Genomic DNA, 56,360 nt, shown 5'->3' with positions numbered 1-56,360 from the left:
TTCACCGCTGGTGGCGCCAGGTCGCGACCGATCGCGGTGCGGTCCTTCTGGCCGATGAACAGCGTGGTCGGTACCTGAACATTCTTGAGTTCGTAGACCACCGGCTGGTTGAACACCATGTCCGAGGCCAGTGCCTGGCTCCATGCAACGGCCTGCTTGCCGGGCCCTTCGTACATGCCCGACTGCATCCGTGCCCACGGTTCATACGCCGGCTTCCATTTTCCGTCGTAGTACACGTCCAGCTGGTAGCGGCGGATGCTGTCATAGCTGATGTTCATTTCGCCGGCGTACCACGCGTCCACGCTGCGCCAGGGAACACCCAGCGCCTTCCAGTCTTCCAGCCCGATCGGGTTGACCAGTGACAGGCTGCGCAGGTCCTGCGGGAACATCAGCGCATAGCGCACCGCCAGCATGCCGCCCATCGAATGACCGACCAGGTGCACCGGGACATCACCCAGTTGCAGCTGTTGCAGCAGGGCATGGGTGTTGGCGGCCAGCTGCGCGAACGAATACTGGTAACGCTCGGGCTTGCTGGATTTGCAGAAGCCCACCTGGTCCGGGGCGATCACCCGATAGCCGGCGGCAACCAGTGGCTTGATCGATTCCTTCCAGGTGGCGGCACAGAAGTTCTTGCCGTGCAGCAGCACCACCACGCCGATGGGTGCCTTCTTCGGCGCGATGTCGAGGTAGGCCATTTCCAGCGGCTGCCGCTGCGATTCCAGCGCGAAGGTCTTCACCGGATAGCCGTAGTCGAAACCCTCCAGCCGCGGCCCGTAAGTGGGCGCGGCCAGCGCAGGCAGTGGAAGGCAGGCAAGCAGGGCGGCAGCGATCACGCGCATGGGGCGGTCCTGGATAGGGGAGCCCCGAGCCTAACCGGAACGCAGTGACGGTGTCGTCCGACCGGGCAAGGGCGACGAGGTAGAGTCGACTGGGTAGAGTCGACTGTTAGTTGTGATCTCTCTGTACGTTGTTCATCCGGGACATCTTTGGAAAATGGTGGTTACCACACCTCTCCAGACCCCAAAGAGCCCGGATGAACCACCATAAAAATGCCCGTTTGACCGTCCATAGTCGAGCACTTCTTATTCGCCGCATCCTCCACGAGGGCCTGCGCCCAGAGGAAGCAGCCCAAGCATGCGGCGTAAGTGTGCGTACGGCCTACAAATGGCTGGCCCGATTCCGCCAGTTCGGGGCACCGGGGCTGGAAAACCGCAGCTCACGGCCTCACCAGACGCCGCATGCCACACCTGCTCCGGTAATCGAGCAAATCAAGGAGCACCGCCGTAAACGGCAGACCTACCTGACCATCTCCAAGGCGCTGGGGGTCGGCCACAGTACGATTTCAAGGCTGATGCGTGCCCACGGCCTCAATCGGCTGTGTCGGCTTGAACCGCCCAAGGAGGTCATCCGATACGAATACGATCAGCCCGGAGGGCTGCTGCACCTGGACATCAAGAAGCTGGGCAACTTCCAGCGGCCAGGGCACAGAACCGATGCCAAACGTCGGGGAAACGCCGCTGGCGGTGGCTGGGGCTACGTCCACGTGGCCATCGACGATCACTCCCGGGTCGCCTTCAGCAGCGTCCACCCCAACGAACAGGCCGAAACCGCCTGCCAGGCGCTGCTGGGCGCTCTGCAGTACTACGCCAGCCTGGGAATCACCTTCAAGCGGATCCTGACCGACAACGGTGCCTGCTATCGCTCCACCGCCTTTGCCAAGCTGCTCAAATCCCTTGGGATCAAGCACATCAGAACCAAGCCCTACACGCCGCGGACCAATGGCAAAGCCGAGCGCTTCATCCAAACCAGCCTGCGCGAATGGGCCTACGCCCGCGAATACGCCTCCTCGGACCAGCGCAATTCCGTGCTGACCCAATGGCTGCACCACTACAACTGGCACCGCCCTCACATGGGGATCGGTGGCCAGCCACCTATTTCCAGAGTCCTGCTGAACAACGTGGTGGGTTTACACAGTTAGTCGACTACCTTCCCCACAACGAGCGAAAATCCCGCGCTGCGCGCGATAGTCGACCAACGGTCGACTCTACCTGTGGCCCGGCGCCATCGCGCCGGGACCGGTCGACCTCAACACTCGATGACGTTCACCGCCAGGCCGCCACGGCTGGTTTCCTTGTACTTGTCCTGCATGTCGCGGCCGGTATCGCGCATGGTCTTGATCACCTTGTCCAGCGACACCTTGTGCTTGCCGTCGCCACGCATCGCCATGCGCGAGGCGTTGATCGCCTTCACCGCGCCCATCGCATTGCGCTCGATGCAGGGGATCTGCACCAGCCCGCCGATCGGATCACAGGTCAGGCCGAGGTTGTGTTCCATGCCGATTTCCGCGGCATTCTCGATCTGGCTCGGGTTGCCACCCAGCGCTGCGACCAGGCCACCGGCCGCCATCGAGCAGGCCACGCCCACTTCGCCCTGGCAGCCCACTTCGGCGCCGGAGATCGAGGCGTTTTCCTTGTACAGGATGCCGATCGCTGCCGAGGTCAGCAGGAAGTCGAATACGCGCTGTTCGTTGGCGCCGGGGCAGAAACGGTCGAAGTAATGCAACACCGCCGGCAGCACGCCGGCAGCGCCGTTGGTCGGCGCAGTCACCACGCGACCACCGGCGGCGTTCTCTTCGTTCACCGCCAGCGCGTACAGGTTGACCCAGTCCAGCGTGGTCAGCGGATCGCGCATCGCTGCTTCCGGCTTCGACGACAGCTCGCGGTACAGCGCCGGTGCACGACGGCCGACCTTCAGGCCACCCGGCAGCACGCCTTCCTCGCGGATGCCGCGCGCCACGCACGACTGCATCGCGCTCCAGATCTCGCGCAGGTTGGCGCGGATCTCGTCTTCGCTGCGCCAGCACTTCTCGTTCTCGAACATCAGCTGGGCGATGCTCAGGCCGCTGCGCGCGGTCTGCGCCAGCAGCTCGTCGCCGCTCTTGAACGGGTAGGGCAGCGGGGTCTCGTCGGGCACGATGCGGTCATCGGCCGCGTCGTCCTGGTTGACCACGAAGCCGCCACCGACCGAGTAGTAATCGCGGGTGGCGATCACCTCGTCCTCGGCGTTGTACGCGGTGAAGCGCATGCCGTTGGTGTGGTACGGCAGCTTCTGGCGCTTGTTCATGCCGAGGTCGCGCTTCTCGTCGAAGGCGATCTCGTGCTGGCCCATCAGTTGGATGCGCTTGCTGCTGCGGATGCGCTCCAGGGTGGCCGGAATGATGTCCGGATCGATCAGGTTCGGCCGCTGGCCTTCCAGGCCCAGCAGGATCGCCTTGTCAGTGCCATGGCCGCGGCCGGTCAGCGCCAGCGAGCCATAGACATCGGCGCGGATGCGCGCGACTTCGTTCAGGCGACCCGGGTCAAGCAGCCAGCGATGGATGAATCGCTCGGCAGCCTTCATCGGCCCGACGGTGTGCGAGGAGCTCGGGCCAATGCCGATCTTGAAAACGTCGAACGTGCTGACAGCCATGGTTGCCGTACTGCGGGTACCGGAGGAGACCGCTATTCTAGCGGTTCATGCCGCACTTCCATGGCTGCGGCGCAGCATTTCGGCAGAGGGAGCAAAACCGGTGTTGACCCTGTTCCAGCGCGATGACTGCCACCTGTGCGACATGGCCCTGGCCGAGCTGGCCAAGGCGCGGGCACCAGAGTTCAAATCGGTGTTCCTGGACGATCAGCCTGCGCTGGAAGCGCGCTACGGCGCGCGAGTGCCGGTGCTGCGCGACGAGACTGGTGGTCGTGAGCTGGACTGGCCGTTCGACGCGGCCACGGTCCAGGCCTGGCTGGCCGTCGACCGGTAGTGCCGGCCGTTGGCCGGCAACCCCGCGATGCCCGGTGATGCCGGCCAGCGGCCGGCACTACCAGAGGCGTTGCCATGTCCGGTGATGCCGGCCAGCGGCCGGCACTACCAGACGCGGTTTATTTCGCGTCGAACTTCACGATCGTGCTGATCGCGGTTTCGTCCGGGATGGTCTTGGTGTCGGCCCAGTCGCCGCCGCCGACGCCGAAGTCCAGGCGCTTGACCGTGGCCTTGCCGGTCAGCACCGGCTGGGTGCCCGGCTTCCAGGTGAAGGTGAGGGTGACCGGCTTGCTGACGCCTCGCAGTTCCAGTGTGCCATCGGCGGCGAACTGGTCATTGCCCACCGCGCGGAAGCCCTTGGCGGTGTAGCGTGCGGTGGCGAACTTGCCAACATTGAAGAAGTCGGCGGTCTGCAGGGTCGAGTCACGGTCGCTGTTGCCGCTCTTGGCGCCGGCCAGCGGGATCACCACGTCCAGCGAACCGGCGGCAGGATTGGCCGGGTCGAAGCTGAGCTTGGTGGCAAAGCCCGGGAAGCTGCCGGTAAACACTTCGCCGTCGTACTTGGTGGCGAACACCAGGATCGAGCCGGCGCCGGGCGCCTGTGCGTAGTCGGCGGCGAACACCGGGGTGGTGGCCAGCATGCCGGCCAAGGCGGCGGCCACGGCGGCCGGAGTGGTCAGTTTCAGGTTCATCGGTCAGTCCTTCTGAGGGGAGGCAAGCCAGCCGCGCGGCAACATGCGGGACAAGGTCGCATCGCGCTGGAACAGGTGGTGGTAGAAGGCAGCGCCGGCATGGGCCAGCACCACCGCGATCAACAGCCAGAAGCCGTACTCGTGGATGGCATGCGATACCGCGACCACCTGCGGGTCGGGGGCGCTCAGCTTGGGCACGTCGACCAGGCCGAACCAGCGGAACGGGCGCAGGCCGCTGGCCGAGTCGTACAGCCAGCCCGACAGCGGGATGGCGAACATCAGCACGTAGAGCAGCACGTGGGTGGCACTGGCGATGCGTTCCTGCCAGCTGGGCACGCCCGGCACCGGCTTGGGGGCACCGGCATACAGGCGCCAGCCGAGGCGGAAGAGCACGAGCGCCAGCACGGTGATGCCGATCGATTTGTGCGCGGTATAGACCCAGAAATACTTGGGGGTCTTGGGCAGTTCGCCCATGGTCAGGCCGACCACGCCCAGGGCGAGGATCAGCAATGCGATCAACCAATGCAGGATCTGGCTGACACTCCCCCAGGAGGCGGGGGTGTTCTTGGCGGTCATGAAGGGTCCTCTAGGGGGCCGTCTTGGGGTCGGAGTGTGGAACGGGAGCGGGAGTTCCCGGGGCGTCGCTGCGGTCGAGGGTGGCTTCGGCCTCGATCCTCAGCTGTACTGCATCACCGATGACGCCCGGCCAAGCGGTGATGCCGAACGCGCGCCGGCTCAGCGTGGTGCTGGCGGAAAAACCGGCGGTGCGTCGGAACGGGGGGAGGGGGTAGCGCTTGATGGCGTTGAGGGTCACGTCCAGCGTGATCTCCTGGCTGACCCCGCGCAGGGTCAGGGTGCCGATCACGTGGGCGCGCCTGGCATCGATCGGTTCGACCCGGCTGGAGACGAAATGTGCCTTCGGGAAACGCTCGCCATCCAGAAGGCTGCGGGCCAGCGTGGCCTGGTTCCATTTGGCATCGCCAAGGTCCAATCGCGACACGGGGACCTCGACATCCAGTGTGGCCTCGCGCCAGTTGTCGGGATCGAACTGCAGGCGGCCCTCACTGCCGGAGACCGTGCCCATCGCCTGCGAGTAGCCCGCGTGGTCGATGCTGAACAGCACACGCGTGTGCACCGGATCGAGGCGATAGGTATCTGCATCCGCCCAGGCGGGAGCGGTGGCGAGCAGCATCGGCAGCAGGGCCAGGCAGGGACGCATCGATGGCGGGCTCCGGAAGGGGGACGCTGTGATCATACGCACAGGCCCCTGCCAAGGATGCGTGCATGGCTGCAACAGTTCGTGGTGGTCCTGCCCCGGCAACAGGCTGTTGCAGCCATGACCCCGGCCCTGTGTGACAATCGGGACAGGACAGGGGGTTCAGGATGACGAGCAGCTGGCGCCTGTGGTGCCTGGGCATCGCGGCAACGGGGCTGCTGCTGTTGGCGTCTGCCACGGCGGCTGCAGCCCTGGACATGGCAGAAACACCACGCCTGCGGCGCTTCGGTGCCGCCGAAGGCATGCCTTCGCGCATGGTGCTGGCGCTGGCCGAGGACCGCCAGGGCCATGTCTGGGCCGCAACCGATGGCGGTCTGGTGCGCTACGACGGCAGCTCGCTGCGGGTCTGGGAACATGACCCGGAACAGCCCGGTTCGTTGCCCGGCAACGAGATCGAGACCCTGCTGGTCGATCCGCTGGACCGTGTGTGGGTGGGCATCAATGGCAAGGGCGTGGCCCGCCTGGATGCCGACCGCGAGCGGTTCAAGACCTTCGATGCGGTCAATGGTCCGTGCCTGGGCCAGTTCTGGACGCTGGCCTATGCCGGGGATGCGTTGTGGATCGGCACCAGCAGTCAGGGTATCTGCCGGTTCGGGGAGGACGGCAGTCTGCGCTTCTTCAAGCACGACCCGGCCCGTGCCGACGGCCTGCCCAGCAACACCATCTACAGCAGCCTGGTCGATGCTCGGGGGCGCCTGTGGATCGGTACCGAGGCCGGCGTCGCACGCTGGAATGGCCGTGACTTCGAGCCCGTGGCACCGCACGCGCTGGGCGCATTGAGCGTGCTGCGGATGAGCCGCGATCCGGATGGCTCGATCTGGGTCGGCAGCCAGAACGATGGCCTGTATCGCATCGATGCGCAGGACCGGGTCAGTCGTCCGCGCTGGAGCGACAGCGCCGGCCTGCGCTCGGCGCTGGTGCTGGCCGATCGCCAGGGCGGCTACTGGGCGGGCACGTCCGATGGCCTGCTGCGTGGCGACGCAAGTGCGCTATGGCGGCTCGACGGCGACCGCGGCAGTGGTTTCCTCACTGCACAGAGCGGTGTGCTCGATCTGCTGCAGGACCATGAAGGCGGATTGTGGGTCGCCCTGCTGACCCAGGGACTGGCCTACCTCCCGCCGGACTGGCGCCGCTTCTCGATCTGGAACCAGCTCGATGGCAAGCCGCTGGACAGCCAGTACCTGCTGGGCGCGGCCAGTGATGGCCAGAACTACTACGTGGGTTCGGCGCACGGCGTGTATCAGCTGGACGCACATGGCACGTTGCGCCTGCTGGCCAGCGACCGCGAGATCGGCAGCGGTGCGGTGTGGTCGGTACTGCCGCGGTCGGACGGGCGCCTGTGGCTGGGGCGTGCCGGCCGCATCAGCGTGTATGACCCGGCTACCCGCGCGCTGCACGACTGGCACATCGGTGGAGGCGCCGATCTGCGCCAGCGCATCGACCTGATGCGGCAGGCACCCGATGGCACGGTCTGGCTTTCGGTGATGAACCTGGGCCTGCAGCAGCGCAGTGCGGAGGGCCGGGTGCTGCGCAGCTATCCTCTCGACGATTTCCGCAAGGCGGCCGACTCACCCATCGAGCAGATCCGCTTCGATGCCCATGGCAAGGCATGGGTAATGGGCGACATGGGCATCTGGCGTGAGCAGGCCGGTCGCTTCGAAGCGGTGCCGGGGGTCTCGCGCGGGCTGATCTACGACCTGGTGTGGGTGGATCCGCAGCAGTTGTGGCTGGCCCGCCAGGGCGCGCTGGAGCGCTACCAGTGGGATGGCATGAGCCTGCGCCTGATCCAGCGCATTGATGGAAGCGCCGGTGTGCCGCCGGTCAGCATGGGGGGCCTGGCATTGGCCGACAATGGCCGGGTGTGGGCGACCACGCCGCGCGGCCTGCTGCGCTGGGACCCGAAAGCACGACGCCTGCAGTTGTTCAATGAACGCGATGGCCTGTCCGATGCCGAGTTCACCAGCCGGCCGCCAGCGGTGAATGCTGATGGTCGCGTTCTGGCCGTCGCCCAGACCGGCCTGGTTGCATTCGACGTGAATGCCGACGACGTGGTGCTGCCCGGGTCGTCGCTGGTGATTGCCGAGGTGCGCGTGCGCCGCGACGATGCACGCGGCTGGCAGCCGCTGCCGAACACCGGCACCCTGCTGCTGGGACCGGATGATCGCGACCTGCAGATCGATGCACGGTTGTTGTCGTATGCCAATCCCCAGGGCAACCGCTACCGCTTCCGGGTACGCGGGTATGACCAGAACTGGGTGGAGCAGGGCGGCGACGGCCAGCGCACGCTGTCGCGACTGCCGACCGGCAGCTACGTCATCGAAGTGCAGGCGGCCACCGCCAATGGTGCATGGACGCCTTCGCAGCAGCTGCAGGTGAAGGTGCTGCCACCCTGGTGGCGCAGCGGCATGGCGATCTTCGGCTACATCCTGATCGGTTCGCTGCTGCTGCTCGTCCTGGTCTGGTCGATCCGTGCGCGCCTGCGCCGTCGCCAGCAATGGCAGCTGACCGTGCACAAGCAGGAGCTGGCCGAACAGGCCTCGCAGGCCAAGAGCCGGTTCCTTGCCACGCTGGGGCATGAAGTCCGCACGCCGATGACCGGCGTGCTTGGCATGAGCGAGTTGCTGCTGGCCACACCGCTGGACCCGGTGCAGCGCAGCTATGCCGGCTCCATCCAGCAGGCCGGCAGCCATCTGCTGCGGTTGGTCAACGATGCGCTGGACCTCGCGCGCATCGAAGCCGGTCGACTGGAGCTGGATCTGCGTCCGTTCGACCTGGCCGGCCTGCTCGACCAGGTGCAGGCGCTGATGCAGCCCATGGCGAAACAGCGCAAGCTGGATTTCCAGCGTGGCGACGATCCGCCCGGCCCGATCAGCGTCAGTGGCGACGAGATGCGCGTGCGGCAGATCCTGCTCAACCTGCTGGGCAATGCCATCAAGTTCACCGAGCGCGGTCATGTCGGCCTGGCCGTGTACCTGGAAGAGAACGGCGGCGGTCTCTGCTTCGAAGTGCACGACAGTGGTCCGGGTATCAATGCCGAGCAGCAGGAGCGGCTGTTCCACCGATTCGAACAGGCGGAGGGGCCGCGCACGGCCTCGCGCTATGGTGGAAGCGGGCTGGGCCTGGCGATCTGCCAGGAGCTGGCCGTGGCGATGGGCGGGCGCATCGAAGTGGACAGCCAGCCAGGCAAGGGCGCGCGTTTCCGGGTGCGGTTGCCGCTGCCCTGGACCCGGCAGGCAGCCGCCACGGGCGAAGCGCCGGCACTGCCGATGCTGCCGCCACTGCGCATCCTGCTGGTGGAGGACGATGCCACCGTGGCCGAGGTCATCGCCGGCCTGCTGCGCAGCCGCGGCCATGAGGTGGTGCATGTGCTGCATGGCCTGGGGGCTTTGTCGGAGATCGCTACCGACGGCTTCGATGTCGGCCTGCTCGATCTCGACCTGCCTGCGCTGGACGGCACTGCGATCGCCCGCCAGCTGCGCACCCTGGGCTACGAACTGCCACTGGTGGCGGTGACCGCCCGCTCCGATGCGTATGCCGAATCGCAGGTGCTCGCTGCCGGTTTCGATGGTTTCCTGCGCAAGCCGGTGACCGGCGACATGCTGGTGGCAGCGATCATCCAGGCTCGCGCCAAACGACAGACCACAACTTGAAAACGTCGACGCCGGGCGTGAACGGCGTGACTTTCGGTTTACCATGCCGACGCCCGCGGCGCGGGAATCATCAGGCAGCGTGAGGAGGCAATCGGTGGTGTATCTGCGGGCGGCAATGCTGCTGCTGATCCTCCTGTGCGGCCTGTCACCCGCTGCCGCGCAGCCGGTGCCACCGAGCCCGCGCCAGGTGACGGTATTCGACGGCCTGCCGTCCAATACCGTCAACCGCATGGCCGAAGACCGCTATGGCTACCTGTGGATCGCCACCAACGACGGCCTGGCCCGTTACGACGGGCGCAACTACCGGATCTGGCGTTCTGAGGATGGCCTGCGCGACAACCGCATCTGGACGGTCCTGGTCGATGCGCGCAACCAGCTCTGGATCGGGACCGAGAACGCGGGCCTGGTACGGATGTCGGCCGACCGCCGCCAGCTGCATTTCTACGACCGCAGCAGCCAGCCCTTGATGGGGACCAACACGGTCTGGAGCCTGGCGACCACGCCGGACGGTGCGATCTGGTTCGGCACCCACGAAGGTGGGCTGTACCGGCTGGACAGCCAGGACCGCCTGCAGCGTTTCCTGCCCGAGGCCAACAATCCCCGCAGCCTGCCTGCCGCCTCGGTGCCGTACCTGGCTACGCTGGCCGATGGCAGCCTGTGGGTCGGCACCAAGCATGGCGTGGCGCGCTGGACCGGCACCGACTTCGAGCGGGTCGGCACCGACGTCATTCCCAGCCTGCTGATCAATGGGTTGACCAGCGAACCCGATGGCAGCCTGTGGATCAGTACGATGGCCGGCGCCACGGTGCGTCGCCCCGACGGGCGTTTTGAATCGCCGCCCTGGAAACTGCCGCCGGGCGAGCAGGTGCTCGGCATGATGCTGCGCGATGAACAGGGCGGGCATTGGTTGGATACCCGTACCGGGCTTGGTCGGGCCGTGGATGGGCAGTACCAGACCGTTCCGCTGTACAGCGCCGTTGCGCGCGGGCCGGTGCGGCCGAACTGGACGGGCGCCTACGAGGACCGCGAAGGCGGCATCTGGTTGGCCAGTACCAATGCCGGCCTGTGGCATCTGCTGCCGCGCTGGTGGCAGTTCTCGGTGCTGTCGCGATTGGAGGACGACACCGGTTCTCTGCGCAATGCCTTCGTGCTCGGCACCAGCCCTTCCAGCAATGGCGGCATCTGGACGGTCGGCAGCCACGGTGCGCTGGACCGGTTCGATCCCAGGACGGGCAAGATCGAGCAGCACCGCACCTGGGTCAATGGCATGTACTGGTTGTCCTCGGTACGCGAGGATCGCCGTGGCCAGGTCTGGATCGGCTCGACCGATGCGTTGCTGCGCTATGACCCGAAGCGACGTGAGCTACGTCGCTGGGGCCGTGATGCCGGGGCCGACGCGACCATGGAAGGGGTCATCGAGTCGATGATGACCTGTGACGGCGACAGTCTATGGTTGATGTTGCCTGCAGGCCTGCAGCAGCGTGACCTCGACGGTCGCCTGCGCCGCCAGCTGGAAAACGGCCAGCGCGGCCTGCAGCAGGGCCAGCTCAACCTGGATGTGGAATGCGGGCCGCAGGACCACATCTGGCTGGCCAGTAGCCGTGGCCTGCTGCAGTGGCTGCCGGAAAGCGAGCGCTTCCAGCCGGTGCCGGGCGCGCCGGCGACCGCGATCCATGCGTTGCACGTGGGCCGCGATGGCCAGGTCTGGCTGTCGGAGGATGGCCGCCTGTCGCGCTACCGCTGGAGCCAGGGCCGGCTTGAACGGCAGGCCGTGGTCGGCGCGGAGCAGGGCTACCCGGCGATCTCCGCTTCCGGGCTGGTGGTCGACGCACAGGGGGTGGCCTGGGCCACCAGTGCGCGCGGCCTGGTCCGGGTTGGCGCCGACGGCCAGAGCGTGCGCCTGTACGGCGTGCACGACGGTCTGCCCAGCCAGGAGTTCCGCGAGCACACGTTGACGATGTCCGGCGATGGCCATCTGGTGGCCGGTACCCCGGCCGGCGTGGTGGTGTTCGACCCGGAACAGGTGCGTCCGTCGGTGCGGCGGGCGCCGTTGGTGATCGAACGGGTCGAAGTCCGCCGCAACGAGCAGGTACTCGACCTGACCCATGACACGCCCTTGCAGATCGCCGATGGTGACCGTGACCTGCGCATCGTCGCGCGACTGTTGTCATTCGCCGATTCGGCCTCCAACAGCTACCGCTACCGCCTGGCCGGCTACGACCCCGATTGGGTGGAAGTGGGGCCGGCCGGTGAGCGCCTGTTCTCGCGCCTGCCGCCGGGCAGCTACCGCCTGGAGGTACAGGCGCGCTCGGCCGACCATGTCTGGTCGCGGGTGCAGAGCCTGGAATTCCGTGTACAGCCACCGTGGTGGCGCAGCCTGTCCGGGCTGCTGGTGCTGGCCTCGATCGCGCTTCTGCTGACCAGTTGGTTTGCCTGGTTGTATCGCCGTCGCCTGCAGCGGCGCCATGCCTATCAGCTGGCACTGCATAAACAGGAACTGGCCGAACAGGCCTCGGCGGCCAAGACCCGCTTCCTGGCCAATCTCGGCCACGAAATCCGCACGCCGATGACCGGTGTGCTCGGCATGAGCGAACTGCTGCTGGCCTCGCCGCTGGACCCGCAGCAGCGCGGCTACACGCAGTCGATCCGGCACGCAGGCGAACACCTGCTTCACCTGGTCAACGATGCACTGGACCTGGCACGGATCGAATCCGGACGGCTGGAACTGCAGTCCAAGCCGTTCGCGCTGAGCTGCCTGCTGCAGGACCTGGCCGCGCTGATGGGACCGCTGGCAGCGCAGAAGGGTCTGCGCTTCACCCTCGACAACCAGTTGCCGCCGGGCCTGCAGGCGACCGGCGATGCGATGCGGGTAAGGCAGATCCTGCTCAACCTGCTCTCCAACGCGGTCAAGTTCACCAGCCGTGGAACCATCACCCTGCATGCGCGCAGCGACGGCGAGCTGCGCGCGTTGCATTTCGAAGTGCGCGACACCGGGCCGGGCATCAGCCAGGAACAGCAGCAGCGCCTGTTCCGCCGCTTCGAGCAGGCCGATGGCGCCCGCACCGCGGCGCAGTACGGCGGCAGCGGCCTGGGCCTGGCGATCTGCCGCGAACTGGCGCAGGCGATGCAGGGGCGTATCCAGGTCGAGAGCCAGCTCGGCCGCGGCACGTGTTTTGGCGTGACCCTGCCGTTGCCGCTGGTGGTCGATGCCAATGCAGAGTCCGAGGGCGAAGTGCACCGCGAGGATGCGGCCAACATGCCGCCATTGCGCGTGCTGCTGGTCGAGGATGATGCAACCGTGGCTGATGTGGTGCGCGGGCTGTTGAGTGCGCGCGGCCATGAAGTGGTGCATGCGGGCCATGCGCTGGCGGCACTGCGCGAGATCAGCGCAGGGGATTTCGACGTCGGCCTGCTGGATCTGGACCTGCCGGGCCTGAGCGGCTTCGAGCTGGCCCAGCACCTGCGCAACCAGGGCTACATGCTGCCACTGCTCGCCGTGACGGCACGGACCGATCCAGACCTGCAGCAGCAGGTGGAAGCGGCCGGCATCGGTGGTTTCCTGCGCAAGCCGGTGACCGGTGAGCTGCTGGTGGAAGCGATCGCCAGGGTCATGGGACGGTAGGGCTTATTGCAGGGCTTGCAGCCCTGCACCTGCTGCAAGCCGGAGCAACAGCAACAGCCGAAGCAAAAGCTGGTTTCCCGTGGGATGGCGGGGCGGTGCCGGAGTGCGGGGACGCCGCAAGTACGTCCTTGTAGGCTTGGCAGCCGCATCCATGCGGCTGACACCCCGCACTCCGACACCACCCCGCCTTCGACAGAATTCTGCGATCTGCAGTAGATCCACGCCATGCGTGGATGGTTTGCGATCTCAGTTCGACATATTCGATCTCGATGGAGATTCATCCATGCATGGCGTGGATCTACCCGATCGCGAAAATCTGTCAGAGGTGGGGCGGTGTGGGCTTGCAGGACCGTTGGCGCCATGGATGGCGCCATCGAGCCCCCAGGGACGGGTTTACGGCGTGTCCTGCAAGCCCACACCGCCCCACCACCCACGAAATGCCTGCTTTTGCCGTTGCTGTTGCCTTGGCTTGAAGCCTCTGCAGGTGCAGGGCCGCAGGCCCTGCCGAACCACCCTCACTCCGCAACGTGCTCGACCTGCCGTGGCTCCGGCTTGGTATCGGGCAGCTGCCAGAAGATCATCGTCGAGGTCAAGGTGATCGCGCCCACGCACAGGAACGTGGCATGCAGCGCGGCGGTGGCGCTGTTGCTGTCCAGGTGGTTGCCGAACGCGGCCAGCAGGCTGCCGGCCGCAGCAGCACCAAAGCCGGCGGCGAGCATCATCACCATCGACAGCAGGCTGTTGCCGGAACTGGCGAACTCACGGTCCAGATCGCGCAGGGTCACGGTGTTCATCACGGTGAACTGCAGCGAATTGACCGCGCCGAAGAACGCCAGCTGCAGCAGGCGCCAGGCCAGGTGCTGGCCGGGTGTCATCAGGATGAAGCTGGCCATCGCCAGGCCCACCAGCACGGTGTTGACCATCAGCACGCGGCGGTAGCCGTAGCGCTCCACCAGCTTCACCGCCAGTTTCTTTGAGACCATGCCGGCGGCTGCCACCGGCACCATCATCAGGCCGGCGTTCATCGGGCCCAGGCCCAGGCCGACCTGCAGCAGCAACGGGATCAGCATCGGCATGGCGCTGCTGCCGATGCGCGAGAAAAGATTGCCGAGAATGCCGATGCGGTAGCTGGGTACGCGGAACAGCGCCAGCGAGAACAACGGCGCCGTCGAATTGGCAGCGTGCAGCCAGTAACCCACCAGCGCCGCCAGCCCTGCAACGGTCATCAGCATCACCAGCGCGTGTGGCGTGCCCAGTCCGGAGATGCCGTCCAGCGCCAGTGACAGCACCACCATCGCGAAGGCCAGCATGATGTAGCCACGCAGGTCGAAACGGGTGCGATGGCTGGCGTAGTGGTCGGGCATGATCCTCATCGCGGCGATGAATCCGATCACGCCGATCGGCAGGTTGATCAGGAACACCCAGTGCCACGAGGCGATCTCCACCAGCCAGCCGCCCAGAGTGGGGCCGATCAGCGGGCCGACCAGGGCCGGGATGGCGATGAAGCTCATCGCGCGCAGGAAATCCTCGCGCGGCACTGATCGCATCACTGCCAGCCGGCCGACCGGCAGCAGCATGGCACCGCCGATGCCCTGCAGCACGCGCGCACCGACCAGCTGGTGCAGGTGCTGGGCCAGCGCGCAGGCCAGCGAGCCGAGGGTGAACAGAATGATCGCCACCAGGAAGGTGCGACGGGTGCCGTAGCGGTCAGCGATCCAGCCCGAGGCGGGAATGAAGGTGGCCACCGCCAGCGCGTAGCTGAACACCACCGACTGCATCTGCAGCGGGCTTTCGCCCAGGCTGGCCGCCATCGCCGGCAATGCCGTGTTGACGATGGTCGAGTCCAGCATCTGCATGAAGATCGCCAAGGACACCAGCCACAGCAGGGGGCGCTGGCGGTTGTAGGTCGATGGCGATGTGGACATGGGGTGCGGCCGGTGCAGCGTGGGGGATGCCATGATCGCGCACTGTGGGTCACGGCGCGATCAACATCGCGCCGCAACCGTATGCCGAATGCTCAGCGCTGGCTGTGCGCGTGCACCGCGTCGACCAGCACCTGCACGTGGGCCGGGTCCATGTCCGGCGACATGCCGTGGCCGAGGTTGAACACGTGGCCCTCGCGCGAACCGCCATTGCCGGCGGCGTAGGTGTCGAGCACCCGCGCTGCGGCTGCGGCGATCGCATCCGGCGAGGCGTACAGCGTGGTCGGGTCGAGGTTGCCCTGCAGCGCGACGCGGCCACCGGTGCGGCGCATCGCCTCGTCCAGGTCCAGCGTCCAGTCCAGGCCCAGTGCATCGGCGCCGGTCTGCGATAGCGCTTCCAGGTGCAGGCCGGTACCCTTGCCGAACAGGATCAGCGGCGTGCGCTCGCTGCCTTCGCCGCGCTCCAGGCCCTCGGCGATGCGCTGCAGGTAGCGCAGCGAGAACTCGCGGTACATGGCCGGCGACAGCACGCCGCCCCAGGTGTCGAACACCTGCAGCGCCTGCGCACCGGCCGCGCGCTGCGCGCCCAGGTACGCAATCACCGCGTCGGTGGCGACCTCCAGCAGGCGGTGCAGGGCCTGCGGATGGTTCAGCGCCATTGCCTTGATGCGCGCGAAATCCTTGCTGCCGCCGCCTTCCACCATGTAGCAGGCCAGTGTCCAGGGGCTGCCGGAGAAGCCGATCAACGGTACCTGGCCGTCCAGCTCCCGACGGATCAGGCGCACTGCGTCCATCACATAGCCCAGGTCCTGCTCCATGTCCGGTACCGCCAGCCGGGCGATGGCCGCTTCGTCACGCACCGGATGACGGAACTTCGGGCCTTCGCCTTCAACGAAGTAGAGCTCCAGGCCCATCGCATCGGGAATGGTGAGGATGTCCGAGAACAGGATGGCTGCGTCCAGCGGGAATCGGCGGAGCGGCTGCAGCGTGACTTCGCAGGCGATCTCCGGGTTCTTGGCCATGGCCAGGAAGCTGCCGGCCTTGGCCCGGGTTGCGCGGTACTCCGGCAGGTAGCGGCCGGCCTGGCGCATCAGCCAGACGGGGGTGCAGTCCACCGGTTCGCGGCGCAGGGCGCGCAGCAGGCGATCGTTGCGGAGAGGGCTGGTCACGATGGGCATTCCTTGGACGAAAGTTGGCAGCGGCGTCAGTCGCCGTGCGAGAGGATCTGGAAGCCGCGATGCAGTTCGGCATCGCGGGCCTTCTCGAAGGCATGACGGGCTTCGTCAGCCTGCAGGAACAGCTCGCGCCGCAGCTGCGAGCGGTTGCCGACGCGGCCGCTCTCGCGCAGCAGCTCCCAGCCGCCGAACAGGTCCGGCTGCAGGCTCAGGCGCAGGAAGCGCGGTGCCTGCGCACCGGCGTCGGGATGTTGCAGGTAGACGTGCATGGGCCGATTGTAGCGGGGCCAGGGTGACCCCGGCCGCAACGCGGTCGTGCCGGCCGCTGGCCGGCTTCCTCGTTGCTGACGTTGCCGGCCAGCGGCCGGCACTACCGGGCCGACAGCACCTTCAGCACCGCCGCCTCATCCACGTCCGGCACCACTTCGGCGCGGCCCATGCCGCGCCACAGCACCAGGCGCAGGCGGCCGGCCACATTCTTCTTGTCCAGCCGCATGCGGCCGAGCAGGGCCTGCGGGTCCAGCCCGGCCGGGATCGACACCGGCAGGCCGAGCCGTTCCAGCAGCGCCTGCAGGCGTGCGCGATCGGCATCGTCGGCCAGGCCCAGGTGAGTGGACAGCTTCGCGGCCAGTACCATGCCCACCGCGACCGCTTCGCCGTGGTTCAGTGCATCGCGGCCCGGGGCCGAGTAGCCCTGCTCGGTCTCGATGGCATGGCCGAAGGTATGGCCGAGGTTGAGCAGGGCGCGCTCGCCCTTCTCGAACGGATCACGCTCGACGATGGCAGCCTTGTGCCGGCAGCTGCGCGCGATGGCTTCGGCCAGTACCGCATCCTCGCCGGCCAGCAGCGCATCGGCATGCTGCTGCAGCCATTCGAAGAACACGGCATCACCCAGCGCGCCGTACTTCACCACTTCGGCCAGGCCGGCACGCAGCTCGCGCGGCGGCAGGGTGGCCAGCACACGGGTATCGGCGATCACCGCGCGCGGCGGATGGAACGCGCCGACCAGGTTCTTGCCGGCCGGGATGTCGACCGCAGTCTTGCCGCCCACCGACGAATCGACCATCGCCAACAGGGTGGTCGGCAGCTGCACGCAGTCCACGCCGCGCATCCAGCAGGCCGCAGCGAAGCCGGCGAGATCACCGACCACGCCGCCGCCGAGGGCGAACACGCAGGCGTCGCGGGTGGCGCCGAGCGCGGCCAGCGCTTCGATGGCACGGCCGAATTCGGCCAGCGTCTTGGAGGCTTCGCCCGCGGCCAGCACATGCTCGCCGACGATCAGGTCGGGGCGTGCGGTCAGAAGGGTCTGCTTCACGGCATCCAGATAGCGCGGGGCCACTTCGCTGTCGCTGAGCAAAAGCACGTGGCGGCCACGCACATGCGAGGCCAGCGCGGTGCCGTCTGCCTGCGCACCGGCGCCGATGGTGATGGAGTAAGGGCGGTCGCCGCCGACGGCGACCTGCAGCAGGGCGGGGGAAGTCATGGGGTCAGGTCCTGGCGCTGCCATTGCGTGGCCAGCTTGACCACCAGGTGGGCGGTCGCGTCGGCAGCGGTGTACGGGTCGGTATCAAGGGTGATGTCGGCCAGTTCGCGGTACAGCGGGTCGCGGTGCGCGGCCAGATCGTGCAGCACCTGCTCACGGTCCGGGCGCTGCAGCAGCGGCCTGCCTTTGTCGCGGGCCAGGCGTTCCAGCTGCGCGGTCACGCTGACCCGCAGGTAGACCACGAAGCCGCGCTGGGCGATCAACGCACGGTTGCCAGGATCCAGCACCGCGCCGCCGCCGGTGGAGACCAGCTGGCCGCGACCTTCCAGCACGCGGGCAAGCGCCTCGCGTTCATGGCTGCGGAAGCCGGCTTCGCCGGAGTGCTCGAAAATGGTCGGGATGCTGGCGCCGGCGGCATCGACGATGGCTTGGTCGACATCGACGAAGTCCAGCGTGAAGCGCTCGGCCAGGCGGCGGCCGATGCAGGTTTTGCCGGCGCCCATCGGGCCGATCAGGATCAGGTTCGGAGCAGGATTCATGCCCTGTGATGCTAACACCTCCGTGCCCTGGCCTTTACGTCCTTCACGTCAGGGTAGGCGTTCCTGCGGGGTTTCCCGCGCCAACCGGAGTACAGGCCATGACGGTCGCGAAGGTCATCGAAATCACCGCCTCCTCGCCGAAGAGCGTGGAGGACGCCGTGCGCAGCGGTCTGAAGAAGGTCTCCGAGACGGTCAAGGGCATCCAGGGCGCCTGGGTGAACGAGACCAAGGTGGTGACCAATGGCAGCGGCGAAATCACCGAATGGCGGGTCAACCTGCGGGTGACCTTCCTGGTGGAATAGGCGCGCTCAGCGCACGTCCTGCACCTGTCGCTGGCCGTCCAGCACCACCACGTGGTCGGCCAGGGCGGGCAGGGCATGCAGCGCCTGGCGGCTGACCCGCTCGTAGTACTGCACGAAGCGCTCCAGCTGTGGCCGGCTCATGCCGTGCCGGCCCGGCTGCGCGGCCTGCAGGTTCTGCTCCTGCTGCCAGCGCCAGCGCGGTACCACCGAGAAATCCGGCGGCTGCAGGAACCACAGGCGGTCGCAGCGCTGCCACAGCGCCGGGTAGTCGTGGGCCAGCGCCTGGTTGCACCAGCGCCGCCAGCGACCGTCGGCGTCGGCTTCGCGCTCCAGTGCGTTCAACGGGCTGTCCAGCGCGTCGTCATCCTGCGCGGGGGTGCCCAGGAACCAGCCTTCGAAGACCAGCAGGTCCAGCGGTTGCTGCAGGCGCGGCCAGTGCGCTTCGGGCAGGCGTTCATCGGCCAGCTTGTCGAAGCGCGGCATCGCGAAGGGCTGGCGTGTGGCCACGGCGTCCAGCACTGCATGGGCCAACGGCAGGTCATGGGTGCCCGGCGGGCCTCGGGTGATCAGCAGCGGGTGCACCTGGCGGGCCAGCCGCTGCCGCTGTGCGCGGGTCAGGTAGACGTCATCGATGGACAGCGTGGCGGCGTTCAGGCCGCGCGACTGGGCGCGCGCCACCACCTGCGCGGCCAGCGTCGATTTGCCGCTCCCCTGCAGGCCGCTGATCGCCAATACTGGAACCGCTGCAGCGTTGCCCAGTGCATCGTCCAGCACCTGTTCGGCCAATGTTTCGGGGAATCCTTTCACCTGGGGCATATACGCAGCAGCGGCCATGCAGCCACAATAGCCCAATCCGTGTGAGAAGAACGCAATCATGAGCGACCTGTACGCCGAAGCCCTGTCCACGTTTGCCGGCCTGTTCGAAGAGGCCAAGCAGAGCCGCGAGGTCGAGCCGAACGCGATGACCGTGGCCACCGCCGATACGGACGGGCGTCCCTCGGCACGTACCGTGCTGCTGAAGGCGTTCGATGAGCGTGGTTTCGTGTTCTACACCCACCTGGACAGCCACAAGGGCCAGGAGCTGCAGGCCAATCCGCAGGCCGCGCTGTTGTTCCTGTGGCGCAGCCTGCGCGAAGCCGGTATCCAGGTGCGCATTGAAGGCCGTGTCGAGCAGGTCGCCGATGCCGAAGCCGATGCCTATTTCGCCAGCCGCCCGCGCATGAGCCAGATTGGCGCGTGGGCCTCGCAGCAGTCGAAGACGCTGGCAACGCGCGAGGAGTTCGACGCGCGCGTGGCCGAGGTCGAAGCCCGCTTCGAGGGCAAGGATGTGCCGCGCCCGGAGGGCTGGAGCGGCCTGCGCGTGGTGCCCGACCGCATCGAGTTCTGGTACGGCGCGCAGTTCCGCCTGCACGAACGCTGGTGCTATGAAGCCGGTGCCGAAGGGCGCTGGAGCAAGCGCCTGCTGTACCCGTGATCGACAGTGCGTCCACGATCCGCCAGGCCACGCCGGCCGATGCGGCCGCGTGGGCGCAGTTGCGTCTCGGCCTGTGGCCTGATGCCGATGATCCGCTGGAGGAACTGGCGCAGTCGCTGGCAGATGCCGAAGGTGCTGTGTTCTTGGCCTGTGCGGCGGATGGCGAGGCGGTTGGTTTCGCTGAAGTGCGCCTGCGCCATGACTACGTGAACGGCACCGAGTCTTCGCCGGTGGGGTTCCTGGAGGGCTGGTACGTGCAGCCGCAGTGGCAAGGCCGCGGCGTCGGTCGCGCCCTGCTGGCGGCGGTGCAGGCGTGGACGCGCGATGCGGGCTGCCGCGAACTGGCTTCGGACAGTCGCGTGGAAGACGTGCAGGCTCACGCCGCGCATCGGGCCTGCGGCTTCGAAGAGACCGAACGGGTCGTCTATTTCCGCATGCCGCTGGAGCCATCGGCGTGAATCGCGTGGCGCTGTACCGCGTAGTGGTGTTCGTGCCGTCGGCAGCACTGGGCGCGGTGAAGCAGGGCATCCTGGCGGTGGATGCGCTGGCGGCCGGCGACTACGAGCACGGTATGTGGTGGTCGGCGCCGGGGTTCGAGCAGTTCCGCCCGCGCGTGGGTGCGTCGCCCGTGCAGGGTGAGGCGGGGCGCACCGAAGTGGTCGACAGCGTACGCCTGGAATTCTGCCTGCCGCGCGATCCGCAGCGGCTGCAGCGCATCTTCGAACAGGGCATCGTGCCGCATCATCCGTGGCAGGTGCCGGTGGTGCAGGTGGAGGAAATCGAGCTTCTGCTGGCCGACGCACGGCGGTTGTAGAGCCGTGCCATGCTCGGCTGCTGCTCCGACGCATGAGGCAGTCGAGCAGGGCTCGACTCCACAAGAGCAGGCTGTCGCAAATGGACCGGCTTGCTTCATCTGCGAGCAGGCCCATAACCGGCACACTCCGATGGATGATCTCGACTTCCGGAGTTGCCATGCCCTCCTGGCGTTGCCTGTTTGCGGTGCCGCCGCCGCGTCACGGCGTGGAAGCGTTCCTGCTGTTGATCGCCCGCATCGTCGTCGGGGTGATGTTCTGCGTGTCCGGCTGGAACAAGGTGTTCACCGATGCGGGCCGTGAGCGCATGGTGCATACGCTGGTCGATGCGGGGATCCCGTTCCCGGTATTCAGTGCGCCGGTACTCGGCGGCATTGAATGGATTGCGGGCGGCCTGCTGGTGCTGGGCCTGCTCAGTCGGCCTTCGGCCCTGCTGCTGGCGGGGATCTGTGCGGTGGCGGCGCTGACCGATGGCATTGCGCGCATTCCTGCGGGATTGAGCGTGCCGGATTGGTTGAGCTGGTTCTTCTACTTGAGCGAAGTGCCGCTGGGTGTGTTGCTGCTATGGATTGCCGCAGTGGGGAGTGGACGGTTCGCGATCGAAGCGCGTCGGGCACGCTGATTGCACTTTATTCGGCGCCCGGCCGACGAGCGTGCTGTAGCGCCTGGACGCTCCAGTAGATCCACGCCATGCGTGGATGGGGTGATTGGGAAAGGCGGTGCGAACCAGGGTTCGCACCCACCGGGGATCGCTTCGCACCGCCCAGGCATCGGGTTGCCCTCAACAGACATCGGCATCGGTTCGCCACGGCCAGAGATCGGTGTGCACCAGCCAGATGGCAGGACGTTACAATCCCTCCGCGCGCAGCCAGCGCCACAGTGTGGTGCGTGAGACGCCCAGCGCCTGCGCCATCCCCTCGCGGTCATTGCGGTGTTCCTGCAACAGCGTTTCCAACTGCGCACGCGGCGGCCGCTTGCCGTTGCTTTCCACTGGTAGCGCAGCGGCGCCCTCATTCACCAGCTCGGGTGCCAGCTGCAGCAGTCGCGCGGCATCAATCAGCCCTTCACCGGGTTGCCAATGGATGCGCAGGCGATCCACCAGATTGCGCAGTTCGCGCACGTTGCCTGGCCAACTTGCGGCGGTCAGCACCGCCCGTGCATCCTCACCCAGTGGCGCGTCGATGCCGCGCAGCTGGCGGAAGAAGTGCTGTGCCAGCAACGGGATGTCACCACGTCGCGCGCGCAGCGCGGGCAGGGTGATGCGCAGCGCCGCCAGCCGGTAGTAGAGATCGCGGCGGAAGCTGCCGGCCGCCACACGCTGCTCGAGCGACTGCAGGGTCGCGGCCACCACGCGCAGGTCGACCGGGGTCGGTTCGGTGGCGCCCACGCGCAGCACTTCGCGTTCTTCCAGCACGCGCAGCAGGCGGGTCTGCAGCGGCAGCGGCAACTCGCCGATTTCATCCAGGAACAGGGTGCCGCCGTCAGCGGCCTCAACCAGGCCGACGCGGCCGCCACGGCGTGCGCCGGTGAAGGCGCCATCGCTGTAGCCGAACAGCTCCGCTTCCAGCAGCGATTCGCTGATCGCGCCACAGTTCAGTGCCACGAAGCGGCCACGGCGTCCGCTGGCGGCGTGCAGCTGGCGCGCCACCAGTTCCTTGCCGGTGCCGGTTTCGCCGGTGACCAGTACGGTGCTGTCATGCGGGGCGTACAGCGCGATCTGTGCGCGCACCTGTGCCATGGCCTCGCTGTCGCCGAGCAGGTCGTGGGCATCGCTGCGCGGTGCGGCACGGCGGCGCGGCGCGGGCCGGCTGCCGCCGGAGCGGGCCAGGGTCTGGGTCAGTTCCAACGCGTGCTCGAACGCTTGCCGTACCGAATCTGCCGAGTACAGCAGCACGCCGGGCAGGCCGGCCTGTTCGGCGTGGTCGATGGCCATGCCGGTGCCGACGATCACCTCGATGCCGTTGGCGCGCAGGTCGGCGATGCAGTCGCGGGCGTCCTCGCGGGTGACGAAGCGGCGGTGTTCGATGTCCAGGCCGAAACTCTGCTGGAAGTTGCTGAACACCGGCACGTCGCTGGCGTGGGTGACCAGGCCGATACGGCCGGCGATCCGCCGTGCGCGCGCCAAGGCTTCCATCAGGTCGAAGCCGTTGGCCTGGATCGGCACCAGCGGCAGCTCCAGCCGGCTGCGCAGCCAGGCCGCGTTGGAGCCGCCGGCGATGACCACGTCGCAGTGCTCGCGACGCAGACGTTGGCCGATCACGTCCACCGCTTCCTCGAAGCCGAGGTTGATCTGCTCGATACGCGCGCGGCGATCGAACTCGGGAATGACGTCGCCGAGAAGACCGGTCAGCCGCGAGACGCTGACGGTCCAGATCACCGGCCGACTGGGGTCGGCATCGGCGTGGCGCAAGGGCGAGCGGGGCAGGTACATGGCGGCGCGCGTTGGACGGGATGTTTCATGATACATCTGTTTCAATGTTTCATATGTTTCACTGTTGCGTGGGCGTCATTCCCGTGAAATCAACGGCTTGCAGCTTGGCATGGTGTTTGCGCTCTCTATCCCGTACTTCAACCTGGATTGCCGCATGACCGCTTCCACTCCTTTCTCCGCCGGTGCCCGCTTCCGTGAGGCGCTGGCTGCCGAATCGCCGCTGCAGGTGATCGGCGCGATCAACGCCAACCACGCCCTGCTGGCCAAGCGCGCCGGCTTCCGCGCCATCTACCTGTCCGGCGGCGGTGTTGCCGCGGGCTCGCTGGGCCTGCCGGACCTGGGCATCAACACCCTGGAAGACGTGCTGGTGGACGTGCGCCGCATCACCGATGTCTGCGACCTGCCGTTGATGGTCGACATCGACACCGGCTTCGGCCCGAGCGCGTTCAACATCGCGCGCACCGTGAAGTCGCTGATCAAGGCCGGCGCGGCCGCCTGCCACATCGAAGACCAGGTCGGCGCCAAGCGCTGCGGTCACCGCCCGGGCAAGGAAATCGTCTCGCAGGGTGAAATGGTCGACCGCGTGAAGGCGGCTGCCGATGCCAAGACCGATCCGGACTTCTTCCTGATCGCGCGTACCGATGCCATCCAGGTGGACGGCGTGGACAAGGCCATCGAGCGCGCCATCGCCTGTGTCGAGGCCGGTGCCGACGGCATCTTCGCCGAGGCGGCCTACGACCTGGACACCTATCGCCGCTTCGTCGACGCGGTGAAGGTGCCGGTGCTGGCGAACATCACCGAATTCGGCGCCACCCCGCTGTTCAGCCGCGATGAACTGGCTTCTGCCGGCGTTGCGATCCAGCTGTTCCCGCTGTCGGCCTTCCGCGCCGCCAACAAGGCCGCCGAGAACGTCTACCAGGCGGTGCGTCGCGATGGCCACCAGCGCAACGTGGTGGACACCATGCAGACCCGCGAAGAACTCTACGACCGCATCGGCTACCACGCCTTCGAGCAGCAGCTCGATGCACTGTTCGCCGCCAAGAAATAAGCAGTACCCTGCACCATCAAGTTTTCGGAGGGAAACATGAACGATACGACCGCAACCCCGACCTTCAAGCCGAAGAAGTCCGTCGCCCTGTCCGGCACCGCCGCCGGCAACACCGCGCTGTGCAGCGTGGGCCGCAGCGGCAACGACCTGCACTACCGCGGCTACGACATCCTGGACCTGGCCAACACCAGCGAGTTCGAGGAAATCGCCTACCTGCTGGTGCACGGCAAGCTGCCGACCCGCGCCGAGCTGGTTTCGTACAAGGCCAAACTGAAGTCGCTGCGTGGCATTCCTGCTGCGGTGAAGGCGGCGTTGGAAGAGCTTCCGCCGTCGGCACACCCGATGGACGTGATGCGTACCGGCGTGTCCGTGCTCGGCTGCGTGGCGCCGGAGAAGGACGACCACAACCATCCGGGCGCGCGTGACATCGCCGACAAGCTGATGGCCTGCCTCGGTTCGATGCTGCTGTACTGGTACCACTGGAGCCACAACGGCCGTGCCATCGACGTGGAAACCGACGATGACTCGATCGGCGGCCACTTCCTGCACCTGCTGCATGGCGAGAAGCCGCAGGAGTCGTGGGTGAAGGCGATGCACACCTCGCTGATCCTGTACGCCGAACACGAGTTCAACGCCTCGACCTTCACCTGCCGCGTCATCGCCGGTACCGGCAGCGACATGTACAGCGCAATCTGCGGTGGCATCGGCGCGCTGCGCGGTCCGAAGCACGGCGGCGCCAACGAAGTGGCGTTCGAAGTGCAGAAGCGCTACGACAGTCCCGATGAGGCCGAGGAAGACATCAAGGCCCGCGTCGAGCGCAAGGAAGTGGTGATCGGTTTCGGCCACCCGGTCTACACCGTCTCCGATCCGCGCAACAAGGTGATCAAGGACGTGGCCCGCGAGCTGTCCGAAGAGCAGTCGAGCATGAAGATGTACAACATCGCCGAGCGCCTGGAATCGGTGATGTGGGACATCAAGAAGATGTTCCCGAACCTGGACTGGTTCAGCGCCGTCAGCTACCACATGATGGGCGTGCCGACCGCGATGTTCACTCCCCTGTTCGTGATCGCCCGCACCGCCGGCTGGAGCGCGCACATCGTCGAGCAGCGTATCGACGGCAAGATCATCCGCCCAAGCGCCAACTACATCGGTCCGGAAGACCGCGACTTCGTCGCCATCGACAAGCGCGTCTGATCCACCTGCCGTACCCATCCGGCCGGCCGCGTGCCGGCCGGGTGCTTTCGCCGCCGCACCGCCGGCACCCGGCCCGCCCCAAGTACTCCGCCAGCCCATGAATACCGATTACCGCAAGAACCTCCCCGGCAGCGCGCTGGATTATTTCGACGCGCGTGCCGCTGTCGATGCGATCCAGCCCGGCGCCTACGCCACCCTGCCGTACACCTCGCGCGTGCTGGCCGAGAACCTGGTGCGTCGCTGCGATCCGGCCACGCTCGGCGATTCGCTGAAGCAGCTGATCGAGCGCCGTCGCGACCTCGATTTCCCGTGGTTCCCGGCGCGCGTGGTCTGCCACGACATCCTCGGCCAGACCGCGCTGGTGGACCTGGCCGGCCTGCGTGATGCGATCGCCGACAAGGGTGGCGACCCGGCCAAGGTCAACCCGGTTGTGCCGGTGCAGCTGATCGTCGATCACTCGCTGGCGGTGGAGTGCGGTGGTTTCGATCCGCAGGCGTTCGAGAAGAACCGCGCGATCGAAGATCGTCGCAATGAAGACCGTTTCCACTTCATCGACTGGACCAAGCAGGCATTCCAGAACGTGGATGTGATTCCGCCGGGCAACGGCATCATGCACCAGATCAACCTGGAGAAGATGTCTCCGGTGATCTACGTGCAGGACGGCGTGGCCTTCCCGGATACCTGCGTGGGCACCGACAGCCACACCCCGCACGTGGATGCGCTGGGTGTGATCGCCATTGGTGTGGGTGGTCTGGAAGCGGAGAACGTGATGCTGGGCCGCGCGTCGTGGATGCGCCTGCCCGACACCGTCGGTGTCGAACTGACTGGCCGCCCGCAGCCGGGCATCACCGCCACCGACGTGGTGCTGGCGCTGACCGAGTTCCTGCGCAAGGAACGCGTGGTCGGCGCGTGGCTTGAATTCTTCGGCGAGGGTGCCGCGGCACTGACCATCGGTGACCGTGCCACCATCTCCAACATGTGCCCCGAATACGGGGCCACCGCCGCGATGTTCTACATCGACGCGCAGACCACCGATTACCTGCGCCTGACCGGGCGCGAGGAGTCGCAGGTAGCGCTGGTGGAAAACTACGCACGTACCACCGGTCTGTGGGCCGACGATCTGGCGACCGCGCAGTACGAGCGCGTGCTGCGCTTCGACCTGTCCAGCGTGGTGCGCAACATGGCTGGCCCGTCCAACCCGCACAAGCGCGTGGCCACTGCCGAGCTGGCCGAGCGCGGCATCGCCGACGAGGCCAAGCTGGAAGCGGGCAAGGCCGAGCAGGCGCAGGGTCTGATGCCCGATGGCGCGGTGATCATCGCGGCCATCACCAGCTGCACCAACACCTCCAATCCGCGCAACGTGATCGCCGCAGCTCTGCTGGCGCGCAACGCCAACGCGCGTGGCCTGCAGCGCAAGCCGTGGGTGAAGTCGTCGCTGGCGCCGGGTTCCAAGGCCGTCCAGCTGTACCTGGAAGAATCCGGCCTGCTGCCGGACCTGGAGCAGCTCGGCTTCGGCATCGTCGCCTTCGCCTGCACTACCTGCAATGGCATGAGTGGTGCGCTGGATCCGAAGATCCAGCAGGAAATCATCGACCGTGACCTGTATTCCACGGCCGTGCTGTCGGGTAACCGCAACTTCGATGGCCGCATCCATCCGTACGCCAAGCAGGCCTTCCTGGCGTCGCCGCCGCTGGTGATCGCCTATGCCATCGCCGGCACCGTCCGCTTCGATATCGAGAAGGACGTGCTGGGCGTGGACGCCGACGGCAACGAAGTGCGCCTGAAGGACATCTGGCCCAGCGATGCCGAGATCGACGCGGTGGTGAAGGCCTCGGTGAAGCCCGAGCAGTTCCGCAAGGTCTACAACCCGATGTTCAACGTGCGCGTGGAGCACGGCACCGCGGTCAGCCCGCTGTACGACTGGCGCCCGCAGAGCACCTACATCCGTCGTCCTCCGTACTGGGAGGGCGCACTGGCCGGCGAGCGCACGCTGGCAGGCATGCGCGCGCTGGCGGTGCTGCCGGACAACATCACCACCGACCACCTGTCGCCGTCCAACGCGATCCTGGCGTCCAGTGCCGCCGGCGAATACCTGGCGAAGATGGGCCTGCCGGAAGAGGACTTCAATTCCTACGCCACGCATCGCGGCGACCACCTGACCGCGCAGCGCGCCACCTTCGCCAATCCAAAGCTGTTCAACGAAATGGTGCGCAATGACGACGGCAGCGTGAAGCAGGGTTCGCTGGCGCGCGTGGAGCCGGAAGGCAAGGTGATGCGCATGTGGGAGGCGATCGAGACCTACATGGAGCGCAAGCAGCCGCTGATCATCATCGCCGGTGCCGACTACGGCCAGGGCAGCTCGCGTGACTGGGCCGCAAAGGGCGTGCGTCTGGCTGGCGTCGAGGCGATCGTGGCCGAGGGCTTCGAACGCATCCACCGCACCAACCTGATCGGCATGGGCGTGCTGCCGCTGGAGTTCAAGCCGGGCACCACCCGGCTGACCCTGGGGATCGATGGCACCGAGACCTTTGACGTGGTCGGCGAGCGTACCCCGCGTGCCGAGCTGACCCTGGTCATCCACCGCCGTGACGGCCAGGATGTGGTGGTGCCGGTCACCTGCCGCCTGGACAGCGACGAGGAAGTGGCGATCTACGAGGCCGGCGGCGTGCTGCAGCGCTTCGCCCAGGACTTCCTGGAAGGCGCCAAGGTGGCGTGATAGCCGGCTGAATGCCCGCCCCCGGAGGCCGGGGGCGGGCTTGTCCGACCCCAGGGCAGGGCGCACACTGGCTTGGCAAAAACTGCCAAAGGAGAGTTTCATGGCCACCATGAACATTTCGCTGACCGATCCGCTCAAGCAGTTCGTGGACGAAGAAGTGCGCGAAGGCGGCTACTCCAGTACGTCGGACTATGTGCGTGACCTGATCCGCCAGCGCCAGCGCAGCAAGGCCGAAGAACTGCTCAAGCAGCTGATTGCCGAGGGGCTGGCGTCGGGACCTTCGGCGCCTCTGGCGCCGGATCACTTTGACAAGCTGCGTGAGCGTGCACGGAACCGCAAGTGAAGCCCTCGCACTGGTCCCCCGCAGCGGTTCGAGATCTTGACCAGGCCGCAGGCTGGTATGCAGATCAGGGCGGAGAAGTGCTGGAAATCGGCTTCATCGATGCGGTGGAATCCGTTGTAAAGCTGATCGAGGCCCACCCGGGTGCTGGTTCCGCACTGCATGCGGGTCTATTGCCCTCGCTGCCAGCGCCGTTGCGTTTTCATCCGGTTCGTCGCTTCAACGGCTACCTGATCTACTACGTGGAGCTACCTGCGCACGTTTCCATCGTGCGCATCTGGAATGCTTCGCGGGGCATGGAAGCACTGTTCGAAGACGAGAAGCTCAACCCCGATATTGGTTCGTCGCATCCAGGATACTGATCCATGACCTTCCTCCCGCAACTCCGTATTCCCGCCACCTACATGCGCGGTGGCACCAGCAAGGGCGTGTTCTTCCGCCTGCAGGACCTGCCCGAGGCCGCGCAGGTGCCGGGCGCCGCACGCGATGCGCTGCTGATGCGCGTGATCGGCTCGCCCGATCCGTATGGCAAGCAGACCGATGGCATGGGCGGTGCAACGTCCAGCACCAGCAAATGCGTGATCATCTCCACCGCTTCGGTGCCGGACCACGATGTGGACTACCTGTACGGCCAGGTCTCGATCGATACCGCCTTCGTCGACTGGAGCGGCAATTGCGGCAACCTCAGCACCGCGGTGGGTCCGTTCGCGATCGCCCATGGGCTGATCGATCCGGCCCGGGTGCCGCGCGATGGCCTGTGCACCGTACGCATCTGGCAGGCCAACATCGGCAAGACCATCATCGCCCACGTGCCGATGCGCGATGGCGAAGTGCAGGAGACCGGCGATTTCGAGCTGGATGGCGTGACCTTCCCGGCGGCCGAGATCCAGCTGGAATTCATCGATCCGTCCGATGACGGTGATGCGGGCGCGATGTTTCCGACCGGCAATCTGGTCGATACATTGGACGTGCCCGGCGTGGGCAGCTTCGAGGTGACCATGATCACCGCCGGCATCCCGACCATCTTCCTCAACGCCGCCGACCTCGGCTACACCGGTATCGAGCTGCAACCGGCGATCAACGAGGACAAGAGAGCGCTGGAGCGCTTCGAGAAGATCCGCGCCTACGGCGCCTTGCGCATGGGTCTGATCAAGAACCTGGAGGACGCGGCGACGCGCCAGCACACGCCGAAGGTGGCGTTCGTTGCACCGGCTCAGGACTATGTGTCGTCCAGTGGCAAGGCCATCCCGGCCTCGGCGATCGACCTGCATGCGCGCGCGTTGTCGATGGGCAAGCTGCACCACGCGATGATGGGTACCGCCGCCGTAGCGATCGGCACTGCGGCGGCGATCCCGGGCACGCTGGTCAATCGCGCCGCCGGCGGCGGCGAACGCGAAGCGGTGACGTTCGGTCATCCCTCGGGCACGTTGCGCGTGGGTGCACAGGCAGGTCTCGTTGACGGCCAGTGGACAGTGACCAAGGCCATCATGAGCCGCAGCGCCCGCGTATTGATGGAAGGCAAGGTGCGGGTACCGGCCGAGTGATGCGTTGGTAAACGCCAACCAAGGTTGGCGACTACCGGGCCGCAGAGATCGATTGCTTTGGTAGATGCCAACCTTGGTTGGCATGGTGCACGGGCAACCGTGCACCGCAACGAGGAGATTGACGATGTCCGACAGCCACACCCCATCCAACGAGCGTGCAGCGTGGGATGCGCTGCTGGTGGACATCGTCGATTACGTGCGCGACGCACGCATCGACTCACCGCTGGCGTTCCAGACCGCGCACCACTGCCTGCTCGATACGCTTGGGTGCGGACTGGAGGCACTTTCTTTCCCGGCCTGCAGCAAGCTGCTCGGTCCACTGGTGCCGGGCATCAGCGTGGTCAACGGCGCGCGCGTGCCGGGCACGCACTACGTGCTGGACCCGGTGCAGGCCGCCTTCAATCTCGGCGCAATGGTGCGCTGGCTGGATTTCAACGACACCTGGCTGGCTGCCGAGTGGGGCCATCCTTCCGACAATCTCGGCGGCATCTTGGCTGTTTGCGATTGGCTGGGACGCAACGCGCAGGCCCTGCGTCGTCCGCCGCCGACCGTGCACGATGTGCTGCTGGCGATGATCAAGGCGCACGAGATCCAGGGCGTGATGGCGCTGCAGAACTCCTTCAACCGGGTCGGGCTCGACCACGTGGTGCTGGTCAAGGTGGCCACCACTGCCGTGGTCGCCCAACTGCTCGGGCTGGACCGCGAGCGCATGCTCAATGCGCTGTCGCTGGCCTGGGTCGATGGCCAAGCGCTGCGCACCTACCGGCACGCTCCCAACACCGGCTCGCGCAAGAGCTGGGCCGCCGGCGATGCGACCAGCCGTGGCGTGCGCCTGGCCTTGATGGCGGCCAGTGGTGAGATGGGCTATCCCAGCGTGCTCAGCGCGCCAACCTGGGGCTTCGAGGCCGTGTCCATGCGCGGTCAGGCACTGACGCTGGGGCGACCGTTAGGCAGCTATGTGATGGAGAACGTGCTGTTCAAGATCAGCTACCCGGCCGAGTTCCACGGCCAGACCGCAGTGGAGGCCGCGGTCATGCTGCACCAGCAGTTGCGTGCGATGGGGCGGCGGGTCGAGGACATTGCGCACATCGCGATCCGGACCCAGGAAGCCTGCATCCGCATCATCGACAAGCAGGGCCCACTGCATAACCCGGCCGACCGCGACCACTGCGTGCAGTACATGGTCGCCATCGCATTGCTGCATGGGCGGCTGGTGGCAGAGGACTACGAGGACGATGTGGCGGCGGATCCGCGCATCGATGCGCTGCGCGCGAAAATGACCTGCCATGAAGACCCGCAGCTCAGCGCCGATTACCTGGAACCTGACAAGCGCAGCATCGCCAACGGCCTGAGCGTGCGCTTCACCGATGGCACCGAGCTGCCCGAGGTGCTGGTGGAGTACCCGCTCGGCCATGCCCGCCGTCGCGAGGAAGGCATTCCGCTGCTGATGGACAAGTTCCGCCGGCACTTGGCCCACCGCTTCCCGACCAGCCAGCAGCAGCGCATCCTGGCCGCATCGCTGGACCCGGTGGCCCTGGCGGCAATGCCGGTGACCGACTACGTGGACCTGTACCTGCCGGGCTAGGGCGATCGGTAGTGCCGGCCGCTGGCCGGCAATTCCATCCAACCTGCCATGCCGGTTGCCGGCCAGCGGCCGGCACTACCCGCGCCTGGGGCAATTGCCGAAATCGCGTCAACACCTTGACGCGGCCTGCCTATAATGGCCGCCTCGATCAAGGAGTGACGACATGAGCGGTCCGGCACGGCGGAAGCGGTGGGGATGGGCGGCGGCGGTACTGGCAGGAGGCCTGTTGCTGGGTCTGGCCAGCTGCCGCAACGACAGCGGGCAGCTGCCCAAGGCCAGCGGTGAAGCGATCACCACCAAGGCCGAGCAGGTGAAGGAGTTCACCCTGCTGCGTGCCTACCCGGACCAGAAGAATGACGGCTTGTCGCTGGCGCTGGAGTTCTCGCGCCCGCTCGTCGGCACCCAGGATTTCGACAAACTGGTGCGCTTCGAGGAAAAGGTCGGCACCGACGACAGCAGCTGGACGCTGTCCGATGACGGCCTGACCCTCCGTTACCCGTTCGTCGAGGCCGGCAAGGAGTTCAGCCTGGTGGTCTCGCCGGACCTGCTGGCCGCCGATGGCAGCCGCCTGGGCAAGGAACTGAAGCAGAAGGTGTTCAGCGGCGAGCTGAAGCCGGTGGTCGGCTTCGCTTCGCAGGGCAGCGTGCTGCCGGCCAAGGACAGCCGTGGCCTGCCGGTGGTGTCGGTGAACGTGCCGGAGGTCGACGTCGAGTTCCTGCGCGTGCGCGAGAAGGACCTGCCGACCTTCTTCAGCCAGTACCAGCGCGGAGGCCGCCGTGGCAGCTGGGAGCTGAGCAGCGACTACGAGCGCAGCCCGATCAACAAGCTGGCCGAGCCGGTCTACGTCAACCGCTTCATCCTGGGTGGCAAGCAGAACGAGCGGGTGCTGACCTACCTGCCGACCCAGGACATCAAGGAACTGCAGGAGCCGGGCCTGTACTTCGCCCTGCTCAAGCGCACCGGTGACTACGAGGGCGAGTTCGATACCGCGTTCTTCTCGGTCAGCGACATCGGCCTGCATACCCGCGCCTACAAGGACAAGCTGTTCGTGCACACCGCCGGCCTCAAGGACGGCGCACCGCTGAAGGGCATCGACCTGCGGGTTCTCGATGCCAAGGGCGAGGTGGTGCTGAAGGGCAGCACCGATGGCAATGGCAACGCGCTGTTGAACTACACCCTGGATGCCACCCACGTGCTGGTCGCCAGCACTGGCAAGGACACCAGCTTCCTGCCGTTCAACCAGCCGGCGCTGGACCTGAGCGAATTCGCCGTGGCCGGCCGTGACAATGCCTGGTTCGACGTCTACGCCTGGTCCGGCCGCGACCTGTACCGCCCGGGCGAGACCGTGCGCCTGTCCGCGCTGCTGCGTGACAACGATGGCAAGCCGGTCAAGGCGCAACCGGTGTTCCTGCGACTGAAGCAGCCCGACGGCAAGACTTTCCGCGAGACCCGCCTGCAGCCGGGCGACCAGGGCTACATCAACTTCGAGCAGGTCATTCCCGCCGAGGCGCCGACCGGGCGCTGGCAGATCGAGTTCCGCACCGACCCGGCCAGCAAGGAAGCGATCCAGGGCATGACCCTGCGCATCGAGGAGTTCCTGCCGGAACGCATGAAGCTGGACCTGGACAGCGCGCAGAAGACGCTGAAGCCGGGTGAGGACCTGCGCCTGCAGGCCAATGGTGCCTATCTGTACGGGGCACCGGCCGATGGCAACCGCTTCACGGCACGTATGGCGGTGGCCGCCGAACAGAAGCCGGTGGAGGGCCTGCCGGGCTATTTCTTCGGTGACCCGACCCTGCAGCTGCCGCGCGAGGCCAAGGACGTGATCGACACCACGTTGCCGGGCAACGGCCAGCTGCGTGAGGATGTGGCGCTGCCGGAAGAGGCGGCCAAGGCCAAGGCGCCGATTGCCGTGGTGCTGTCCGGCAGCCTGTATGAAACCGGTGGCCGCACCGTCACCCGTACCCTGAAGCGGGTGATGTGGCCGGCCAACGCCCTGGTCGGTGTACGCCCGCTGTTCAACCCGGAGGACGGTGCCGATTCCAACGGCAACGCGCGCTTCGAATTGATGCGCGTGGATGCTGCTGGTACGCCGCAGCCGGCCAAGGGCCTGAAGATCACTCTGGTGCGCGAGCTGCGCGACTACCACTGGACCTTCAACGACAACCGCTGGGACTACGATTTCACCCGTCGTTTCGAGAACAAGGAAACCCGCACCGTCGATGCCGGCAGCAGTGCGGTCGCCTTCGATTTCCCGGTGGAGTGGGGTGAGTACCGGGTGGACGTGTTCGACCCGTCCACCGGCCTGACCAGCCGTTACCCGTTCCGCGCCGGCTGGAGCTGGGGGGATGACAACCGCGGCCTGGACGCGCGCCCTGACAAGATCAAGCTGGGCCTGGACAAGACCGGCTACAAGGCAGGCGACACGCTAGAGGTGACGGTGACCCCGCCGCACGCCGGCAAGGGCATCCTGATGGTCGAGACCGACCGCATGCTCTACGTGCAGGACATCGACGCCAAGCCGGGTTCGACCTTCAAGATTCCGGTCACCGCTGACTGGGAGCGCCACGACGTCTACATCACCGCGCTGGTGTTCCGCGGCGGCAGTGCGCCGAGCAAGATCACCCCGGCCCGTGCGGTGGGCGTGGTGCACGTACCGATGGACCGCAAGGGGCGCACCGTGGCCGTCGGCCTGGCAGCGCCCAAGCAGATGCGACCGGAACAGGACCTGCCGGTGACGGTCAGCGCACCGCAGCTGGCCGGCAAAATGGCGCACGTCACGGTCTCGGCGGTGGACGTGGGCATCCTCAACATCACCCGCTTCCCGGTGCCCGATGCCGGTGCGCACTTCTTCGCCCAGCGTCGCCTCGGCATCGATGCCTACGACATCTACAGCCGGGTGATCGAGAGCTTTGACGGCGGTGCCGGCAAGCTGAAGTTCGGTGGCGACATGGCGCTGCAGGCGTTGCCGCAGGCCAAGCGCCCGACTGCGCGCGTGCAGACCGTGGACCTGTTCTCTGGCCCGGTGCAGCTCGATGCCAAGGGCATCGCCCGCATCCGCCTGAAGGTGCCGGACTTCAACGGTACCCTGCGGGTGTCGGCACTGGTCTACAGCGATGACCAGTACGGCAAGCGCGACGTGGAAACGGTTGTGCGCGCGCCGATCCTGGCTGAAGCCAGCATGCCGCGCGTGCTCGCCCCGGGCGACCGCAGCACCGTGACCCTGGATGTGCAGAACTTCACCGGCAAGCCGGGCCAGTTCAACGTGAAGGTGGAAAGCGAGGGACCGCTGAACCTGGGCGAAGGCAGCCGCAGCGTGCAGTTGAATGCCGATGCCAAGACCACGTTGAGCTTCCCGCTTTCGGCACGCGAGGGCCACAGCGTGGCCAAGGTGCGGGTGCGGGTGGACGGCAACGGCTTCAAGGCCGATCGCCGTTACGACCTGCCGGTGCGTGCGGCGTGGCCGCAGGTGCTGCGTTCGCAGGTGCGCACGCTTGATCCGTTGGCCGCGGTCAGCCTCGACAACAGCCTGACCGATGGCCTGATGGCCGAGTCGGTGAATGCCCGCCTGCTGGTCAGCCCGCTGCCGCCGATCCCGTTCGCCAGTGCGCTGCAGGGCGCGCTGAACTACCCGTACGGCTGTGCCGAGCAGACCACCAGCAAGGGTTACGCCGCGCTGATCCTGGACCAGGCCACTTCGTCGATGCTCGGTGCCGACGGGCTGGATGCCAAGACCCGTCGCGAGCGCATGGAAGGTGCGTTTGGCCGCCTGGCGTCGATGCAGGTGGCCAATGGCAACTTCTCGATGTGGGGTGACGACGGCTACGTGAACCCGTGGCTGACCCCGTACATCACCGAGTTCCTGCTCGATGCCAAGGACGCCGGCTTCGCAGTGCCCGACAACGTGCTGCAGAAGGCACTCAACCGCCTCAGCGAGGATCTGCTGTCCGGTGGCAACCAGTTCTATGGGCAGGACGACCGCGAGAAGCTGAAGTTCGCCAACCAGGCGTACTCGGGCTACGTGCTGGCCAGGGTCAACCGTGCGCCGCTGGGTACCCTGCGCACGCTGTACGACAACGAGCGCAGCAAGGCGGTCGGCGGCCTGTCGCTGGTCCACCTGGGCGTGGCGCTGTCGTTGCAGGGTGATGCCAAGCGTGGTCAGGCGGCGCTGGCCGCGGCCTTCGCCAAGTCCAGCAGCGAACGCCCGTCGTACTTCGGCGACTACGGCAGTGCGATCCGTGATGACGCGCTGATGATCGCGCTGACCCACGAAAACAAGCTGGCCAAGCCGGCCTGGGATGCACGTGCGGTTGACCTCGGCCGCGGCCTGGATGCGCGCCGCAATGCCGGCTGGATGTGGCTGAGCACGCAGGAACAGGTGGCGATTGCCCGCCTTGGCAAGGCGCTTGCTGCCAACCAGAAGGCGCTGGTGGCCGGTGAACTGGTGATCGGTGGCAACACCGAAGCCATCGGCGAACGCAAGCTGTTCGGCCGCAACTTCAGTGCAAATGAACTCGCCAGCGGCGTGCGCTTCACCCCGCAGGGCCAGCCGCCGATGTTCGCCAGCATCGACGTCGCCGGTATCCCGCGCAGCGCGCCGGCACCGGATAACAGCGTGCTGGGCGTCGAGCGCAGCTACTACGGCACCGATGGCAAGCCGTGGTCGCCGCGGCCGCTGAAGGAAGGCGAAGCCCTGATCGTGCGCGTCACCGTCACCGCTGACACCACGATGCCCGATGCACTGCTGACCGACCTGCTGCCGGCCGGCCTGGAGATCGAGAACTTCAACCTGGGCGATGCCAAGCAGTGGGCCGACGTGGTGGTCGATGGCATCACCATCAGCGACCGGGGTGAAGCCGCCGATACCAAGCACGAGGAATTCCGCGACGACCGCTACGTGGCCGCGCTGAAGCTCTCGCGTGGCAGCAAGGCCAACGTGTTCTACCTGGTGCGCGCGGTGACCCCGGGTACCTACTCGGTGCCGCCGCCGCTGGTGGAGGACATGTACCGGCCGCAGCTGCGCGGCGTCGGCCGCAGCAACCCGACCACGATCACGGTGGTACAGCCGTGACCGCGCGGACGGGCCGCGACGGTGCGGCCCGTCCAGCTGGCAAGCTCCAATGCGGCACGCTGCAATGACGAACACGATGACGACCCGGCTGGCGGCCCTGCGCCGCCGGCTGCGGCCGCTGTGGCCGTGGCTGCGCTGGGGTACGGCCGCCACGCTGGCACTGCTGCTGGTGCTGGATTTCGCCTTCCCGCCGCCGCTGCCGAAGCAACGCGATACCAGCACCCTGGTGGTGGCTGCCGATGGCACGCCGCTGCGTGCGTTCGCCGATGCCGAGGGCGTGTGGCGTTATCCGGCATCGACCGACAGCGTCTCGCCGCTGTACCTGCAGGCGCTGCTGACCTACGAAGACCGCTGGTTCTGGCGCCATCCGGGCATCAACCCGCTGGCGATCCTGCGTGCCAGTGGCCAGCTGCTGCGCGGTGGTCGCATCGTGTCCGGTGGCTCGACCCTGACCATGCAGGTCGCACGCATCCTCGATCCGCATACGCGCACGCCCTGGGGCAAGCTCAAGCAGATGCTGCGTGCGGTGCAGCTGGAAGTGCACCTGAGCAAGCAGCAGATCCTGGCCCTGTACCTGGAGCGCGCACCCTACGGCGGCACCATTGAGGGCGTGGAAGCGGCCAGCTGGGCCTACCTGGGCAAGCCGGCGGCGCAGCTGTCGCATGCCGAGGCCGCGTTGCTGGCGGTGCTGCCGCAGGCGCCGAGCCGGCTGCGCCCGGACCGCCATCCGGAAGCGGCGCAGAAGGCGCGCGACAAGGTGCTGTCACGCATGGCCGAGCTGGGCGCGTGGACAGCGGAAGAAGTGGAAGATGCGCGCATCGAGAACGTGGTCGCACGCTCGCTGCGGCCGCCGCTGCATGCCGCGTTGCTGGCACAGCGCCTGCACTCGGCGCATCCGGGCCAGGCACGCATCCAGAGCAGTATCGACATCGGCCTGCAGCGCACCCTGGAAGAGCGCGTGGCCAGCTACTTCTCCACGCTGCCCGAGCGCACCTCGGCGGCCCTGCTGGTGGTCGACAACCAGACCCTGCAGGCGCGTGCCTATGTCGGCACGCTGGCGTTCGGTGACCGCCAGCGGCTCGGCCACGTGGACATGGTGCAGGCCTGGCGTTCGCCCGGCTCCACGCTCAAGCCGTTCCTGTATGCAATGGCGCTGGACGATGGCCTGATCCATTCGGAAAGCCTGCTGGTCGATGCGCCGCAGAGTTTCGGCAGCTACCGCCCCGGCAACTTCGACATGGCCTTCAATGGGCCGATCGGCGCCTCCAGCGCGCTGCGGCTGTCACTCAACGTGCCCTCGGTGGACCTGCTGCAGCGGGTCGGTCCGGCGCGCTTTGCTGCGCGCCTGTCGCACTCCGGCATCCAGCTGCGCTTCCCGCCGGGCAGCACGCCCAACCTGTCGCTGATCCTGGGCGGCACCGGTGCGCGGCTGGAAGATCTGGTCGGTGCGTTCGCCGCGCTCAACCGCAACGGCATCGCCGGGCGCGTGCGCTACACCGATGACGAACCGATGATCGAGCGGCGCCTGGCCTCGCCGGGCGCCAGCTGGATCGTGCGCGAGATGCTGGAATCGAATCCGCGGCCGGGGTATAGCGTCGGGACGTTCGATGTCGGTGGCCGCCCGCGCGTGGCGTGGAAGACCGGCACCAGCTACGGGTACCGCGATGCGTGGGCGATTGGCAGCACCCGCCACTACACCGTGGGCGTGTGGGTGGGTCGGCCGGACGGCACACCCCTACCGGGCCAGTACGGCGCGGTGACCGCGCTGCCGCTGATGTTCGAGGTGGTGGACAGCCTGCCGCGCCAGCGCGGTGACTCGGCCGCTGCACCGATGCCGGCCAGCGTCAGCCAGGAAGACATCTGCTGGCCGACCGGTGAGCGTGCCGAAGGCCTGCCTGCTGCGCTCTGCCAGCGGCTGATGCCAGCCTATCTGCTGGAAGGCGCGGCACCACCGACCTTCCCCGAACGCGAGTCACGGCGCTGGCAACCGGGTCGGCAGCGCTACCTTGCCGATGCGCGTACCGGTCTGCGCGTGTCAGCCGATTGCCGCTTGCCGCACGAAGAAGTCGCGCGCGAGATCGCGCGCTGGCCAGCGTTGCTGTCGCCGTGGCTGTCCAAGGCCACGCGCGAAGCCTCGCAGCTGCCGGCGCTGTCGCCGGACTGCCGTGATGATGGCCGCGAGGCCAGCGTTGCGCTGCACATCGATGGGCTCAACGATGGCGCCACGCTGGCGCGCGCGCCGAATTCGGAACATGGCGTACGCCTGCAGCTGCGCGCGCTGGGCAGCGAGCAGGCGGTGGACTGGTTGCTCGATGGACGCTGGATCGCACAGACGCGCGGTGCGCAGCTGATGCAGCGCGAGTTCGCCGAGCCGGGCGCGCACACCTTGACCGCGCTGGCGGCCGATGGCGCTTGGACACAGGTAAGGTTCAACGTCCTGCGGTAGGTGCCAACCTTGGTTGGCACGCGATGAATGCGCCCACCAGGGTGGGCATCTGCCAAGGCGTATGCGGGGCCGCTATTCCCCGATCCACCCATCCAGCAGGTCGGCGAACTCGTCGGCGTGCTCTTCTTCCTGCGCCAGGATCTCTTCAAGGATGCGCTTGGTGGTGGTATCGCGGTCACCGATGAAGTTGATCATCTCGCGATAGCTGTCGATGGCGATGCGCTCGGCCACCAGGTTCTCGCGCACCATGTCGCGCAGGTCGCTGCCTTCCTTGTATTCGGCGTGCGAACGCGCGGTCAGCGTATCCGGGTTGAGATCCGGCTCGCCGCCCAGCTGGACGATGCGCTCGGCCAGCTTGCCGGCATGCGCCTGTTCCTGCTGTGCATGTTCCAGGAACTCGGCCTTGACCGCGTCGGCCAGCATGCCCTTGGCCATGAAGTAGTGCCGGTAGTAGCGCAGAACGCAGACGTACTCGGTGGCCAGTGCGTCGTTGAGCAGCTTGATCACCACCTCGCGGTCAGCGCTGTAGCTGTCTGTGATCGCGCCGTCTTCGAGGTTGCGGCGGGCGCGCTCGCGCAGGGTTGCGCGATCGCTGATGCCAGGAACGTTTGCGGCGGGCTTGCTGGCTTTGGCTGGCTTGCTGGACATGGCTGGCCGTTTCCTTCTGCGGTGGGGAATCAGGTGGGGAGATGCTCCAGCACGTACTCGGCCGAAGACACTTCGAACTGGCCGGGCTGTTCAACCCAGGCCTCTCGAACTACGCCGTCGTCGACGTACAGGGCAAAACGACGCGAGCGGATTCCCATGCCTGACGCGCTCGCATCAAGCTCCAGACCCAGGGCGCGGGTCAGCTCGGCATTGCCGTCGGACAGCATCAGAAGGCCGTCGGGCACGCTCTGGTCGGCGGCCCAGGCCTTCATCACGAACGGGTCGTTGACGGCCATGCAGTAGACGTCGATGCCGCGCTGGCGGAAGGCCTCGAACTTTTCGACGTAGCCGGGAAGGTGACGTGCCGAGCACGTCGGGGTGAACGCGCCGGGCACGGCGAACAGCACCACCTTGCGCGCATCGAACAACGAATGCGTATCAAGCGTTTCAATGCCCTCGCGGATGCGCTTGAGGGTCACTTCCGGAATGCGGTCGCCGACATGGATGGTCATGGGAACTCCTTGCTGGGGCAGGCTAGTGGGCCGGATGGGACAGGGGCGTCAAGACATTGGAAACCCGGTGTGCAGGCCCCATCTTCCGGCTTTGTGGCAGGGGCTTCCAGCCACAGCGTGGCGCACGGGGATGGCAGCCGCATTGCGCAGGATCAGTCGGCCTCACCGGGGCCGCACGAGGGGCGGCGTAGCCTCGCAGGCGCGTAGAATGAACCCGGGGCGGCGCCACCGGCGCGGCCGAAGCGAATCGAGGTAGCTGGATGGAATTCAAGGATTACTACGCCACCCTGGGGGTGGAACCGAGCGCGGGCGAGGCGGAGATCAAGACCGCCTACCGCCGGCTGGCACGCAAGTACCACCCGGACGTCAGCAAGGAGGCTGGGGCCGAAGACAAGTTCAAGGCGGTCAACGAGGCCTACGAGGCGCTGCGTGATCCGGAAAAGCGCGCGGCCTACGACCAGCTGCGCGCGCAGGGCTATCGCCCGGGCGAGGAGTTCAACGTGCCGCCGAACTACGGCGGCGCCGGTGGTTTCAATTTCGAGGAAGTGTTCGGTGGCGGCGGCCCCAACGGCGGCTTCAGCGACTTCTTCGAAAGCCTGTTCGCGCGCCAGCGCGGTGGAGCGGGCGCGGGGGCCGGTCCGGGCTTCAGCAGCCAGGGCCATGCGCCCAACCGCGATACCCGCGCCAAGCTGTCGGTGCCACTGGAAGCGGCCTACAGCGGCGACAGCCTGCGCATCACCGTCAACGGCAAGCAGCTGGACGTGCGCGTGCCCAAGGGCATCCGCCCGGGCCAGGTGATCCGCCTGGCAGGGCAGGGCAACCATGGCGGCAACCTGCTGCTGGAAGTGGAATACGCTGCCCACCCGCAGTTCGAGGTCGATGGCCGCAACATCCTCTATACGCTGCCGCTCACGCCGTGGCAGGCCGCGCTGGGCACCAGCATCAGCGTGCCGACCCTGGGTGGTGCGGTGGAACTGAAGATTCCGGCCGATTCCGATGCCGGCCGCAAGCTGCGCCTGCGCGGGCGTGGCCTGCCGGGCAACCCGGATGGCGACCAGATCGTCGAGATCGAGATCGTGGCCCCGGCTGCGACCGATGAGGCGCAGAAGAAGGCGTACCGCAATCTGGCCAAGGCGTTCGGCGAGACCATTTGAAGGTAGTGCCTGCCGCTGGCCGGCAACTTCATTGCCCTGGACGGTGATGGGTGGTTGCCGGCCAGCGGCCGGCACTACCGCGCGCGTCTCAGCCCTGGCCCGCGAACACGCGCTCCAGCACCTCGGACAGCTCGTCCTCCGAGAACGGCTTGGTGATGTAGGCCTTGGCGCCCTGGCGCATGCCCCACATGCGGTCGGTGTCCTGGTCCTTGGTGGTCACCAGGATCACCGGGATATGCCGGGTCGCCTCGTCGCGGGCGAGGGTACGGGTGGCCTGGAAGCCGTTGAGGTTGGGCATCACCACGTCCATCAGGACCAGGTCGGGTAGCTCGGCCTTGGCGGTTTCGACCCCGGCGGCGCCATCGGTGGCGGTCAGGATCTGGTGCCCGAGCTTCTCGACGATGCGCTGTATCCCCAACAGCTGCGACGGTGAGTCGTCGACGATCAGAATGCGTGCCATGTTGTTCCCCATGTAATGCCCGCAGTGTAGTGCGGGCCCATTACCGGCGGGAGGGCCGCGTCTGCCGTCCGTCGCCTGCCTGCGACGTTCAGTCGATCCGCACCACGGTGCGACCCAGCGAACCGCCCGCCAGCATCCGTTCGAACACGGCAGGAAGGCCATCGAGGCCGACTTCGGCGGTGCAGATGCGGTCCAGGCGCTGCGGCTTCCAGTCACTCCCCAGCCGCGACCACACTTCCTCACGCAGTCCGCGTGGCGCATTGGCCGAGGACACGCCCAGCAGCGAGACACCGCGCAGGATGAACGGCATCACCGTCATGTCCAGCGTCGGACTGGCTGCCAGGCCGGCACTGACCACGCTGCCGTAGGGCACGGTCTGCGCCAGCAGGCTGGCCAGCATGTCGCCTCCGGCATTATCGAGGCCACCCCCGAAGCGGGCCGACTGCAGCGCGCCGGTGTCGGCCAGCGCCTCGCGCGGCAGTACCTCGGTGGCGCCGATGCTGCGCAGGAATCCTGCTTGGTCCGGCTTGCCGCTGACCGCGTGCACGCTGTAGCCGGCACGGCTGAAGATGGACAGCGCCAGCGCACCGACACCGCCGCTGGCACCGGTGACCGCCAGCGGGCCGAGTTCCGGGGTCTGGCGGTTGTCCTGCATGCGCAGCAGGGCCAGCGCCGCAGTGAAGCCGGCGGTGCCCAGCACCATCGCCTCGCGTGGGGTCAGCCCGGCCGGCTGGGCGATCACCGCGCGCGATTCCAGCCGCACGTACTGGCTGTAGCCGCCGTCGCGGGTCTCGCTGAGGCCGCAGCCGGTGGCCAGCACCGCGTCGCCTTCACGCCAGTCCGGGTCGGTGCTGGCGACCACGGTGCCGGCCACATCGATGCCGCCCACCAGCGGGAAGCGGCGCAGGATCTTCCCTTTTCCAGTACCGGCCAGCGCGTCCTTGTAGTTGACCGAGGACCAGTGGGCGCGGATCAGCACCTGGCCGGGGTTGAGGTCGTCGACCCCGAGCCGGACCAGGCCGCTGCGGTAGCCGGCGTCGTCGTTTTCGATGCGGAAGGCGGTGAACGGGGTGGTGGGGGCCATCGGCGTTGCCTGACTTCGAGGAAAACGCCACCTTACCCCGTTGCCCCCCTTTCGATCCTGCCGATCCGCCCCATCTTGTATGATCGGTGATGGTTTCACGGCTGGCGGTGCGGGAAGGGCCCGCGCCGCAGCCCAAATCTTGATGGAGCGTGCATGGCCTGGAATACACCCGGCGGCAACAAGGGCGGACAAGGCCCCGAGGACAATCGACGCGGGCCGTTCGGGTCACGCGGCGGTGGCAATGGTGGTGGCTGGGGCGGTTTGCCCGGGCCGCTGAAGGACCTGTTCGACGGCGGCATCGTGCGTTGGGTGGTGGCAGCCGTGGTGCTGCTGGTGCTGTTCTCCAGCTTCCAGCTGATCGGCGAACAGCAGCGTGGCGTGGTGCTGCGCTTCGGCCAGTTCTCGCGCATCCTGCAGCCCGGCCCGAACTTCAAGCTGCCGTGGCCGATCGAATCGGTCACCAAGGTCAACGCCACCGAGATCAAGACCTTCTCGATCCAGGTGCCGGTGCTGACCCGCGACGAGAACATCGTCAACGTCTCGCTGAACGTCCAGTACCGCATCGACGACCCGCAGCAGTACCTGTTCGGCACCGTCGATGCCAACCAGGTGCTGGAGCAGTCGGCGCAGAGCGCCGTACGCGAGGAAGTCGGCCGCGCCGATCTCAACGCCGTGCTGAACAACCGTGGCCCGCTGGCCGTGGCTGCCGAGGAGCGCCTGCAGGCGCTGCTGAAGGCGTTCAAGACCGGCCTGACCGTGACCGGCCTGACCCTGCAGGATGCCCGTCCGCCGGAAGAAGTGAAGCCGGCCTTCGACGAGGTCAACGGTGCCCAGCAGGTCAAGGAACGCCTGATCAACGAAGCCCAGGCCTACGCCGCCAAGGTCGTGCCGGAAGCCCGGGGCCAGGCCTCGCGCGCCCGTACCACCGCTGAAGGCTACAAGCAGGCCGTGGTGTCCAAGGCCGAGGGTGACGCGCAGCGCTTCAGCCTGTTGCAGGCCCAGTACAAGGACGCCCCGGAAGTGACCCGCAAGCGCCTGTGGCTGGAGACCGTGCAGCAGGTGCTGAGCGAGAACCGCAAGGTGATCGGTGGCGATGGCCGCCAGCTGATCTACGTGCCGATGACCGGCGATACCCGTCCCAGCACGTCGGCTCCGGCCGCAGTGGCCAACCCGGACGTGGTGATGCCGTCGCTGCCGGGTGCAGCGGCGGAAGCTTCCCGTGATCCGGGCCGGCCGGTGGGCCGCCCGACCGGGCGACCGAGCGGCCGTGAGGAGGGCAGCCGATGAAGAGTCCTATCTGGATCGCCGTGATCGTGGCGGTGGTGCTGGGCCTGCTCGGCTCGGTGTACGTGGTCCGTGAGGACCAGACCGCCATGGTGCTGAACCTGGGCAAGGTGGTGCGTTCGGACATCAAGCCGGGGCTGCACTTCAAGGTGCCGGTGGTGGAAACGGTGAAGGTCTTCGACCGCCGCTTCCAGGTGCTCGACACCGCGCCGGCGCGCTACTTCACCGCCGAGCAGAAGGACGTCAGCGTCGACTTCTTCGCCATCGGCTACATCTCCAACGTGGGTGACTACTTCCGTGCCACCGGCGGCGATCCGCGCATCGCCAACGCCCGCCTGGCACCGATCATCACCGACTCGCTGCGCAACCAGATCAACTCGCGCACCCTGCAGCAGCTGGTCTCCGGCGACCGCAGCGAGCTGATCGCCGAGCAGCTGAAGGGGATCAACGAGGCGGTGGCCGGCCTGGGCATGCAGATGATCGACCTGCGCATCAAGCAGGTGGACCTGCCGACCGACAGCCAGGTGATCAACGATGTGTACGAGCGCATGCGTGCCCAGCGCAAGCAGGAAGCCGCAAAGCTGCGCGCGGAGGGCGAGGAGCAGTCGCTGACCATCCGCGCCCAGGCCGACCGTGACAGCACCGTGCTGATCGCCGAGGCCGAGCGTGATGCCCAGCGCCTGCGCGGTGAAGGCGATGCCGAGGCGGCGCGCATCTACGGCAAGGCCGGCTCGGCCGATCCGTCGTTCTATGCGTTCTACCGCAGCCTGGAGGCCTACCGTGGCTCCATGACCGACGGCAACGGCGTGATCGTGCTCGACAAGAACGACCCGTTCCTGCAGTACCTGAAGAACGACCGCTGAGGTCGCAGGGCAGTACCCCACGGGGCCCGGCCAGATGCCGGGCCCCGTGCTTTTTCCGGAGTCCCCCATGAAAGATCTGTTTGCCGCTGTCTGCCTGGTCGCGGTGCTGGAAGGCCTGTTCCTGTTCGTCGCACCGTTCGCCTGGAAGCGCATGGCCGAACGTCTGCTGGACCTGCCCAGCCCGGCCCTGCGCAGCTTCGGTGGGCTGGTGCTGCTGGCCGGCCTGAGCCTGCTGTGGTGGGTGCGGCATTGAAAGGGTAGTGCCGGCCGCTGGCCGGCAACCCGGGATTGCCGGCCAGCGGCCGGCACTACCGGGCGGGGCCTGAGCGGCCGGCACGACCGGGCGGGGCGGCTGACCGGCCGGTAAAGCCGCCCGTCGGAAAGGTGGCACCCGACCCCGGAAACCCGGATAATGCACAAAAGCCGGACGGGCCTCCCCGTTCGGCTTTTTCCGTGTCTGGGCCTTCCATCGCCGGCCGCTCCCCGTTTGGAGCCGCCTTGCAGGTGCTGGCCAGCCCCCGCCACGGTTTACCCGTCCGCGGCCCCGATGGCCGCAACAAATCGAGGAGCCCGTCATGGGTCAGTCTGTCGTAGTGTTGGGTGCCCAGTGGGGCGATGAAGGCAAGGGCAAGATCGTCGATCTGCTCACTGAGGAAATCGGCGCCGTCGTGCGCTTCCAGGGCGGCCACAATGCCGGCCACACCCTGGTCATCAACGGTAAGAAGACCGTCCTGCACCTGATCCCGTCGGGCATCCTGCGTGACGATGCGCTGTGCCTGATCGGCAACGGCGTGGTGATCTCGCCGGCCGCGCTGCAGAAGGAAATCGCCGAGCTGGAAGCCTCCGGCGTGGAAGTGCGTTCGCGCCTGAAGATCTCCCCGGCCGCGCCGCTGATCATGCCGTACCACATCGCCCTGGACCAGGCGCGCGAGCGCGCTGCCGGTGGCAAGGCGATCGGCACCACCGGCCGTGGCATCGGCCCGGCCTACGAAGACAAGGTGGCGCGCCGCGGCATCCGCATCGCCGACCTGCATTACCCGAAGCAGCTGGAAGAGCTGCTGCGCACCGCGCTGGATTACCACAACTTCGTGCTGACCAAATATCTGAACACCGATGCGGTCGATTTCCAGAAGACCTTCGACGAAGCGCTGGCCTTCGGCGAATACGTGCAGCCGATGAAGTCCGACGTGGCCGGCATCCTGCACGACCTGCGCAAGCAGGGTAAGCGCGTGCTGTTCGAAGGCGCGCAGGGCGCGCTGCTGGACATCGACCACGGCACCTACCCGTACGTCACCAGCTCCAACACCACCGTCGGTGGCGCGCTGGCCGGTTCCGGCGTCGGCGCCGATTCGATCGACTACGTGCTGGGCATCGCCAAGGCCTACGCGACCCGCGTCGGCGGCGGCCCGTTCCCGACCGAGCTGGATGACGAAGTCGGCCAGGGCATCCGTGACCGCGGCGCCGAGTACGGTGCGTCGACCGGCCGTCCGCGTCGTTGCGGCTGGATGGACATCGTCGCGCTGAAGCGTGCCGTGGCCATCAACGGCATCAGCGGCCTGTGCATCACCAAGCTGGACGTGCTGGACGGCATGGAAAAGCTGAAGGTCTGCATCGCCTACGAATACAACGGCAAGCGCACCGAGTACGCGCCGCTGGACGCGCAGGGCTGGGAAGAGTGCACGCCGGTGTACCTGGAGTTCCCGGGCTGGAGCGAGAACACCCACGGCATCACCAATTGGGACGACCTGCCGCCGGCTGCGCGCGCCTACCTGCGTTCGCTGGAAGAGCTGGCCGGCTGCCCGATCAGCATCGTCTCCACCGGTCCGGACCGCGACCACACCATGGTCCTGCAGGATCCGTTTGCCTGAGATAACGCCGGGCGCTGCCCGGCGTAGGTGACAGGAAAAGCCCCGCGCAAGCGGGGCTTTTTCGTTACTGTGTCGCCAGGGCCAGCGGGGAAGCAAAGCGATGACCAGGACGTCAGCGTGAAGGGCGAAACGGTCGTGCGGATCACCCTGTGGGTGTTGTGGAGCCTGTGGGGCATCGCCTGCCTGGTACTGGTGCTGGGCGCGGCCGCCAATACCCTGGCTTCGCGCACGCAGACGGTGCCGTTGGTGCTGAGCCCTGGCGCAACCGCCCAGATCACCGTCTACCGCCTCATCGATGATCAACTGCGGCTGCGCCTGCGCTATGCCGCGGACGGTACGGAGGCTGACCCCGAGGTGCTGCTGCGCATCGAAACTCCGACCGATCATGGAGACTTCCGCGCAGGGGAGCGTTCGGGAGTGGCCGGGCAGGGTATCAATCGTGGGCTGGCTTCGGTTGAGTCCAGCGGCCTCATGGCGCCCTACTTCGGCTATGGCCGTGGCGACGCATTGCCACGCGGCCGCTCATGGGTGCGGGTAACCGTGCTGGAGGTGGACCCGGCGCTGGCCGATCGCGCGGCCACCGTCGAGCTGCAGCCGCCACTGGACCTGTTGAAGCTGACTCACCTGGATTATGTCTGGTTGTGGCCGTTCTTCTTCTGGAAAGTGGCGGCACTGCTCCTGTTGATTCCAGGGGCTGCCTTGGCGGTGTTCACGTTCACCTTGCGGCGCTGGCAGCACCGGGCTTCGAAGCAGGCGGATTCAGCAGTGGGTACGGATTGATCGATTCGCCCTTCCACCACTGTTTCTCCGGTCCCAGCACGTGCACCTCGAAATGCAGGTGCGGGGCCTCAGCGCTGGCGTTGCCGGTACTGCCCACGTAACCGATCACCTCCCCGCGCCTGATCACCTGCTTTTCGGTCAGGCCATCGGCATAGCGCTGCAGGTGCGCGTAGTAGTAGCACCAGCGTCCGCTGGGCTCGAACTGGTAGACCGTCAGGCCACCGCGCTCGCTGTCGAACAGTTTTTCCACCGTGCCATCGGCCACTGCCAGCACCGGCGTACCGGCATCGGCCATGATGTCGATGGCATCGTGCACGCGGCCTTCGCTGCGCGCATCGGTGAACGTGTCGCGCAGCTGGGAGGCCAGGACGCCCTGTACCGGCAGCAGCAGACCCGACGGCGCATCCGCAGTCCGCGCGGCTGACGGTGCGGCGGGGGCAGGGGCCGTGTCGAGCGGCGCTACCGATCCCTTGGCCGGCGCCACAGCGGCTGCCGGTTGTGCTTCCGGCAGCGAGGCGGCTACCGGCTCGCCTGCATCGCGGCGCAGCCACCAGCCGGCCCCCAGTCCCAGCAGAACACCCAGCACGATCAGCTGAGAAAGGCGCATCGGCTCACTCCTGCATCACCACGGGGACGGAGGTATCCACCGCATCGGCCACGCGCAGCGCATCCCAGTTGGTCATGCGCACGCAACCATGTGACTCGGTCTTGCCGACATGGCCGGGCTCGGGCGTGCCATGCAGGCCGTAGTGTGGCTTGGACAGGTCGATCCAGACCCGGCCGACCGGATTGTTCGGGCCCGGCGGCAGTGTCGCCTTCTTTTCGCCCTTGCGCGCATCCCAGAACAGCTTGGGGTTGTAGTGGAACGGCGGGTCGCGATACACGCCCAGGATCTTCCATTCGCCAATCGGCAGCGGATCATGCTGGCTGCCGGAGGAAACCGGCACCTGAGCGATCACCTTGCCCTGCGCATCCAGCAGCTGCAGGCTGGAATCGGACTTGTCGACGACCACCTTGGCCGCCTTCGGTAGCGGCGATGGTGCGACATTGGGCACCTGGATGCGGTTGCCCGCCTTGCTCAGATCCACGCCCGGATTGAGCAGCTTCAACAGCTCAGGGGATGCGTGGAAGCGTTCGCCCAGCGACTCTTCGACGTTGTTGAAGCCCAGCGATTTCAGTTTGGCCTGTGCGGCGGGGCCCTTCGGCATCGCCTGGAACGGCCCGGCGACATCCTCGCTGGTCAGCGTGTAGCTGGCCAGGGGGGTGACCCTATCAGCCTGCAGGGCCTGCCAGGTCGCGTCGTCCAGTTCACCGGTGACGGTCAGGCCGTGCGCCGCCTGGAAACCCGACACCGCGCGCCGCTGGTTGCTGCCCACTTCACCGTCGATCTGGCCGGGCGAGAAATTCGCGCGATCCAGCAGCACCTGGGCATGCAGGGCGGAACGTGCTGCGGTGTCCGGTCCGGCCTTCTCGGCAATGGGGGCGGGCAGTCCAGGCGGCGGTGCCTGCGCGAACGCCGGCGATGCCAGCAGCGAGAGAGCGAGCAGGGTGGATCGGTACACGGGTAATGGCATTGGGAACTCCAGCAGATGACGCCACCACCTTGCCTGCAGGCCGCGCCGAGCCGCCGTGAAAGAGATCTGACGTCTGCATGAGCAGTCGGGTCGTTGCGCCACCGTCCCCGCGCGGGTGCCGCCGGCCAAGGGCTCACCAAGGTGAATGGTGCCCCACGCCATTGGCGGTTGGCGATCAAGATTGCCTGGCGGGCCGCCGATAACGCCACATCCCCCCGTTTTGGATGTACCGATGAACTACTTGAGGAATGTCAGGGTTGCCTGGCGTCTTGGGCTGGGCTTTGGCCTGTTGCTGCTGTTGGTTGCGGCCGTGGTGGCCACCGGCGCCACCGCCAGTGTCGTGCAGAAGCGCGCGATGCAGCAGGTGGTCGATGTCAGCGTGGCCAAGGTGCGCCTGCTCTCGCAGATGCTCGATGCCAACAACCAGATGATGGTCGTTCGCCGCGAGATGCTGATCCGCCAGGGCGATGACCGTGGCCATGATGAGCAGCGCATCGCCGATCTGGTCAAGCGCTATGAGGCCAGTTGGACGGCCTACCAGGCGCTGCCCAGCGACGCCGAGGGCAAGGCCATTGCCGAAACCATCGCCGCCAAGCGTGCCATCGCGCGTCCGCTCAACAAGCAGACCAGCGAACTGATGGAGCAGGGCGACTACCCGGGCGCCGTGGCGCTGACCCTGGGCCCGGTGCAGGAAGCCGCCAACGGCTGGAACAAGGCGCTGTCCGATGGCGTGGACTTCGAGGAGAAGGAAAGCCGTGAGGCGGCCGCCGAGGCAATCCGCCTGGGCGAGCGCAGCCTGCTGCAGTTGCTGGTGCTGGGCGGCGTTGCACTGCTGGTCGGCATCGCCGCCTCGGTGATGATCGGGCGCAGCCTGACCGGCCCGCTGGCCCGCGCGGTGAACCTGGCCGAGCGCCTGTCCAAGGGCCAGCTGGACCAGGAGTTCCGCCTTGGCGGCCGCGATGAACTGACCCAGCTGGGTGAAGCCATGGCCAGCGTGCGGCAGAGCGTGCAGGCGGCGATCGGCGCACAGCTGCAGATGGCCGAACAGCACGAGGCGGGTGCGATCCGCTACCGCATGGACGCCAGCGCCTTCCCCGGCGATTTCGGCCGCATGGTGCAGGCCACCAACAGCCTGGTCGAATCGCACGTGCAGGTGGAACTGCTGATGGCTGAAGTGATGCAGCGTTACGCCATCGGTGACCTCAGCCGCGACCTGCCGGACTACCCGGGCGAGAAGGGCACGCTGACCCGCACTCTGGCGGCAGTGAAGCAGAGCCTGATGGCGATCAACGCGCAGATCGATGCACTGGCCCGGGCCGCGCGCGCCGGTGATTTCAGCATGCGTGGCGATGCCGCTGCGTTCCAGTTCCAGTTCAAGGCGATGGTCGAGCACCTCAACGGCATGATGGCCAGTTCGCAGGCCAGCATCGCTGATGTCTCCGATGTGCTGCGTGCGATCTCGCACGGCGACCTGACTGCACGCATGGACGGCGAGTACGACGGTGTATTCGCCCGCATGCGTGACGACGCCAACACCACCACCGCGCAGCTGACCGGCATCGTGCGTGGCATCCAGGTGGCCGCCGACAGCATCAACAACGCGGCGCAGGAACTGGCCGCCGGCAACAACGACCTGTCGCGCCGCACCGAGCAGCAGGCCGCCAACCTGGAAGAAGCCGCCGCATCGATGGAGGAACTGACCTCGACTGTGCGCCAGAATGCCGAGCTCGCTCGTCAGGCCGACAGTGAAGCGCACGCCGCCGGTGCCGCCGTACGCGAAACCGAGCAGGCGATGGCGCAGATGGCGTCGGTGATGGGTGAGATCGATCAGTCCTCGGCACGCATCTCGGAAATCTCCACCGTGATCGACGGCATCGCGTTCCAGACCAACATCCTGGCGCTGAACGCTGCGGTTGAAGCCGCGCGTGCAGGTGAGCAGGGCCGTGGTTTTGCCGTGGTCGCCAGCGAGGTACGCACGCTCGCACAGCGTGCCGGTGTCGCCGCCAAGGAGATCAAGGAACTGATCGAAGACGCCGCTGCCAAGGTGAAGAGCGGCCTGGCGGTGACCGTTGAATCGGAAGCCGCGATCGCCCGCGTGGCCCAGGCCAGCTCGCGCACCACGCAGCTGATGAGCGACATCGCAGCGGCCAGCAAGGAACAGGCCGCCGGTATCGAGCAGGTCAACCAGGTGGTGGTGCAGATGGACCAGGTGACCCAGCAGAACGCTGCGCTGGTGGAAGAAGCCACTGCCGCCAGCCGCGCGCTGGAAGAACAGGCGCATGCGCTGACCACGTCGGTGGCGGTGTTCAAGGTGGAGCAGGGCGCGCGCATGCCCATCGTGCCTGCGCAGGCGGCGTAAGCAACCTGCGACTGGATGTTGGATGACGCCCTGCATGCGATGCCCCGCATGCAGGGCACCGCATGCACGCAACCGGTCGGTGCCGCTGGCTAGCGGCCGCGCGCGGCGCGTTCGATCAGCCAGCCGGCTGCGTACAGCAACAGCAGTGTTGGCGGAACCAGTACTGCATACGCGGTCGACCAGGGTTTGCCGTACAGCAGGCTGCCTGCGCCGATGGCATCGAGTGCAGCAGACTGCAGGGTGATGGGGAGCGACATCAGGATATAGGCCCCCTTCGGGTCCGCATCCGACTGCGCGCCGTGAACCAGCCATGCGGTCAACAGCAGGTAGACCACGCAAAGCGCAAGACCGGTCCAGCTCAGTAATCGCCGCATCTTCATCCGCACGCCTCCGTTCAACGGACGTCGAAGTGAGCCTGCAGAGGCAGGCTCACATTCCGCAGCAGATCCCTGACCACCACCTGCGCAGTCCACGTGCCTTTCGGATCACTGGCCTCGGCCACGAACTTCAGGTGCAGGTTGGTCATGTACAACAGGGTTGGCGGGCCGGGCAGGGCAGCGGTGAAACAGGGAACATCGCGTTCGTCGATGCTGGTAGTGCCGTCCGGGCGCAGCATGCGCAGATCGCAGTGCACCTTGGGTACGCGGTTCTCATCCAGTTGCGGGTTGGACAGGAATGTCAGCAGGAACAATTCACCGCCCGGGTGGACTTCGTCGGCCTGGGTAAAACCGGGAGTGGTCTCTGGCGGGGTCTCCCACTTGGCCTGCCAGTCGGCATCGGAGGTGACCAGCAGCGATGCCGCAAAGCCACCGCTGGATTTCATGGCATCGGTCTCCGGCATCGCCTTGCCTGCCCCGTTTATCCAGCCATCGTTGGCGGAACTGTTCAGTGGCAGCATCATGGCCATCATGGCCAGCGCGTAGGTCCATCGCATCAGAGGCTCTCCTTGGCAGCCGCGTCCCGCGGCAGAGCGGGGAGTATCGCTCAACCTTGACCGGCAAAGCAGCAGGAGAGCCGGAGCGGAGGTTCCGCTGCCTGCTGATGTGGGCGATGCTTGCCAGCAAAGGAGGTGACATGGGAATCGGGAGCGAGGAAAAGCCGGGCTGTGATTCAGCATCACCCACGCCGCAGCACGTGCTGATGCTGCCCGGGCTGGATGGCTCCGGCAGGCTGTCGATCCCGTTTCTGTCAGCACTCCAGGCTCATGGGCTGACGACGCAGACGATTACGCTGCCTGCGCAGGGAGGGCAGGATCACGCCACGCTGGCCCAACGGCTGTGGTCGCAGCTGCCCGGCCATCCCTTCATCCTGCTTGCCGAGTCCTTCTCGGGCCCGTTGGCGGTTGAACTGGCCACGCGACAGCCCGCCGGGCTGCGCGGACTGGTGCTTGCCGCGACCTTTGCGTGTCGGCCGGTGCCATTGCCGGCAGCCAGCGCAGCCCTGCTGACGCCGGCTTGGCCTCTGCCTCCCGTGGCGTTGCTGGCGCGCCTTCTGCTGGGGCGGTGGCGCACCCGCGAGCACCTGTCGATGCTGCGCGATGCGCTGGCCCGGATTCCGGCGGCCACACTGCGGCAACGCGCCGCAGCGACCCTGCGCGTCGACGTACGCGCATTGCTGCCGGCAATCGACGTGCCGACGCTGTGCCTGCACGCGTGCCATGACCGCCTGCTGTGGCCGCCCAGCGTGGCAGAACTGCAGGCCCTTTTGCCGGATGCCCGGCATGTTTCGCTGGAAGGGCCGCATCTGCTGCTGCAGGCACGCGCTGACGCAGCCGCAGCCGAAGTTGCCGCGTGGATGAGGACGCTGTCGCCCTGATCGAAGGACTCAGCCGCGCGCGCGGGTACGCGCGGCCTTCTTCGCCGCCACCTTGCGCACGGTCTTCTTCGCCGCACGTGTCTTCGCCGCCTTCTTCGCTGCAGCACTGCGCGAGGCGGCTGTACCGGCCTTCTTGGCCGCTGTCTTCTTTGCGGTTTTCTTTGTGGCTGTCTTGCGAGCCGGTGCCTTCTTTGCCGCCGCCTTCCTGGCTGTCGTCTTCTTCGCAGGGGCCTTCTTCGCCGCCGTCGTCTTGGTCGTGGCCTTCTTTGTGCCCGACTTTCTGGCAGGCGCCTTCTTGGCAGCCTTCTTGCTGGTCGCCTTCTTCGTACCCTTGCGCGCGCTGCCGCTACGCTTGCCACCACCATCCTGCTTGTTCACGGTCGCCCAGGCAATGCGCTCGGCCGTGCCTTCGCTGGCACCGCGCTCGCGCTCGCTTTCCTCGATGTGCTCGGCCTGGCGCTTCTGTTTATCGGAGTATGCGGATTTGTCACCACGGGGCATGACAGTTCTCCTGTTGTTGTAGTCAGGCCAGCAGGCGCAGCTTGGGTTCGCGCGCCCACTGGCGGGTGGCGGCCGCCGCCAGGAATGCCTTGGCGTCTTCCGCTTCGACGATGCCGGCGTCGTTGCCGACCCTTGCCGCCTTCAGCAGCGTCTGGCCGCCCGCGTCGCTGGCGATGGCCTTCAGGTGCGCCCACGCCTGGCTGACGAATTCGATGGCTGCACTCTCTTTCGACAAGGCCTTCGCCGCTTCCGGGCTGAGCACCACGGCTACTGCATCGAACACGGCCGACGGGGTGCCCGCCAGTTGCCCATCCGCCGCCTGCAGCGCGCCATCGCTGAGCGTGGCGCCACCCACTCTGGGGGCGACCAGCTTCACATCCGCACCTGCTTTCCTGGCTGCCTTGCTCAGGCTGGCAATGATCCGGGCATCAGAACCCTCATCGAACAGGATGCCGATGCAGCGCCCTTGCAGGGTGGGTTTGTTGCGACCGATCACCCGCACTTCGGGGGCGGGGGGCATGTCCCGCACTGGGGTAGCGGTCGGCGCCGGGTCGGGCAGTGCAGGCAACGCCAGACCATCGGCCACGCGCTGCGCCAGTGAGTCATCGATGTTGCGCAGGTGACTGACGGTGCGTACCCGCACCTTCAGCGTTTCCACCTTGGACAACTCGAACACCAGCGCCGATGCCAAGTGCGCCTGCTCCGGCTTTTCGAGGCTGCGGAAGAACATGCGGGCCTGGCTGTAGTGGTCGGCGAAACTCTCCGCGCGGGTGCGACCCTTGCGGCCATCGTCGGCGCTGGCATGGCTGCGGAATCCGGCAGGCGTCTCGCGCGGGGTGTCCTCCTGCAGCGAACTGGGATCGTAGGCCACCCGACCCTTGGGAACCTGCATCTGCATGTGGCCGTCGCGCTGATGATTGGCAAACGGGCACTTGGGCGCATTCACCGGGATCTGGTGGAAGTTCGGGCCGCCCAGGCGCAGCAGCTGGGTGTCCAGGTAGGAGAACAGGCGCCCCTGCAGCAGCGGGTCGTTGCTGAAGTCGATGCCCGGTGGCACGTTGGCCGGGCAGAAAGCCACCTGCTCGGTCTGGGCGAAGAAGTTGTCCGGCCAGCGGTCCAGCACCATGCGCCCGATGACCTGCAACGGCACCAGCGATTCGGGAATGATCTTGGTCGGGTCCAGATGATCGAACGGGAATGCGTCGGCGTCTTCTTCGGTGAACAACTGCACCGCCAGTTCCCATTCCGGGAAGTCGCCGCGCTGGATGGCCTCGAACAGGTCGCGGCGATGGAAGTCATTGTCGGCCGATTGCAGTTTCAATGCTTCGTCCCAGACCGTGGACTGGATACCCAGCTTGGGCCGCCAGTGGAACTTAACGAACGTTGACTCGCCGGCCTCGTTCAGCAGGCGGAAGCTGTGCACACCGAAGCCTTCGATCATCCGCAGCGAACGCGGTATGGCGCGGTCGCTCATCGCCCACATGATCATGTGCATCGATTCGGGCATCAGCGAAATGAAGTCCCAGAACGTGTCATGGGCCGACGCGGCCTGCGGGAAGGCACGGTCCGGTTCCATCTTCACCGCGTGCACCAGGTCCGGGAATTTCATGGCGTCCTGGATGAAGAACACCGGGATGTTGTTGCCGACCAGGTCCCAGTTGCCCTCCCTGGTATAGAACTTCACCGCGAAGCCGCGCACGTCGCGCGGGGTGTCCACCGAACCTGCGCCACCGGCCACGGTCGAGAAGCGGGTGAACACGGGTGTCTTCACGCCAACCTCGGTCAGGATGCGCGCGCGGGTATGCGCCTTCAGTGATCGGGTCAACTCGAAGTAGCCATGCGCAGCGCTGCCGCGGGCGTGCACGATGCGCTCGGGAATGCGCTCATGGTCGAAGTGGGTGATCTTCTCGCGCAGGATGAAGTCCTCCAGCAGCGTAGGCCCCCGAGGTCCCTGCCGCAGGGAGTTCTGGTTGTCTGCCACCGGGATGCCCTGATCGGTGGTCATCGCCGGATGACTGCCCCCGGCCTGCTGGTGCAGTTCATCGCCGTTGCCGCGGTGGTGGTTCTCGGCGTGGGTGGTTGCGCGCTTGCCGGTCGGCTTGCTGGCGGCCATTGACGTTGGCTCCGGATGCTCAAAGAGAACCACGACACTGGAACCGGGCCCGTTAAACCGAGGTCCGGCAAAGGTGAACGTACAGGCAAAAGCAGGCTCGGGTATGCTTGCTCCATGCGAGTCGAGCCCGCCGACATCGAAGCCCTGTTCGACGCCATCCCGGATGTGCTGTTCTTCATCAAGGACCTTCAGGGGCGTTACACCCACGTCAACCAGACCATGCTG

The 56,360-nt window shown here is 66.9% G+C and carries 49 protein-coding genes (2 of these 49 running past the window's edge); 27 read left to right on the top strand and 22 right to left on the bottom strand.

Features of this window, described 5'->3' with window-relative positions; translation table 11 throughout:
* Nucleotides 1–839, bottom strand: the 5' portion of a protein-coding gene (locus Q9Q79_RS15445; protein WP_012481022.1) for an alpha/beta hydrolase. 157 nt of this gene lie to the left of the window's left edge; 839 of the gene's 996 nt are visible here — the first part of the coding sequence; the start codon lies at nt 837–839; its stop codon lies beyond the left edge, outside the window.
* Nucleotides 840–1,033: 194 nt separating this feature from the next.
* Between Q9Q79_RS15445 and Q9Q79_RS15440 the strand changes: the two genes are divergently transcribed.
* Nucleotides 1,034–1,978, top strand: a complete 945-nt coding sequence (locus tag Q9Q79_RS15440; protein WP_012479022.1) for an IS481-like element ISStma1 family transposase — start codon at nt 1,034–1,036, stop codon at nt 1,976–1,978.
* A gap of 107 nt (nt 1,979–2,085) precedes the next feature.
* On the opposite strand, the gene Q9Q79_RS15435 is transcribed toward Q9Q79_RS15440, so the two are convergent.
* Complete coding sequence (locus Q9Q79_RS15435) at nt 2,086–3,468, bottom strand: L-serine ammonia-lyase (RefSeq protein WP_005410675.1); 1,383 nt, start codon at nt 3,466–3,468, stop codon at nt 2,086–2,088.
* 100 nt (nt 3,469–3,568) lie between these two features.
* Between Q9Q79_RS15435 and Q9Q79_RS15430 the strand changes: the two genes are divergently transcribed.
* Nucleotides 3,569–3,799, top strand: a complete 231-nt coding sequence (locus Q9Q79_RS15430) for a glutaredoxin family protein (RefSeq protein WP_049396076.1) — start codon at nt 3,569–3,571, stop codon at nt 3,797–3,799.
* Nucleotides 3,800–3,917: 118 nt separating this feature from the next.
* Here the strand turns inward: Q9Q79_RS15430 and Q9Q79_RS15425 are convergent, their stop codons facing one another.
* Genes Q9Q79_RS15425 through Q9Q79_RS15415 form a run of 3 tightly spaced genes read right to left on the bottom strand, consistent with a single transcriptional unit; the run spans nt 3,918 to nt 5,709 of the window.
* Nucleotides 3,918–4,490, bottom strand: a complete 573-nt coding sequence (locus Q9Q79_RS15425; protein WP_005414145.1) for a YceI family protein — start codon at nt 4,488–4,490, stop codon at nt 3,918–3,920.
* Nucleotides 4,491–4,493: 3 nt separating this feature from the next.
* Complete coding sequence (locus Q9Q79_RS15420; protein WP_183153541.1) at nt 4,494–5,066, bottom strand: cytochrome b; 573 nt, start codon at nt 5,064–5,066, stop codon at nt 4,494–4,496.
* 10 nt (nt 5,067–5,076) lie between these two features.
* Nucleotides 5,077–5,709 (bottom strand): YceI family protein, encoded by a 633-nt coding sequence (locus tag Q9Q79_RS15415; RefSeq protein ID WP_005410671.1) that lies wholly within the window; start codon nt 5,707–5,709, stop codon nt 5,077–5,079.
* 164 nt (nt 5,710–5,873) lie between these two features.
* Between Q9Q79_RS15415 and Q9Q79_RS15410 the strand changes: the two genes are divergently transcribed.
* On the top strand, nt 5,874–9,416 hold the full coding sequence (locus Q9Q79_RS15410; RefSeq protein WP_049442109.1) for an ATP-binding protein: 3,543 nt from the start codon (nt 5,874–5,876) through the stop codon (nt 9,414–9,416).
* A gap of 94 nt (nt 9,417–9,510) precedes the next feature.
* Nucleotides 9,511–13,038: a hybrid sensor histidine kinase/response regulator gene (locus Q9Q79_RS15405; protein ID WP_032966941.1), complete on the top strand. Its 3,528-nt coding sequence runs from the start codon at nt 9,511–9,513 to the stop codon at nt 13,036–13,038.
* Nucleotides 13,039–13,553: 515 nt separating this feature from the next.
* Here the strand turns inward: Q9Q79_RS15405 and mdtD are convergent.
* The 5 genes from mdtD to Q9Q79_RS15380 form a co-directional block, all read right to left on the bottom strand.
* Nucleotides 13,554–14,963, bottom strand: a complete 1,410-nt coding sequence (gene mdtD, locus Q9Q79_RS15400) for a multidrug transporter subunit MdtD (RefSeq protein ID WP_005410668.1) — start codon at nt 14,961–14,963, stop codon at nt 13,554–13,556.
* Nucleotides 14,964–15,055: 92 nt separating this feature from the next.
* The gene (gene hemE / locus Q9Q79_RS15395) at nt 15,056–16,138 is read right to left on the bottom strand and encodes a uroporphyrinogen decarboxylase (protein WP_043034512.1); all 1,083 of its coding nucleotides are present in this window, start codon (nt 16,136–16,138) and stop codon (nt 15,056–15,058) included.
* A gap of 26 nt (nt 16,139–16,164) precedes the next feature.
* Nucleotides 16,165–16,404 carry a WGR domain-containing protein gene (locus Q9Q79_RS15390; RefSeq protein ID WP_005410666.1) on the bottom strand — a complete coding sequence of 80 codons (240 nt, stop codon included), beginning with the start codon at nt 16,402–16,404 and terminating at the stop codon, nt 16,165–16,167.
* Between the two features lie 101 nt (nt 16,405–16,505).
* Nucleotides 16,506–17,618, bottom strand: a complete 1,113-nt coding sequence (gene aroB / locus Q9Q79_RS15385; protein WP_065183419.1) for a 3-dehydroquinate synthase — start codon at nt 17,616–17,618, stop codon at nt 16,506–16,508.
* Complete coding sequence (locus Q9Q79_RS15380; protein ID WP_005414151.1) at nt 17,615–18,157, bottom strand: shikimate kinase; 543 nt, start codon at nt 18,155–18,157, stop codon at nt 17,615–17,617. The genes aroB and Q9Q79_RS15380 overlap by 4 nt, the downstream gene beginning before the upstream one ends.
* A 98-nt stretch (nt 18,158–18,255) precedes the next feature.
* Here Q9Q79_RS15380 and Q9Q79_RS15375 point away from each other — a divergent pair, with 98 nt between their 5' ends.
* Entirely contained in the window at nt 18,256–18,459 is a 204-nt protein-coding gene (locus Q9Q79_RS15375) for a dodecin family protein (protein ID WP_005410663.1), read from the top strand.
* A gap of 6 nt (nt 18,460–18,465) precedes the next feature.
* Here the strand turns inward: Q9Q79_RS15375 and Q9Q79_RS15370 are convergent, their stop codons facing one another.
* Nucleotides 18,466–19,293, bottom strand: coding sequence for a kinase (locus Q9Q79_RS15370; RefSeq protein WP_049396070.1), 828 nt, complete (start codon nt 19,291–19,293; stop codon nt 18,466–18,468).
* 40 nt (nt 19,294–19,333) lie between these two features.
* Here Q9Q79_RS15370 and pdxH point away from each other — a divergent pair, with 40 nt between their 5' ends.
* From pdxH to Q9Q79_RS15350, 4 genes are all read left to right on the top strand, one after another.
* Nucleotides 19,334–19,933 (top strand): pyridoxamine 5'-phosphate oxidase, encoded by a 600-nt coding sequence (gene pdxH, locus Q9Q79_RS15365; RefSeq protein ID WP_065183420.1) that lies wholly within the window; start codon nt 19,334–19,336, stop codon nt 19,931–19,933.
* On the top strand, nt 19,930–20,391 hold the full coding sequence (aac(6')-Iz, locus tag Q9Q79_RS15360) for an aminoglycoside N-acetyltransferase AAC(6')-Iz (RefSeq protein ID WP_201864108.1): 462 nt from the start codon (nt 19,930–19,932) through the stop codon (nt 20,389–20,391). The genes pdxH and aac(6')-Iz overlap by 4 nt, the downstream gene beginning before the upstream one ends.
* The gene (locus tag Q9Q79_RS15355) at nt 20,388–20,747 is read left to right on the top strand and encodes a hypothetical protein (protein WP_059035121.1); all 360 of its coding nucleotides are present in this window, start codon (nt 20,388–20,390) and stop codon (nt 20,745–20,747) included. Before aac(6')-Iz ends, Q9Q79_RS15355 begins: the two co-directional genes overlap by 4 nt.
* Before the next feature lie 158 nt (nt 20,748–20,905).
* Nucleotides 20,906–21,367 carry a DoxX family protein gene (locus Q9Q79_RS15350; protein ID WP_065183422.1) on the top strand — a complete coding sequence of 154 codons (462 nt, stop codon included), beginning with the start codon at nt 20,906–20,908 and terminating at the stop codon, nt 21,365–21,367.
* Between the two features lie 225 nt (nt 21,368–21,592).
* Here Q9Q79_RS15350 and prpR read toward each other — a convergent pair whose 3' ends face one another.
* Nucleotides 21,593–23,176 (bottom strand): propionate catabolism operon regulatory protein PrpR, encoded by a 1,584-nt coding sequence (gene prpR, locus Q9Q79_RS15345; protein ID WP_201864105.1) that lies wholly within the window; start codon nt 23,174–23,176, stop codon nt 21,593–21,595.
* A gap of 154 nt (nt 23,177–23,330) precedes the next feature.
* Here prpR and prpB point away from each other — a divergent pair, with 154 nt between their 5' ends.
* The 9 genes from prpB to pbpC all read left to right on the top strand — a co-directional run bounded on the left by prpB (nt 23,331) and on the right by pbpC (nt 39,120).
* Nucleotides 23,331–24,224, top strand: coding sequence for a methylisocitrate lyase (prpB, locus tag Q9Q79_RS15340; protein ID WP_049404562.1), 894 nt, complete (start codon nt 23,331–23,333; stop codon nt 24,222–24,224).
* Between the two features lie 36 nt (nt 24,225–24,260).
* A complete protein-coding gene (prpC, locus tag Q9Q79_RS15335; RefSeq protein ID WP_005410655.1) occupies nt 24,261–25,418 on the top strand; it encodes a 2-methylcitrate synthase in 1,158 nt (385 codons plus the stop codon).
* Between the two features lie 97 nt (nt 25,419–25,515).
* Complete coding sequence (gene acnD, locus Q9Q79_RS15330; RefSeq protein WP_197613845.1) at nt 25,516–28,134, top strand: Fe/S-dependent 2-methylisocitrate dehydratase AcnD; 2,619 nt, start codon at nt 25,516–25,518, stop codon at nt 28,132–28,134.
* Between the two features lie 100 nt (nt 28,135–28,234).
* Nucleotides 28,235–28,477 (top strand): type II toxin-antitoxin system ParD family antitoxin, encoded by a 243-nt coding sequence (locus tag Q9Q79_RS15325; protein ID WP_005410653.1) that lies wholly within the window; start codon nt 28,235–28,237, stop codon nt 28,475–28,477.
* A complete protein-coding gene (locus Q9Q79_RS15320) occupies nt 28,474–28,836 on the top strand; it encodes a type II toxin-antitoxin system RelE/ParE family toxin (RefSeq protein WP_005414161.1) in 363 nt (120 codons plus the stop codon). The genes Q9Q79_RS15325 and Q9Q79_RS15320 overlap by 4 nt, the downstream gene beginning before the upstream one ends.
* A gap of 3 nt (nt 28,837–28,839) precedes the next feature.
* On the top strand, nt 28,840–30,018 hold the full coding sequence (gene prpF, locus Q9Q79_RS15315; protein WP_043034518.1) for a 2-methylaconitate cis-trans isomerase PrpF: 1,179 nt from the start codon (nt 28,840–28,842) through the stop codon (nt 30,016–30,018).
* A 124-nt stretch (nt 30,019–30,142) separates the two neighbouring features.
* Nucleotides 30,143–31,603: a bifunctional 2-methylcitrate dehydratase/aconitate hydratase gene (locus Q9Q79_RS15310; RefSeq protein WP_012481005.1), complete on the top strand. Its 1,461-nt coding sequence runs from the start codon at nt 30,143–30,145 to the stop codon at nt 31,601–31,603.
* A 163-nt stretch (nt 31,604–31,766) separates the two neighbouring features.
* Nucleotides 31,767–36,674 carry an alpha-2-macroglobulin gene (locus Q9Q79_RS15305; RefSeq protein WP_201864104.1) on the top strand — a complete coding sequence of 1,636 codons (4,908 nt, stop codon included), beginning with the start codon at nt 31,767–31,769 and terminating at the stop codon, nt 36,672–36,674.
* A 64-nt stretch (nt 36,675–36,738) separates the two neighbouring features.
* Complete coding sequence (gene pbpC / locus Q9Q79_RS15300) at nt 36,739–39,120, top strand: penicillin-binding protein 1C (protein ID WP_171956662.1); 2,382 nt, start codon at nt 36,739–36,741, stop codon at nt 39,118–39,120.
* A 72-nt stretch (nt 39,121–39,192) separates the two neighbouring features.
* On the opposite strand, the gene Q9Q79_RS15295 is transcribed toward pbpC, so the two are convergent.
* Nucleotides 39,193–39,768, bottom strand: coding sequence for a ferritin-like domain-containing protein (locus Q9Q79_RS15295; protein ID WP_005410647.1), 576 nt, complete (start codon nt 39,766–39,768; stop codon nt 39,193–39,195).
* 29 nt (nt 39,769–39,797) lie between these two features.
* Entirely contained in the window at nt 39,798–40,280 is a 483-nt protein-coding gene (locus tag Q9Q79_RS15290) for a peroxiredoxin (protein WP_005410646.1), read from the bottom strand.
* Nucleotides 40,281–40,540: 260 nt separating this feature from the next.
* On the opposite strand from Q9Q79_RS15290, the gene Q9Q79_RS15285 reads away from it, so the two are divergent.
* The gene (locus Q9Q79_RS15285) at nt 40,541–41,434 is read left to right on the top strand and encodes a DnaJ C-terminal domain-containing protein (RefSeq protein ID WP_005410645.1); all 894 of its coding nucleotides are present in this window, start codon (nt 40,541–40,543) and stop codon (nt 41,432–41,434) included.
* An 88-nt stretch (nt 41,435–41,522) separates the two neighbouring features.
* Here Q9Q79_RS15285 and pilH read toward each other — a convergent pair whose 3' ends face one another.
* Entirely contained in the window at nt 41,523–41,894 is a 372-nt protein-coding gene (pilH, locus tag Q9Q79_RS15280; protein ID WP_005410644.1) for a twitching motility response regulator PilH, read from the bottom strand.
* A gap of 88 nt (nt 41,895–41,982) precedes the next feature.
* Nucleotides 41,983–42,978 (bottom strand): YhdH/YhfP family quinone oxidoreductase, encoded by a 996-nt coding sequence (locus tag Q9Q79_RS15275; protein ID WP_138970183.1) that lies wholly within the window; start codon nt 42,976–42,978, stop codon nt 41,983–41,985.
* A 153-nt stretch (nt 42,979–43,131) separates the two neighbouring features.
* Between Q9Q79_RS15275 and hflK the strand changes: the two genes are divergently transcribed.
* From hflK to Q9Q79_RS15250, 5 genes are all read left to right on the top strand, one after another.
* The gene (gene hflK, locus Q9Q79_RS15270; RefSeq protein WP_005410642.1) at nt 43,132–44,265 is read left to right on the top strand and encodes an FtsH protease activity modulator HflK; all 1,134 of its coding nucleotides are present in this window, start codon (nt 43,132–43,134) and stop codon (nt 44,263–44,265) included.
* Nucleotides 44,262–45,125 carry a protease modulator HflC gene (locus Q9Q79_RS15265; RefSeq protein WP_005414169.1) on the top strand — a complete coding sequence of 288 codons (864 nt, stop codon included), beginning with the start codon at nt 44,262–44,264 and terminating at the stop codon, nt 45,123–45,125. Before hflK ends, Q9Q79_RS15265 begins: the two co-directional genes overlap by 4 nt.
* A gap of 67 nt (nt 45,126–45,192) precedes the next feature.
* Nucleotides 45,193–45,378, top strand: coding sequence for a DUF2065 family protein (locus Q9Q79_RS15260; RefSeq protein WP_005414170.1), 186 nt, complete (start codon nt 45,193–45,195; stop codon nt 45,376–45,378).
* 322 nt (nt 45,379–45,700) lie between these two features.
* Nucleotides 45,701–46,993 carry an adenylosuccinate synthase gene (locus Q9Q79_RS15255; RefSeq protein WP_005410639.1) on the top strand — a complete coding sequence of 431 codons (1,293 nt, stop codon included), beginning with the start codon at nt 45,701–45,703 and terminating at the stop codon, nt 46,991–46,993.
* A gap of 117 nt (nt 46,994–47,110) precedes the next feature.
* Complete coding sequence (locus Q9Q79_RS15250; protein ID WP_099561654.1) at nt 47,111–47,773, top strand: hypothetical protein; 663 nt, start codon at nt 47,111–47,113, stop codon at nt 47,771–47,773.
* On the opposite strand, the gene Q9Q79_RS15245 is transcribed toward Q9Q79_RS15250, so the two are convergent.
* Both Q9Q79_RS15245 and Q9Q79_RS15240 read right to left on the bottom strand, forming a co-directional pair.
* The gene (locus Q9Q79_RS15245) at nt 47,709–48,380 is read right to left on the bottom strand and encodes a M23 family metallopeptidase (RefSeq protein WP_099561655.1); all 672 of its coding nucleotides are present in this window, start codon (nt 48,378–48,380) and stop codon (nt 47,709–47,711) included. The genes Q9Q79_RS15250 and Q9Q79_RS15245 overlap by 65 nt on opposite strands.
* Before the next feature lie 4 nt (nt 48,381–48,384).
* Nucleotides 48,385–49,347, bottom strand: a complete 963-nt coding sequence (locus Q9Q79_RS15240) for a L,D-transpeptidase family protein (RefSeq protein WP_065183425.1) — start codon at nt 49,345–49,347, stop codon at nt 48,385–48,387.
* Between the two features lie 232 nt (nt 49,348–49,579).
* Here Q9Q79_RS15240 and Q9Q79_RS15235 point away from each other — a divergent pair, with 232 nt between their 5' ends.
* Complete coding sequence (locus Q9Q79_RS15235) at nt 49,580–51,706, top strand: methyl-accepting chemotaxis protein (RefSeq protein ID WP_164223143.1); 2,127 nt, start codon at nt 49,580–49,582, stop codon at nt 51,704–51,706.
* A gap of 89 nt (nt 51,707–51,795) precedes the next feature.
* Here Q9Q79_RS15235 and Q9Q79_RS15230 read toward each other — a convergent pair whose 3' ends face one another.
* Entirely contained in the window at nt 51,796–52,086 is a 291-nt protein-coding gene (locus Q9Q79_RS15230) for a hypothetical protein (RefSeq protein ID WP_005410634.1), read from the bottom strand.
* Between the two features lie 14 nt (nt 52,087–52,100).
* Nucleotides 52,101–52,640 (bottom strand): hypothetical protein, encoded by a 540-nt coding sequence (locus Q9Q79_RS15225; protein WP_005414174.1) that lies wholly within the window; start codon nt 52,638–52,640, stop codon nt 52,101–52,103.
* 140 nt (nt 52,641–52,780) lie between these two features.
* Between Q9Q79_RS15225 and Q9Q79_RS15220 the strand changes: the two genes are divergently transcribed.
* Complete coding sequence (locus Q9Q79_RS15220) at nt 52,781–53,521, top strand: alpha/beta hydrolase (protein ID WP_201864102.1); 741 nt, start codon at nt 52,781–52,783, stop codon at nt 53,519–53,521.
* A gap of 9 nt (nt 53,522–53,530) precedes the next feature.
* Here the strand turns inward: Q9Q79_RS15220 and Q9Q79_RS15215 are convergent, their stop codons facing one another.
* Both Q9Q79_RS15215 and Q9Q79_RS15210 read right to left on the bottom strand, forming a co-directional pair.
* A complete protein-coding gene (locus Q9Q79_RS15215) occupies nt 53,531–54,022 on the bottom strand; it encodes a hypothetical protein (RefSeq protein ID WP_012480990.1) in 492 nt (163 codons plus the stop codon).
* A 22-nt stretch (nt 54,023–54,044) separates the two neighbouring features.
* Complete coding sequence (locus tag Q9Q79_RS15210) at nt 54,045–56,135, bottom strand: catalase (protein ID WP_065183428.1); 2,091 nt, start codon at nt 56,133–56,135, stop codon at nt 54,045–54,047.
* Between the two features lie 114 nt (nt 56,136–56,249).
* Here Q9Q79_RS15210 and Q9Q79_RS15205 point away from each other — a divergent pair, with 114 nt between their 5' ends.
* Nucleotides 56,250–56,360: the beginning of an AraC family transcriptional regulator gene (locus Q9Q79_RS15205; RefSeq protein ID WP_005410629.1), read on the top strand. Its footprint extends 612 nt past the window's final position; the window shows 111 of its 723 coding nt (coding positions 1–111); its start codon is at nt 56,250–56,252; its stop codon lies beyond the right edge, outside the window.

It is taken from the genome of Stenotrophomonas sp. a6 (assembly GCF_030913325.1).
GTDB classification, from domain to species: Bacteria; Pseudomonadota; Gammaproteobacteria; order Xanthomonadales; family Xanthomonadaceae; genus Stenotrophomonas; species Stenotrophomonas maltophilia.
This window is presented reverse-complemented; position numbering and strand designations above follow the sequence as displayed.

Excerpts from the sequence above, each read along its gene's own strand:
- Q9Q79_RS15390 (WP_005410666.1), bottom strand. The coding sequence starts at position 16,404 with ATGCACGTCTACCTGCAACATCCCGACGCCGGTGCGCAGGCACCGCGC.
- Q9Q79_RS15295 (WP_005410647.1), bottom strand. The coding sequence starts at position 39,768 with ATGTCCAGCAAGCCAGCCAAAGCCAGCAAGCCCGCCGCAAACGTTCCT.
- Q9Q79_RS15210 (WP_065183428.1), bottom strand. The coding sequence starts at position 56,135 with ATGGCCGCCAGCAAGCCGACCGGCAAGCGCGCAACCACCCACGCCGAG.
- mdtD (WP_005410668.1), bottom strand. The coding sequence starts at position 14,963 with ATGTCCACATCGCCATCGACCTACAACCGCCAGCGCCCCCTGCTGTGG.
- Q9Q79_RS15225 (WP_005414174.1), bottom strand. The coding sequence starts at position 52,640 with ATGCGATGGACCTACGCGCTGGCCATGATGGCCATGATGCTGCCACTG.
- acnD (WP_197613845.1), top strand. The coding sequence starts at position 25,516 with ATGAATACCGATTACCGCAAGAACCTCCCCGGCAGCGCGCTGGATTAT.
- Q9Q79_RS15435 (WP_005410675.1), bottom strand. The coding sequence starts at position 3,468 with ATGGCTGTCAGCACGTTCGACGTTTTCAAGATCGGCATTGGCCCGAGC.
- Q9Q79_RS15350 (WP_065183422.1), top strand. The coding sequence starts at position 20,906 with ATGCCCTCCTGGCGTTGCCTGTTTGCGGTGCCGCCGCCGCGTCACGGC.
- Q9Q79_RS15290 (WP_005410646.1), bottom strand. The coding sequence starts at position 40,280 with ATGACCATCCATGTCGGCGACCGCATTCCGGAAGTGACCCTCAAGCGC.
- hflK (WP_005410642.1), top strand. The coding sequence starts at position 43,132 with ATGGCCTGGAATACACCCGGCGGCAACAAGGGCGGACAAGGCCCCGAG.
- Q9Q79_RS15425 (WP_005414145.1), bottom strand. The coding sequence starts at position 4,490 with ATGAACCTGAAACTGACCACTCCGGCCGCCGTGGCCGCCGCCTTGGCC.
- Q9Q79_RS15285 (WP_005410645.1), top strand. The coding sequence starts at position 40,541 with ATGGAATTCAAGGATTACTACGCCACCCTGGGGGTGGAACCGAGCGCG.
- Q9Q79_RS15380 (WP_005414151.1), bottom strand. The coding sequence starts at position 18,157 with ATGAATCCTGCTCCGAACCTGATCCTGATCGGCCCGATGGGCGCCGGC.
- Q9Q79_RS15220 (WP_201864102.1), top strand. The coding sequence starts at position 52,781 with ATGGGAATCGGGAGCGAGGAAAAGCCGGGCTGTGATTCAGCATCACCC.
- prpB (WP_049404562.1), top strand. The coding sequence starts at position 23,331 with ATGACCGCTTCCACTCCTTTCTCCGCCGGTGCCCGCTTCCGTGAGGCG.
- Q9Q79_RS15265 (WP_005414169.1), top strand. The coding sequence starts at position 44,262 with ATGAAGAGTCCTATCTGGATCGCCGTGATCGTGGCGGTGGTGCTGGGC.
- Q9Q79_RS15230 (WP_005410634.1), bottom strand. The coding sequence starts at position 52,086 with ATGAAGATGCGGCGATTACTGAGCTGGACCGGTCTTGCGCTTTGCGTG.
- prpR (WP_201864105.1), bottom strand. The coding sequence starts at position 23,176 with ATGTACCTGCCCCGCTCGCCCTTGCGCCACGCCGATGCCGACCCCAGT.
- Q9Q79_RS15375 (WP_005410663.1), top strand. The coding sequence starts at position 18,256 with ATGACGGTCGCGAAGGTCATCGAAATCACCGCCTCCTCGCCGAAGAGC.
- pbpC (WP_171956662.1), top strand. The coding sequence starts at position 36,739 with ATGACGAACACGATGACGACCCGGCTGGCGGCCCTGCGCCGCCGGCTG.
- prpC (WP_005410655.1), top strand. The coding sequence starts at position 24,261 with ATGAACGATACGACCGCAACCCCGACCTTCAAGCCGAAGAAGTCCGTC.
- Q9Q79_RS15235 (WP_164223143.1), top strand. The coding sequence starts at position 49,580 with ATGAACTACTTGAGGAATGTCAGGGTTGCCTGGCGTCTTGGGCTGGGC.
- Q9Q79_RS15420 (WP_183153541.1), bottom strand. The coding sequence starts at position 5,066 with ATGACCGCCAAGAACACCCCCGCCTCCTGGGGGAGTGTCAGCCAGATC.
- pdxH (WP_065183420.1), top strand. The coding sequence starts at position 19,334 with ATGAGCGACCTGTACGCCGAAGCCCTGTCCACGTTTGCCGGCCTGTTC.
- Q9Q79_RS15245 (WP_099561655.1), bottom strand. The coding sequence starts at position 48,380 with ATGCGCCTTTCTCAGCTGATCGTGCTGGGTGTTCTGCTGGGACTGGGG.
- prpF (WP_043034518.1), top strand. The coding sequence starts at position 28,840 with ATGACCTTCCTCCCGCAACTCCGTATTCCCGCCACCTACATGCGCGGT.
- Q9Q79_RS15370 (WP_049396070.1), bottom strand. The coding sequence starts at position 19,293 with ATGGCCGCTGCTGCGTATATGCCCCAGGTGAAAGGATTCCCCGAAACA.
- Q9Q79_RS15240 (WP_065183425.1), bottom strand. The coding sequence starts at position 49,347 with ATGCCATTACCCGTGTACCGATCCACCCTGCTCGCTCTCTCGCTGCTG.
- Q9Q79_RS15325 (WP_005410653.1), top strand. The coding sequence starts at position 28,235 with ATGGCCACCATGAACATTTCGCTGACCGATCCGCTCAAGCAGTTCGTG.
- Q9Q79_RS15215 (WP_012480990.1), bottom strand. The coding sequence starts at position 54,022 with ATGCCCCGTGGTGACAAATCCGCATACTCCGATAAACAGAAGCGCCAG.
- hemE (WP_043034512.1), bottom strand. The coding sequence starts at position 16,138 with ATGCCCATCGTGACCAGCCCTCTCCGCAACGATCGCCTGCTGCGCGCC.
- Q9Q79_RS15310 (WP_012481005.1), top strand. The coding sequence starts at position 30,143 with ATGTCCGACAGCCACACCCCATCCAACGAGCGTGCAGCGTGGGATGCG.
- Q9Q79_RS15255 (WP_005410639.1), top strand. The coding sequence starts at position 45,701 with ATGGGTCAGTCTGTCGTAGTGTTGGGTGCCCAGTGGGGCGATGAAGGC.
- Q9Q79_RS15410 (WP_049442109.1), top strand. The coding sequence starts at position 5,874 with ATGACGAGCAGCTGGCGCCTGTGGTGCCTGGGCATCGCGGCAACGGGG.
- Q9Q79_RS15275 (WP_138970183.1), bottom strand. The coding sequence starts at position 42,978 with ATGGCCCCCACCACCCCGTTCACCGCCTTCCGCATCGAAAACGACGAC.
- Q9Q79_RS15415 (WP_005410671.1), bottom strand. The coding sequence starts at position 5,709 with ATGCGTCCCTGCCTGGCCCTGCTGCCGATGCTGCTCGCCACCGCTCCC.
- Q9Q79_RS15305 (WP_201864104.1), top strand. The coding sequence starts at position 31,767 with ATGAGCGGTCCGGCACGGCGGAAGCGGTGGGGATGGGCGGCGGCGGTA.
- Q9Q79_RS15260 (WP_005414170.1), top strand. The coding sequence starts at position 45,193 with ATGAAAGATCTGTTTGCCGCTGTCTGCCTGGTCGCGGTGCTGGAAGGC.
- pilH (WP_005410644.1), bottom strand. The coding sequence starts at position 41,894 with ATGGCACGCATTCTGATCGTCGACGACTCACCGTCGCAGCTGTTGGGG.
- aroB (WP_065183419.1), bottom strand. The coding sequence starts at position 17,618 with ATGACTTCCCCCGCCCTGCTGCAGGTCGCCGTCGGCGGCGACCGCCCT.
- Q9Q79_RS15440 (WP_012479022.1), top strand. The coding sequence starts at position 1,034 with ATGAACCACCATAAAAATGCCCGTTTGACCGTCCATAGTCGAGCACTT.